The 57,671-nt window shown below is 43.7% G+C and carries 55 protein-coding genes and 1 pseudogene (1 of these 56 only partly in view); 15 read left to right on the top strand and 41 right to left on the bottom strand.

The genetic code is table 11. The annotated features are described in order from the left end of the window. The 14 genes from cysQ to gspC all read right to left on the bottom strand — a co-directional run. Positions 1-513, bottom strand: the 5' portion of a protein-coding gene (cysQ, locus tag OCU28_RS00550) for a 3'(2'),5'-bisphosphate nucleotidase CysQ (protein WP_261816447.1). The gene continues 315 nt to the left of window position 1, outside the view; only the first 513 of its 828 coding nucleotides appear in the window; the start codon lies at positions 511-513; its stop codon lies off the left edge, out of view. A 1-nt stretch (position 514) separates the two neighbouring features. Next, a complete protein-coding gene (gene nudE / locus OCU28_RS00545) occupies positions 515-1,069 on the bottom strand; it encodes an ADP compounds hydrolase NudE (RefSeq protein WP_261817398.1) in 555 nt (184 codons plus the stop codon). A 184-nt stretch (positions 1,070-1,253) separates the two neighbouring features. After that, on the bottom strand, positions 1,254-2,024 hold the full coding sequence (locus OCU28_RS00540; protein ID WP_261816446.1) for a type II secretion system protein N: 771 nt from the start codon (positions 2,022-2,024) through the stop codon (positions 1,254-1,256). 1 nt (position 2,025) lies between these two features. After that, complete coding sequence (locus OCU28_RS00535; protein WP_261816445.1) at positions 2,026-2,526, bottom strand: type II secretion system protein M; 501 nt, start codon at positions 2,524-2,526, stop codon at positions 2,026-2,028. Next, entirely contained in the window at positions 2,526-3,776 is a 1,251-nt protein-coding gene (gspL, locus tag OCU28_RS00530) for a type II secretion system protein GspL (RefSeq protein WP_261816444.1), read from the bottom strand. The genes OCU28_RS00535 and gspL overlap by 1 nt, the downstream gene beginning before the upstream one ends. Further along, complete coding sequence (gene gspK / locus OCU28_RS00525; protein ID WP_261817397.1) at positions 3,745-4,755, bottom strand: type II secretion system minor pseudopilin GspK; 1,011 nt, start codon at positions 4,753-4,755, stop codon at positions 3,745-3,747. Before gspK ends, gspL begins: the two co-directional genes overlap by 32 nt. A gap of 1 nt (position 4,756) precedes the next feature. Then, positions 4,757-5,398, bottom strand: a complete 642-nt coding sequence (gene gspJ, locus OCU28_RS00520; RefSeq protein ID WP_261816443.1) for a type II secretion system minor pseudopilin GspJ — start codon at positions 5,396-5,398, stop codon at positions 4,757-4,759. Next, positions 5,385-5,744 (bottom strand): type II secretion system minor pseudopilin GspI, encoded by a 360-nt coding sequence (gspI, locus tag OCU28_RS00515; protein WP_261816442.1) that lies wholly within the window; start codon positions 5,742-5,744, stop codon positions 5,385-5,387. The genes gspJ and gspI overlap by 14 nt, the downstream gene beginning before the upstream one ends. Next, a complete protein-coding gene (gspH, locus tag OCU28_RS00510) occupies positions 5,728-6,351 on the bottom strand; it encodes a type II secretion system minor pseudopilin GspH (RefSeq protein ID WP_261816441.1) in 624 nt (207 codons plus the stop codon). The genes gspI and gspH overlap by 17 nt, the downstream gene beginning before the upstream one ends. A gap of 10 nt (positions 6,352-6,361) precedes the next feature. Further along, positions 6,362-6,805: a type II secretion system major pseudopilin GspG gene (gene gspG, locus OCU28_RS00505; RefSeq protein WP_261816440.1), complete on the bottom strand. Its 444-nt coding sequence runs from the start codon at positions 6,803-6,805 to the stop codon at positions 6,362-6,364. A 19-nt stretch (positions 6,806-6,824) separates the two neighbouring features. Beyond that, positions 6,825-8,042 carry a type II secretion system inner membrane protein GspF gene (gene gspF / locus OCU28_RS00500; protein ID WP_261816439.1) on the bottom strand — a complete coding sequence of 406 codons (1,218 nt, stop codon included), beginning with the start codon at positions 8,040-8,042 and terminating at the stop codon, positions 6,825-6,827. Next, on the bottom strand, positions 8,042-9,550 hold the full coding sequence (gspE, locus tag OCU28_RS00495) for a type II secretion system ATPase GspE (protein WP_261816438.1): 1,509 nt from the start codon (positions 9,548-9,550) through the stop codon (positions 8,042-8,044). Before gspE ends, gspF begins: the two co-directional genes overlap by 1 nt. Continuing rightward, complete coding sequence (gene gspD, locus OCU28_RS00490; protein ID WP_261817396.1) at positions 9,550-11,538, bottom strand: type II secretion system secretin GspD; 1,989 nt, start codon at positions 11,536-11,538, stop codon at positions 9,550-9,552. The genes gspE and gspD overlap by 1 nt, the downstream gene beginning before the upstream one ends. Before the next feature lie 126 nt (positions 11,539-11,664). Further along, complete coding sequence (gene gspC, locus OCU28_RS00485) at positions 11,665-12,570, bottom strand: type II secretion system protein GspC (RefSeq protein ID WP_261816437.1); 906 nt, start codon at positions 12,568-12,570, stop codon at positions 11,665-11,667. A 277-nt stretch (positions 12,571-12,847) separates the two neighbouring features. Here gspC and hslR point away from each other — a divergent pair, with 277 nt between their 5' ends. From hslR to OCU28_RS00465, 4 genes are all read left to right on the top strand, one after another. After that, complete coding sequence (hslR, locus tag OCU28_RS00480) at positions 12,848-13,234, top strand: ribosome-associated heat shock protein Hsp15 (RefSeq protein WP_261816436.1); 387 nt, start codon at positions 12,848-12,850, stop codon at positions 13,232-13,234. Between the two features lie 14 nt (positions 13,235-13,248). After that, entirely contained in the window at positions 13,249-14,118 is an 870-nt protein-coding gene (gene hslO / locus OCU28_RS00475) for an Hsp33 family molecular chaperone HslO (RefSeq protein WP_261816435.1), read from the top strand. 320 nt (positions 14,119-14,438) lie between these two features. Beyond that, positions 14,439-16,067, top strand: coding sequence for a phosphoenolpyruvate carboxykinase (ATP) (gene pckA, locus OCU28_RS00470; protein ID WP_261816434.1), 1,629 nt, complete (start codon positions 14,439-14,441; stop codon positions 16,065-16,067). 112 nt (positions 16,068-16,179) lie between these two features. After that, entirely contained in the window at positions 16,180-18,081 is a 1,902-nt protein-coding gene (locus OCU28_RS00465) for an AsmA family protein (RefSeq protein ID WP_261816433.1), read from the top strand. 3 nt (positions 18,082-18,084) lie between these two features. Here OCU28_RS00465 and OCU28_RS00460 read toward each other — a convergent pair whose 3' ends face one another. The 4 genes and pseudogenes from OCU28_RS00460 to typA all read right to left on the bottom strand — a co-directional run bounded on the left by OCU28_RS00460 (position 18,085) and on the right by typA (position 22,347). Then, complete coding sequence (locus tag OCU28_RS00460; protein WP_261816432.1) at positions 18,085-19,008, bottom strand: bifunctional GNAT family N-acetyltransferase/hotdog fold thioesterase; 924 nt, start codon at positions 19,006-19,008, stop codon at positions 18,085-18,087. A gap of 32 nt (positions 19,009-19,040) precedes the next feature. Then, positions 19,041-19,475: a D-aminoacyl-tRNA deacylase gene (gene dtd, locus OCU28_RS00455; RefSeq protein ID WP_261816431.1), complete on the bottom strand. Its 435-nt coding sequence runs from the start codon at positions 19,473-19,475 to the stop codon at positions 19,041-19,043. Positions 19,476-19,550: 75 nt separating this feature from the next. After that, a pseudogene (locus OCU28_RS00450) lies at positions 19,551-20,373 on the bottom strand (virulence factor BrkB family protein); the annotation flags it as partial. 144 nt (positions 20,374-20,517) lie between these two features. Beyond that, positions 20,518-22,347 carry a translational GTPase TypA gene (gene typA / locus OCU28_RS00445; RefSeq protein WP_261816429.1) on the bottom strand — a complete coding sequence of 610 codons (1,830 nt, stop codon included), beginning with the start codon at positions 22,345-22,347 and terminating at the stop codon, positions 20,518-20,520. Between the two features lie 497 nt (positions 22,348-22,844). Here typA and glnA point away from each other — a divergent pair, with 497 nt between their 5' ends. The 3 genes from glnA to glnG all read left to right on the top strand — a co-directional run bounded on the left by glnA (position 22,845) and on the right by glnG (position 27,002). Further along, the gene (glnA, locus tag OCU28_RS00440) at positions 22,845-24,254 is read left to right on the top strand and encodes a glutamate--ammonia ligase (RefSeq protein WP_261816428.1); all 1,410 of its coding nucleotides are present in this window, start codon (positions 22,845-22,847) and stop codon (positions 24,252-24,254) included. A 256-nt stretch (positions 24,255-24,510) separates the two neighbouring features. Next, a complete protein-coding gene (gene glnL, locus OCU28_RS00435; RefSeq protein WP_261816427.1) occupies positions 24,511-25,566 on the top strand; it encodes a nitrogen regulation protein NR(II) in 1,056 nt (351 codons plus the stop codon). Positions 25,567-25,589: 23 nt separating this feature from the next. Next, entirely contained in the window at positions 25,590-27,002 is a 1,413-nt protein-coding gene (gene glnG / locus OCU28_RS00430; RefSeq protein ID WP_261816426.1) for a nitrogen regulation protein NR(I), read from the top strand. Positions 27,003-27,055: 53 nt separating this feature from the next. Here the strand turns inward: glnG and hemN are convergent, their stop codons facing one another. From hemN to OCU28_RS00405, 5 genes are all read right to left on the bottom strand, one after another. Next, complete coding sequence (gene hemN / locus OCU28_RS00425) at positions 27,056-28,432, bottom strand: oxygen-independent coproporphyrinogen III oxidase (RefSeq protein ID WP_261816425.1); 1,377 nt, start codon at positions 28,430-28,432, stop codon at positions 27,056-27,058. Between the two features lie 115 nt (positions 28,433-28,547). Then, positions 28,548-29,036, bottom strand: a complete 489-nt coding sequence (locus tag OCU28_RS00420) for a DUF2489 domain-containing protein (RefSeq protein WP_261816424.1) — start codon at positions 29,034-29,036, stop codon at positions 28,548-28,550. Between the two features lie 6 nt (positions 29,037-29,042). Further along, entirely contained in the window at positions 29,043-29,600 is a 558-nt protein-coding gene (gene yihI, locus OCU28_RS00415) for a Der GTPase-activating protein YihI (protein ID WP_261816423.1), read from the bottom strand. Continuing rightward, positions 29,587-30,237 carry a class I SAM-dependent methyltransferase gene (locus OCU28_RS00410; RefSeq protein WP_261816422.1) on the bottom strand — a complete coding sequence of 217 codons (651 nt, stop codon included), beginning with the start codon at positions 30,235-30,237 and terminating at the stop codon, positions 29,587-29,589. Before OCU28_RS00410 ends, yihI begins: the two co-directional genes overlap by 14 nt. A 525-nt stretch (positions 30,238-30,762) precedes the next feature. Continuing rightward, positions 30,763-31,380: a c-type cytochrome gene (locus tag OCU28_RS00405; protein ID WP_261816421.1), complete on the bottom strand. Its 618-nt coding sequence runs from the start codon at positions 31,378-31,380 to the stop codon at positions 30,763-30,765. Between the two features lie 197 nt (positions 31,381-31,577). Here OCU28_RS00405 and yihA point away from each other — a divergent pair, with 197 nt between their 5' ends. Next, positions 31,578-32,234 carry a ribosome biogenesis GTP-binding protein YihA/YsxC gene (yihA, locus tag OCU28_RS00400; RefSeq protein WP_261816420.1) on the top strand — a complete coding sequence of 219 codons (657 nt, stop codon included), beginning with the start codon at positions 31,578-31,580 and terminating at the stop codon, positions 32,232-32,234. A 352-nt stretch (positions 32,235-32,586) separates the two neighbouring features. On the opposite strand, the gene polA is transcribed toward yihA, so the two are convergent. Continuing rightward, entirely contained in the window at positions 32,587-35,370 is a 2,784-nt protein-coding gene (gene polA / locus OCU28_RS00395) for a DNA polymerase I (RefSeq protein WP_261816419.1), read from the bottom strand. 450 nt (positions 35,371-35,820) lie between these two features. Beyond that, complete coding sequence (gene hemB, locus OCU28_RS00390; RefSeq protein ID WP_261816418.1) at positions 35,821-36,834, bottom strand: porphobilinogen synthase; 1,014 nt, start codon at positions 36,832-36,834, stop codon at positions 35,821-35,823. 133 nt (positions 36,835-36,967) lie between these two features. On the opposite strand from hemB, the gene OCU28_RS00385 reads away from it, so the two are divergent. Continuing rightward, positions 36,968-37,729 carry a TatD family hydrolase gene (locus OCU28_RS00385; RefSeq protein ID WP_261816417.1) on the top strand — a complete coding sequence of 254 codons (762 nt, stop codon included), beginning with the start codon at positions 36,968-36,970 and terminating at the stop codon, positions 37,727-37,729. 29 nt (positions 37,730-37,758) lie between these two features. Here OCU28_RS00385 and tatC read toward each other — a convergent pair whose 3' ends face one another. From tatC to ubiE, 6 genes are read right to left on the bottom strand one after another with little or no spacing between them, the layout of a single operon-like run. Further along, the gene (gene tatC, locus OCU28_RS00380; RefSeq protein WP_261816416.1) at positions 37,759-38,508 is read right to left on the bottom strand and encodes a twin-arginine translocase subunit TatC; all 750 of its coding nucleotides are present in this window, start codon (positions 38,506-38,508) and stop codon (positions 37,759-37,761) included. 55 nt (positions 38,509-38,563) lie between these two features. Next, positions 38,564-38,935 carry a Sec-independent protein translocase protein TatB gene (gene tatB, locus OCU28_RS00375; protein WP_261816415.1) on the bottom strand — a complete coding sequence of 124 codons (372 nt, stop codon included), beginning with the start codon at positions 38,933-38,935 and terminating at the stop codon, positions 38,564-38,566. Between the two features lie 3 nt (positions 38,936-38,938). Then, entirely contained in the window at positions 38,939-39,187 is a 249-nt protein-coding gene (gene tatA, locus OCU28_RS00370) for a Sec-independent protein translocase subunit TatA (RefSeq protein ID WP_261816414.1), read from the bottom strand. A 30-nt stretch (positions 39,188-39,217) separates the two neighbouring features. Then, a complete protein-coding gene (gene ubiB, locus OCU28_RS00365) occupies positions 39,218-40,852 on the bottom strand; it encodes a ubiquinone biosynthesis regulatory protein kinase UbiB (protein ID WP_261816413.1) in 1,635 nt (544 codons plus the stop codon). After that, on the bottom strand, positions 40,849-41,454 hold the full coding sequence (locus OCU28_RS00360) for a ubiquinone biosynthesis accessory factor UbiJ (protein ID WP_261816412.1): 606 nt from the start codon (positions 41,452-41,454) through the stop codon (positions 40,849-40,851). Before OCU28_RS00360 ends, ubiB begins: the two co-directional genes overlap by 4 nt. Positions 41,455-41,465: 11 nt before the next feature. Then, positions 41,466-42,239 (bottom strand): bifunctional demethylmenaquinone methyltransferase/2-methoxy-6-polyprenyl-1,4-benzoquinol methylase UbiE, encoded by a 774-nt coding sequence (gene ubiE / locus OCU28_RS00355; RefSeq protein ID WP_390623802.1) that lies wholly within the window; start codon positions 42,237-42,239, stop codon positions 41,466-41,468. Positions 42,240-42,436: 197 nt separating this feature from the next. On the opposite strand from ubiE, the gene OCU28_RS00350 reads away from it, so the two are divergent. Continuing rightward, complete coding sequence (locus OCU28_RS00350) at positions 42,437-43,315, top strand: DMT family transporter (RefSeq protein ID WP_261816410.1); 879 nt, start codon at positions 42,437-42,439, stop codon at positions 43,313-43,315. A 2-nt stretch (positions 43,316-43,317) separates the two neighbouring features. Here the strand turns inward: OCU28_RS00350 and OCU28_RS00345 are convergent, their stop codons facing one another. Continuing rightward, complete coding sequence (locus OCU28_RS00345; RefSeq protein WP_261816409.1) at positions 43,318-44,580, bottom strand: hydroxymethylglutaryl-CoA reductase; 1,263 nt, start codon at positions 44,578-44,580, stop codon at positions 43,318-43,320. Positions 44,581-44,945: 365 nt separating this feature from the next. Continuing rightward, positions 44,946-45,776 (bottom strand): 5'-nucleotidase, lipoprotein e(P4) family, encoded by an 831-nt coding sequence (locus OCU28_RS00340; protein ID WP_261816408.1) that lies wholly within the window; start codon positions 45,774-45,776, stop codon positions 44,946-44,948. Positions 45,777-46,207: 431 nt separating this feature from the next. Between OCU28_RS00340 and OCU28_RS00335 the strand changes: the two genes are divergently transcribed. Then, positions 46,208-46,591, top strand: a complete 384-nt coding sequence (locus tag OCU28_RS00335; protein WP_261816407.1) for a hypothetical protein — start codon at positions 46,208-46,210, stop codon at positions 46,589-46,591. Between the two features lie 91 nt (positions 46,592-46,682). Here OCU28_RS00335 and OCU28_RS00330 read toward each other — a convergent pair whose 3' ends face one another. The 3 genes from OCU28_RS00330 to ftnA all read right to left on the bottom strand — a co-directional run bounded on the left by OCU28_RS00330 (position 46,683) and on the right by ftnA (position 48,904). Beyond that, the gene (locus OCU28_RS00330) at positions 46,683-47,870 is read right to left on the bottom strand and encodes a BaiN/RdsA family NAD(P)/FAD-dependent oxidoreductase (RefSeq protein ID WP_261816406.1); all 1,188 of its coding nucleotides are present in this window, start codon (positions 47,868-47,870) and stop codon (positions 46,683-46,685) included. A 106-nt stretch (positions 47,871-47,976) separates the two neighbouring features. Then, on the bottom strand, positions 47,977-48,300 hold the full coding sequence (gene uspB / locus OCU28_RS00325) for a universal stress protein UspB (protein ID WP_261816405.1): 324 nt from the start codon (positions 48,298-48,300) through the stop codon (positions 47,977-47,979). Between the two features lie 76 nt (positions 48,301-48,376). Next, positions 48,377-48,904 carry a non-heme ferritin gene (ftnA, locus tag OCU28_RS00320; protein WP_261816404.1) on the bottom strand — a complete coding sequence of 176 codons (528 nt, stop codon included), beginning with the start codon at positions 48,902-48,904 and terminating at the stop codon, positions 48,377-48,379. A gap of 203 nt (positions 48,905-49,107) precedes the next feature. Between ftnA and OCU28_RS00315 the strand changes: the two genes are divergently transcribed. Next, complete coding sequence (locus tag OCU28_RS00315; protein ID WP_261816403.1) at positions 49,108-49,530, top strand: universal stress protein; 423 nt, start codon at positions 49,108-49,110, stop codon at positions 49,528-49,530. 40 nt (positions 49,531-49,570) lie between these two features. On the opposite strand, the gene OCU28_RS00310 is transcribed toward OCU28_RS00315, so the two are convergent. Together OCU28_RS00310 and OCU28_RS00305 are read right to left on the bottom strand one after the other, a co-directional pair. Continuing rightward, complete coding sequence (locus tag OCU28_RS00310; protein WP_261816402.1) at positions 49,571-50,101, bottom strand: hypothetical protein; 531 nt, start codon at positions 50,099-50,101, stop codon at positions 49,571-49,573. A gap of 62 nt (positions 50,102-50,163) precedes the next feature. Then, positions 50,164-50,958 carry a class I SAM-dependent methyltransferase gene (locus OCU28_RS00305; protein WP_390623781.1) on the bottom strand — a complete coding sequence of 265 codons (795 nt, stop codon included), beginning with the start codon at positions 50,956-50,958 and terminating at the stop codon, positions 50,164-50,166. A 116-nt stretch (positions 50,959-51,074) separates the two neighbouring features. On the opposite strand from OCU28_RS00305, the gene asnC reads away from it, so the two are divergent. Further along, positions 51,075-51,536 (top strand): transcriptional regulator AsnC, encoded by a 462-nt coding sequence (gene asnC, locus OCU28_RS00300; protein ID WP_261816400.1) that lies wholly within the window; start codon positions 51,075-51,077, stop codon positions 51,534-51,536. 35 nt (positions 51,537-51,571) lie between these two features. On the opposite strand, the gene prlC is transcribed toward asnC, so the two are convergent. Beyond that, positions 51,572-53,614, bottom strand: a complete 2,043-nt coding sequence (gene prlC, locus OCU28_RS00295) for an oligopeptidase A (RefSeq protein WP_261816399.1) — start codon at positions 53,612-53,614, stop codon at positions 51,572-51,574. Positions 53,615-53,721: 107 nt separating this feature from the next. Between prlC and OCU28_RS00290 the strand changes: the two genes are divergently transcribed. After that, on the top strand, positions 53,722-54,558 hold the full coding sequence (locus OCU28_RS00290) for a 23S rRNA (adenine(2030)-N(6))-methyltransferase RlmJ (protein ID WP_261816398.1): 837 nt from the start codon (positions 53,722-53,724) through the stop codon (positions 54,556-54,558). A gap of 46 nt (positions 54,559-54,604) precedes the next feature. After that, positions 54,605-55,960 (top strand): glutathione-disulfide reductase, encoded by a 1,356-nt coding sequence (gene gorA, locus OCU28_RS00285; RefSeq protein ID WP_261816397.1) that lies wholly within the window; start codon positions 54,605-54,607, stop codon positions 55,958-55,960. A 165-nt stretch (positions 55,961-56,125) separates the two neighbouring features. On the opposite strand, the gene OCU28_RS00280 is transcribed toward gorA, so the two are convergent. Next, complete coding sequence (locus tag OCU28_RS00280; RefSeq protein ID WP_261816396.1) at positions 56,126-56,530, bottom strand: SPOR domain-containing protein; 405 nt, start codon at positions 56,528-56,530, stop codon at positions 56,126-56,128. A 109-nt stretch (positions 56,531-56,639) separates the two neighbouring features. After that, the gene (locus tag OCU28_RS00275; RefSeq protein ID WP_261816395.1) at positions 56,640-57,647 is read right to left on the bottom strand and encodes a hypothetical protein; all 1,008 of its coding nucleotides are present in this window, start codon (positions 57,645-57,647) and stop codon (positions 56,640-56,642) included. Between the last annotated feature and the right edge of the window lie 24 nt (positions 57,648-57,671).

Raw genomic sequence — 57,671 nt, 5'->3', positions numbered from 1 at the left:
CTGCCGGCGACTAATTGCAATCGCAATATTCTGATGTTCAAGCTCATGGGTGTGGGTCGAGATACGGATACTTTCCCCCATATCAGGGATCTTCCATGCCCCTTTACCTTCATAGGCGTAGTAAACTACGCCTGAGATAGGAGCATAAACAACCCCCATTACGGGCTTGTTGTTCTCGACCAAGGCAATAATCGTCGCAAAATCACCACTACGAGCGATAAATTCTTGGGTGCCATCAAGCGGGTCTACTAGCCAATAACGTGACCACTTTTCACGCTCGGCCAAGCTAATATCAGCATCTTCTTCCGATAGCACGGGAATATCTGGAGTTAACGCAGGCAATGCTTGCATAATAAGCTTATGCGCGGCTAAATCAGCACTCGTTACCGGAGTGTCATCTACTTTGGTGAACTCTTCGTAGTCCCGGTTTTGATAGATATCTAAGATCAATTGACCCGCAGAGCGCGCTATCTCGATAACCTCTGGCAATAAATGGGATAGGTCTTGCTTCATACTACGGCTCCTGCTGTAAATGGCGCTGAGCAAGCATTAGTGCGCTAATGCTTCTCGCTTCACAAAAATCAAGATGAGTAAGCAATTCATCAGCCTGCGCTAAAGGCCAGCGGATAAGCTCTAAAGGCTCAGGTTCATCACCTTCAAGGCTTTCTGGATAGAGGTCTTGAGCGAGAAAAAGGGTCATGCGGCTTGAGAAATAAGAAGGGGCAAGGATAACCTCCTTTAAAGGGGTAAGATGAGTGGCTCCAAAGCCGATCTCTTCCTTTAATTCTCGATTTGCTGCAATAACAGGTGTTTCTCCAGCATCAATGAGCCCTTTAGGGAAGCCAAGCTCATAATTTTCCGTTCCTGCTGCGTACTCTCGAACTAACAATAAATCACCTTGCTCAGTTATTGGTACGATCATAACCGCATCGCGACCGCTAGGTTTCATACGTTCGTAGGTTCGTTTTTCCCCATTTGAAAACTCTAAATCTAAGGCTTCAATGCAGAATAAGCGCGATTGCGCTACCTGCTGCTTGTTTAAAATTTTGGGCTTACTTTGCTTTGCCATCCTAGCCTCACTGAAAAATGATTGAACCGTTATCATTAGAGCCATTACGACCCTTTCGTGCTGACTTACACAGTACCGTAGAGCATTAATCAAGGTGTTCTATTTGAAAGTGTCGCTACCTAATCACAACGCCTAACATACTTATTTATTCACTATATGGAAAAAGAACATGGATGAAAACCACTTACAGCCGTCCTGAGAATACTAATGGGTAATGCCCCTTGGCATCAGGATCCCCCAACCATTTTAACTGCTGTGAAAGTTTTTCTGGAAATTCCACACCAGGTTTGAACCAAGCATCTAGATCATAGGTAAAGTTAGACTGTAGCTGCGCCGTAAACTGCGCTGATACCTGCTTATTCTGCTGGTTGCCAGTCGCTTTCAGTACATTATCTTGACAAGATATATCCGAGGTCACTGTGCCTAACTCAAGGTTGCCCATAGGCGACTCGACTTTGCCTTGGTTCCACCTTAGATTTCCTTGGGCAGACTTACACCAAGGCTGAGCGAAACTGTAGTGCCTAACCATTAATTCTAAGTCACCCTTGGCGGTCACAGGGGCAGGAATCGAGACTTGTTGCATTACTTTTTCCACCGGTATCGAAGCGATAAGGTTTTCTGCATACGGCCCTGAAAAGCCATAGCCGACAATGCCACGTCCATCGAGCCCAAGAGCACTATCACGCCCAAAGCGCACATTTAACTCAGCCTTACCGGTAAATAATTTCGCTAGCTGCATATCCCAAGAAACTTGGCCTATGTCATATTGTTCAAACACGACCTTACCCGCACTACCTTGCCATATTGAGCCATCGACACCGGATATTTTCAGCCCTGGAATTGAAGGCAGATTATCCGTTACAAACTTAGCCGGCAGGTGCACTAAAACACTGGCCACAAATACCACCAACAACAGCAGGCTATATAAAAAAATCTTTTTGACACTAAATCCCACGTTAGCCGCCTATCTTCTCAAATTGCAAGCGCTTGACCTCAACAATGCCAGGCTTATCCGTCTCATTGATATCTAAAAACGCAACGTCTACACCCTGTTGCTGACGCAAATAAATAAGCCAGCTCATCAATGACTTAAATGCTACTGGCTGAACCCATACCTGAACCATATCTTCTCGAGGTTGCAGGCGTACCAGCTCTACTTTATAGCGGCTACTTGATGCAGAAAGCAGTTGGTTTAAAGGTAATGAAGAGATACTTGGAGCAGTACTGGTTCGGCGTAAAGCTGTAATTTTATCGGCCTCATCTTTCACCCAATAGTTCAACTGCTTCTCTGAGGTTAATCGAGTTTGAGCTAGTTCTGTTTTTTGTTGTAAAGGTTGTAATCCCCCCCAATAAAAAACAGCAATCAACGCAACCCCCAATGTTATCAATAGCATACGCTGTTCTCTAAGGCTGATACCTGCCCAGTAACCCAAAACAGCTTGTTTTAATCCACGCATCATTTCACCTTAAGCACATAACTGCTGCTAACAAGATCACCATTGCGATTGATCTGCCCCTGCTCTACTGCAAATTTTTCAGACAATGCAACACGTATTTTTTCAAAGGTCTGGAAATCATTGGCTTGCGCCTGAATGCGTAATTCATCCCGATTTCCATCATACTTAAGGTTTTGAATCTTAACGTTCTTATTATCTTTTAATGCAGCTTGCACCTCGATAAGCCAAGTCAACATCGGAGCCTCAACAGTACCACCACTCAAGCGGGTGGTTTCATCTGTCATTTGGCGCTTAAGATAACTCACTGTTGGAATGCGTCTTTTATCAGGAAATACCGAACGGAAAATACGTTCACTCTCAGTGCGGTAAGCTGCTGCCTGTGACTCTATCTGATTCACATGCACAAAGGTTTTTACCGAAAACAGTGCCAATAAAATCCCTGCAGCAATAGCTGGAGTTCGCCACACTCGAACATTTTTAAGCCACGATGACTGCCGCTTAAATTCACCACTTAATAGGGTTAGTGATGATAGCTGGGCATTCTTGGCTAATACCTGCATCGGCAGTTCACTATTTACTATTCGACACTCTAGATCAGATCGGCCTTGTAAAGGCTCTGGTATTGATTCAAAACAATCAACCTTCAACGGATCAGCTGCTGGCGAAGTGTCATCATCTTGGTCTTGAGCTGAGGTTACAAATGGTAGCTGCTCATTAATGACAGGTAGCAAAAGTTGCTCAATACTAAAACCTGAAAACTCATCGTGACGAATCAAGTAGTGATTAGCAAAAGGCATTACGGTGATATCAGATTCAAGATTAGGTAATACCAATACATCAGGTATCACTCTACTTAACTCAATGCCGGCCTGTTTAAAGTGCTCAACACATTGAGATAAATAATCTCTTTCTATAGCCGCGGTCCAAGCTCGTGTTCCGGTCTGCTTCAGTATAGTAAAGTGCAGCTCATCAACATCTTGAGCTACATCGTCTTCAAGTAAGAAGGGTAACATGGTCGCGAGTTGACGCGTAGCACCCGCAGGCACCTCTACTTCGTGTAATATCACATCACAGCTATCTAATAACAGCAGAGTTCGACGTTCCTGCGCATAATGCGCCAGTGACGAAAGCTCTTCTATGCTAGAGAGTTCACCGCTTGCAATGATCTCTTGTTGGGTAGCAGACCACACTAACCATGGGATTTCTTCTGAATTTTGTCTACTCAGCCGAACTGTCAGGACTTCGCTCACTTATTCCTCCAAATCGTCGGCGTACCACCCGAGCTTCATCGTCATTTTCACTATGTAAAAGACTGCGCAATCGTACGCGAGAATCTTGTACTAAAATTTCAGCATCCAACTCAAAGTATCGGCTATCTACCGATAAATAGGGTTTGGCTTTGTCTGTTATTGCACTATCGATACCACTAATAATAGGTTCAGCAAGAAAATCTTCGGTACTGCTCCACCCATCATAGGGTCTATCTTCAAGTAATTTTTTGGCATCATCATCACTGATGGCCGATTCAAATAAGGCAACTAAAATCTGGCTTTGCCACGGACGAATCGTATTCACATTGATACGTAAATCGTCGGTTGGTATGGCGCAAGCAACATGAGATAGCCCTCGCATTGCCTTCGCATTCATCTGATATATGCTTCGTATCTCGCTAATATCGGCAATCAGACCATTGGCTGCCATATAGGCAGGCGATAAACCTTCATAGGTCGCATCTTCAACACCAGTCTGAGTTTCTACACTATCGTCAGAATCTAGATATTCCCATGTCGAATCAGCAATAATCTCAGCTTGGTAGCTTTCAACTCCAGTCTCTTCTAGCAAGGTTCGCCATACCTCTAATAAATACGGACGAGAGCCAGATGTCGGATCTATTTCAACTCCTGCTAATGCGTTCACATTGAAGCACGCCTGCATATCTCGAATCGCACCACGAGCCTCACCATTATCTAAAGGGTAGACCTGCTCATCTAGCGCCCAGGCTTGACTTAGGTTTACTGTATCATCGTCTTTAAGGCTTTCATTAATGCCGTATTTAGCTAAGCCTTCAACGCCAATAGCATACCAATACGCTTGCTGGTTATTAACCTGACTAGATGCTCTATCAATCCCTAATACCAAGCGCTCTGACATGGTTGCTGCAATCGCAGTCATCACCGCTAGCAGTAATAGTACTACCAACAGTGCAACACCTTGTTGCTGACTACGCATACTATTGCTGCTGTTCATCATCAGTTGCCACTCTCTCTAACTCACCTTGAGAAGTGAGATAGATACGCTCAATTTTGCCATAGTCTTTAAGCTCTAAGTACACTGCAATTGCACTAGGTAGCTTATCTTTTTCACCCCACTCTTTGAGCCAACTCTCGCCATCAAAAAAGCGCAGATCAAAGGATTCAACATCGTCCAATATCGGTGTCACAACCCCTTGCTGTCCCGTAGGAGTGTCAGGGTATCGCCACCATACACGTTCCAAGCGATGGTCTCGGATTCGGTAGCCCACCTTAGTTATCTCACCACGAGGAAACTGCTGCTGCGGATTTATCCACCCTAAACGAGTAAACAGCACCCCTTTGTCATCAGAATCAATAAGGTTGTTTTTCCAGTACAGCAGATACTCCCCGGCCTGCTCCCCGTCATTTCGAAAGCGGCGAATAGCAATCTGCCTAAAGTCACTATCAAGGTAAACCAATGATGACTGCAGCTGTTGCAGTCTTGCCAGTTTCTGCTGGGACTGTTGATTACTAAGCTGGATCTGGAACACAACTTGATAGGCGGCAATGCTCAATCCGGCGAAGACTGCTATAGCAACCAATACTTCAATTAGCGTAAAGCCCTTGTTATTGCGGTACATAACTTCTCACCGTCACCAAAGGGCTTTTCATTTGTTCGTTATCAGCCACACTCACATCGATAGCTTTTAAATAGGAGGTCGTGGTTGCCACTGGCATTGCTTGCCAATACCAAGTGCGCCCACCAAGCTCACTGCTACCATTTTTTAGCGTAGTCAGCTTTCCAGTAAGCATCACAGTAGCCATCTGATTGTCTGCTACCATACCCGCCAGTGTTTTCTGCTCGAGGTAGCCAATGCTATTGATGTGCTGAGTAACTGCTCTTACGACACTCAATGAAGCCGTTGCAAAGATGGCTAAAGCCACCAATACCTCAAGCAAGGTCATACCTCTATTGTTTTTTATCATCGGCAACCTCCCCTGGGGCAAGTATCCTAAAGGTGCCGTTTTCTAATGCCTGAACACGCCAATTCGTCTCACCCATTGCGGTTGATTTAGGGTGAATAAAGGCTTCAAATGGGGTTAGTTCACCACTAGAAAGAATAAATACCTGAGGCGGTTTTTCTTGCTTAGGCTTATCTTTTTTCTCAACGTCTGCAAACATATCCTCATCAAATAGAGGGCCTTTATCAAACAAGGTATCGGTCTTACCCCACACTCCACCGCCTAACTCAAAGTTTAAAGCAACGCCGTCTTCGAACTTAGTTTCAGCTGGCATGCGTCGGTGTTCCAACAGCTGCCAACCATCCTGAGTTAGGTGCAGTAGCGTATAGCTATTACTTGGTTCGTCAAAACGAACTCCAAGATCCCAACCGTTTAGAATGGCATCTTGATGCAGTAGATTCAGCCTTTGATAAAGCTGCTGCGCTCGAGTATGCGCAGCATCATCTGTATTGCTCGGTAAACTCATAACAACGGCCACTGCGCTCACCCCGATTAAGACGATGATCAACATCACCTCAAGCAGGGTAAACCCGCGCTGGGCCTTGCGTTGCAAAGAGCTTGTTCTGTTCATAAAACAGGGATTACTGGAAATCTTGTAGGTTCCAGTTGCCAATGTCAGATGCTGAACCATCACCACCTTCTTGACCATCTGAACCTAAGGTAAATATGTCGATATTGCCGTGATCGCCAGGGCTAAGATATTGATAATCATTACCCCAAGGATCACTTGGTAGACGACGAATATAGCCATCACTACGGTAATTACGTGGTTCTGGAGAACCTGCCGGCTTAGTTACCAGCGCATCGAGTCCTTGGTCTGTACTTGGGTATACACCAGTATCAAGCTTGTACATATCTAGTGCATTTTCAAGTGCAACTACATCTGTAATCGCCTTCTGTTGATCCGCTTTCTCTTTGTTACCTAAAAGGTTAGGAACAACAAAGCTCGCTAGAATACCCAAGATAACAATAACTACCATCACCTCAAGTAAGGTAAAACCACTCTGTTTTTGTTTGTACTTCATATTTACTCCACTCACTGGTTTAGGCACCAGAAACTAAATTATTCAACGCTAGCAGCGGCATCATGATAGCCACTACAATAAATAACACTACCCCAGCCATAAACACAATCAGCAGCGGTTCAAATATCCCTAACGCCAAGTTCACCTGACTTTCAAAATCTCGGTCTTGGTTGTCGGCGGCGCGGGTTAACATCTGCTCAAGTTCGCCAGACTGCTCACCACTGGCAATCATATGCAGCATCATAGGAGGGAATAGCTTACTCTCTTGCAAAGAGTGTCTCAGGCTTGCCCCTTCACGAACATGATCAGAGGCTTCAAGCACCTTCTTTTTAAAATATTGATTGCTCATTACATCTGCGGCCACTCGCATACCATCTAATAATGGAATTGCACTCGATGAGCAAATCGCGAGAGTTCGAGAAAAGCGAGAGGTATTCAGCCCTCGAGCAACCTTACCTAGCACTGGGATCGTTAACATTTTACGATCCCATTTCAGTCGATATTTAGGATTTCTCAGCATCAGTTTGATGCCTATAATCATCAGTATAAAACCAACAACTAACAGCACCCCATAATGTTGAACAAAATCACTAGCATTTAACAAAAACTGAGTCGATGCGGGTAAGCCTTGCCCCATCTGTACAAATTGGTCGACAATCTTTGGCACCACAGTGGCCAATAGAAAACCAACTACACAAACCGCAATCAAGGTCAGCATAATCGGGTAAATCATTGCTTGTTGAAGCTTAGAGCGTAATTGCTGGCGCTTCTCTGCATAATCTGCGAGTCGATTTAATACCGCATCCAAATGCCCCGATTTTTCGCCAGCCGCTACCATCGAACAAAACAGGTCATCAAACACCGCTGGGTATTCACGCATACTGTCAGCAAGGGTATACCCCTCAACAACTTTCGAGCGAACACTGACCATCATTGAGCGAATGCGCGCTTTTTCAGACTGATCAGCCACCGCACGTAAGCACTCTTCTAATGGCATTCCCGCTTGAACCAGGGTTGATAACTGACGAGTAAGTAACGCCAAGTCAGGGGTGCTGATCCCACGTTGGAAGCCTTTGGATTGAGTTTTTTGTTGTTTAGATTTGGTCTCAATAACCTCAATTGGCATCAAGCCTTGTTCTTTAAGGCGTTGGCGTACTTGACGGGCATTATCCCCCTCAATGGCGCCTTTTTTCTGTTTTCCTTTCGCATCCAGCGCTTTATATTCAAATGCAGCCATTACTCTTCCCTCGTGACTCGCATAACCTCTTCAAGGGTAGTCTTACCTTGAGCTACCTTCTCTAGGCCATCTTGACGAATACTTGGCGTTGATTTTCGAACATGCAATTCAATATCTTGCTCACTGTGCTCACCATGGACAAGCTCTTGAACCTTCTCATCTACAACGAGTAACTCGTGAATACCAGTTCGACCACGGTAGCCTTTATTGCCACACTTCTCACAACCATTAGGCTTATAAAGCGTTAGTTCATCGTCTGGGCCAAGATTAAATAGCTTCTTCTGTTCATTATCAGCGGCATACGGGGTTTTACACTCATGGCACAGCGTTCTAACCAAGCGTTGCGCTAAGATCCCAAGCAACGATGAAGAAATTAAGAAAGGCTCAATCCCCATATCACGTAAGCGGGTGATCGTACCTACTGCGGTATTGGTGTGCAGCGTTGACATAACTAAGTGACCAGTCAACGAGGCTTGTACCGCAATCTGTGCCGTCTCAATATCACGGATCTCACCGACCATTACGACATCAGGATCTTGACGAAGAATAGCCCGTAAACCTCGAGCAAAGGTCATATCGACTTTAGGGTTTACTTGTGTTTGACCGATACCATCGATATCAAATTCAATCGGGTCTTCTACGGTTAAGATATTACGCTCAGCACTATTTAGCTCTTGTAAGCCGGCATATAAAGTCGTGGATTTACCTGAACCGGTTGGACCGGTAACCAAGATAATACCGTGTGGTTTAGCGATAAGGGATCGGAAATTTTGATGGTTAAGAGCTGACATCCCTAAACTGTGCAGATCAAGACGAGTGGCATTTTTGTCTAAAAGACGCATTACCACACGCTCACCATGTGAAGATGGCATAGTCGATACACGCACATCGACGGCACGTCCACCAATCAGCAATGAGATACGGCCATCTTGAGGGACACGCTTCTCAGCAATATCCAGCTTAGCCATTACCTTAACGCGTGATACTAACAAGGGTGCCAGCTTGCGACTTGGTGCTAACACATCTCGCAATATACCATCGACACGGAAACGAATTGAAAGGTTCTTTTCAAAGGTCTCAATGTGAATATCAGAAGCACCTTCTTTGATCGCCTCACCAAGCATGGCATTGATAAGCTTGATAATAGGTGCGTCATCTTCTGCTTCAAGCAGGTCTTCATTTTGAGGTAACTCTTCTGCCAACGAAAAGAAATCATCGTTATCAGCACCAATATCTTCCATCAATTGGCGAGCCTCAGAGGAGTCACGCTGATAAGCATCTGACAGCTTGTTATCAAAACTGGCCTTATCAAGCTCGATCAACTCTAAAGCATGGGTCGCAACCCGTGATACCTCGATTAGAGTATGGGTATTAAGTGGCGCAATATAATAAAGCAAGCTTTTCTGTTGCTCATTGTCTATATCTAAAACCACATTAAAGCGTTTCGCAAAGCCAAATGGTAGACGGGTTGCACCCGTCCACGCCGAGACTGCCGATGTGTCTTGCATTACTCTTTTTCCACCTGCTCAATGAAGGCCTTAAACTCAGGTGGTCTACCAGAGTCATCGCCATATTTAGGCATAATAGGGATCAGGTCATCGCTCATTAGCTTAAGTCCCTCTTCTGCTTTGTATAGCTGCTCTGCGCGCATGTAGTTGTACTTGCGTTGAGTAATACCATCAGCGGTGAGACCATCACGAATAATCGTCGGTTTAATAAACACCATCAGGTTGCGTTTCTCTACCGAGGTAGAGGTAGACTTAAATAGTTGCCCAAGCCATGGGATATCACCCAGTAGCGGCACCTTAGATTCACTCTCCTGTGCACGCTCATCAACTAAGCCACCAAGCACTAGCATTTGACCATCTTTGACCATCACTGAGGTATTTAGCTGACGCTTAGCAAAACGCACATCAACAGCGCCATTCGCACCTAAAACGTTGGAAACCTCTTGCTCAATCTTGAGTTGGACTGAATCACCTTCGTTAATCTGAGGAACAACCTTAAGCTTAATCCCCACTTCTTTACGATCAACGGTTTGGAATGGGTTTTCATTGTTTGAACCTGAGGTTGAGCCCGTAATAACCGGAACCTCTTCACCAACAATAAATGAAGCCTCACCATTATCCATGACGGTGATACTTGGAGAAGATAGAATATTAGAGCTCGTATCTGACGCTACAGCACTGATCAAGGCTGTCCAGTCCCCCATCGCAAGACTAACGGCCGCACCATTCACACCACTTAGAGCACTAGCAAGGGTAGAGTAATCACCTGACTCGGTTACATCATAAGGTCTGCGGTTACCGTTATTATCGGTATAGTATTCGGTTCGAGTCTGGTCTTTGGCTTCTTCCAAGCCAACCATCACATTACCGATCTTGGCTCCACTGTTACCGTATTGAACTACCGCTCCGGATTCTAGATTACCCCATTGAACACCTAAGTTGATGCCGTCACCCTCAGACATCTCAACGATCAACGCTTCAATCAATACCTGCGCACGACGAATATCTAGCTGCTCAATAACCTGTTTTAATGCCTTCATGATATCTGGCGGAGCAGTAACCACTAGAGCATTGGTATCTTTATGAGCTGAAATCACAACATCAGTATTGCTATTCGCCGAGCCCTGTCCTTTTTTCTTGGCATTTTGCAGATTGTCAGAGACGCCTTTAAGTACATCGACTAAATCTTCTGCATTGGCATTTTTAAGGTAAATAACCTGGCTATTGCCCGTAGATACCATCTCTTTATCAAGCTGAGCGATCACTTTACGCAAACGTGCTCGAACCTGCGGTTCGCCAGAGATCAACACTGAGTTGGTACGTTCATCAGCTACCAGCTTTGGCTGCAAGAAGGCTGGTGTATTCTTCGCATCCGACGTTTTATTTAGTGCCTCAACAATTCGCACCATCTCTGCGGCAGAAGCGCTCTTAAGTGGCACAACCTCTACACTTTTATCACCTGCTTTATCCACGCGCTCAATGATTTCAGCTAAGCGGTTAACCACCGCAGCACGACCCGTGATAAGGATGATATTAGCTGGGTCATAGTGAACAACGTTACCAGCACCAGCGTTATCATTTAACTGACGCAATAAGGGAGAAAGTTCACGTACCGAAACGTTGCGCACTGCAACCACCCGCGTGATAACCGAATCCCCTTTGATGCTAGCATCACCCACCACAGGCACCGCTGAGGTTTTGGCATCTTTAGCTTTAATAACCTTAAGTACACCGTTCTCCATCTCTACGACAGCAAAACCATAAACTTCTAGGACATTTAAGAAAAACTGATAGTACTGCTTTTCACTAAGGACATCATAACTGCGTACATCAATCTTACCGCGCACAGAAGGGTCGACTATAATAGTCTTCTCTAAGTTTCGGCCTACAATATTGATGAACTCACCGATATCTGTGCCCTTAAAACTAGCACTAAATTCGTTTTTCGTTGCTGGAGTATCTGCACTCCATGCAGGCGCGCACAGCATGCTTCCCACCAATAACCATGCACTTTTACTAAACCATTTCACTGAAATAACTCTCCAAAAAACACGACTGCAAGCAAACTAGCTATTAGCGATCGGTTCTATCTTCTCACTACAAAGTCTAATGCTTTAAAACTGTAAATAAATATCATAACGCTGACCGTCTCGTTCAACTGTCAGGTTTAATTCTGTTAATTGATTCAAGGATTTCCAGATCTCTCCCATCGATTTTGGATCGGTTAGATCGGCACCGTTTAGCTCCACGGCGATATCTCCATCTTTCAAACCCACTGAGTCGAATAATGCCCTATCACGCCCAGGGCGAACACGGTAGCCAACCAACTTGCCGTCACGATTAACCTGAGAAAGGCGGATATATTTCAAAAACTGTTGCGGATTTTCTGAGATGGCTTCCTTAATAGATTCCAAATTAGATACATCAAGTTTAGGATTATTTCCTTGAACATTCGACTGGGATTGAGAACGCGCGATTTGCTGTTGAGCAGCATCCACTTTCTTATATTCTAAACCTTCCAGCATTAAGGTTTCATTGCGCCCCTGATTATCAATGATCACTCGATCACCGAGAACATTACTTAGGGTTACGCGAGTACCTTCAATTTTTTCACCAATACCATAGGTACCTTGAGAGCCACGGTTAGCAATGACGGCTAAACTGTTCTTTGTATTGCTGCTCGCAACCACACCAACTAATACTAGATTTAAGCGAGTCTTAGGTGCATCAACTACTTGCTTCACTGCGACAACTGGTTTCTGCTCTTCTTTACCAAACAGATCTGCATCTAACAACTGATCCATATTGAGCTGTTTTGTATTGCTCTTTTGCGCAGTGACGGTTTGAGACGAAGGTCTCCACCGCTCCACTCCAGAGTCTATATTCATGAATTGCCAAAATAAGAAACCTGCAATCCATGCTGACAACACCATAAAGATAAGGGTCATCGAACCAGCAATCTGTGCTTGACGATTAATCAAGGCCGTTAATATTTGATTTAATCTTTGTGAATATGACAAAACCGCATCTCTTGAATACAAATAAAGCTGAATAATAATCGAACAAAAAATCAATTAGATTACAGTACAATTAAGAAACTACATGCTTAACAACTATCAGCATACCTTTGTAACACTAGGTAAGTATTGGTAAAAATAGCAAGTAAGAGTACCACATCCAGCGGGGTTTCTGTGTACTTGTGTGATGAATAGAAATGTATTAAATCCTTTTACTTGAAAAATGATATGTTCGTCACCATAACGCTTCTGTACTTTTATATAGAGAGCATAAATAGATATGAGTTCCGATCCTAAATCCGTAAGACTGGATAAGTGGTTATGGGCTGCTCGCTTTTATAAAACGCGTTCCATTGCTCGCAACATGATCGATGGCGGTAAGGTCCACTATGAGGACCAGCGTTCCAAACCAAGTAAAATAGTAGAGCTTGGTGCTAAGGTTACGCTAAGACAGGGACAGGTCGAGAAAACTGTGGTCATTGAAAAGGTTTCAGACCAGAGACGCGGAGCACCTGAAGCTCAGTTATTGTATAGCGAGACAGAGCAGAGTGTTGAAAAACGTGAGCGCCAAGCGCTAGAGCGCAAACTGCATGCGCACAACCCAAGTCCAGAGCGTCGCCCTGATAAAAAACAGCGTCGCGATCTGATTAAGTTTAAAAACCAATAAGCCGGAGTTTCCTCATGGAAAACAACGTTTTAAACCGCTACCTGTTTCAAGATTTATCTGTTCGAGGTGAACTCGTTCAACTGGACAGTGCGTACCAAAGTATTATTTCTAGCAAACAATACCCACAACCGGTTCAAAACCTATTAGGTGAACTGCTAGTTGCAACGACACTACTAACTGCAACCCTAAAATTCGAAGGCTCCATCACCCTTCAACTACAAGGTGACGGCCCAGTTTCACTTGCAGTGATCAATGGTGATAACCAGCAGAAAGTCCGTGGCGTCGCTCGCTTTGACGGTGAGATTGAAAATGATGCAACCCTACATCAAATGTTGGGTAAAGGGCATCTAGTCATTACTATCACGCCAAGTAAAGGCGAACGCTACCAAGGCGTTGTGGGATTAGAGGGCGAGACCCTTAGCCAAGTAATTGAGAGCTATTTTGAACGCTCCGAGCAACTAAAGACTCGTCTATGGTTCCGAGTAGGTGAACACGAAGGTAAAGCACATGCCGCGGGTATGCTGTTACAAGTCGTACCCGATGGAACTGGTAAACCGGAAGACTTTGACCACCTTGAGCAACTCACCGATACGGTGAAAAACGAAGAGCTCTTTTCTCTGGATGCAAATGATTTATTGTACCGCCTTTACAACCAAGAAACGGTTCAACTGTTTGACCCTCAACCCGTAGAATTCTTTTGTGGTTGCTCACGCGAGCGCACTGGTTCAGCAATTCTCACCATAGATCGCGCTGAAGTAAATGATATTTTGGCCACCGAAGGAACAGTCGCTCTGCACTGTGACTACTGCGGAACGAGCTATGAGTTTAATGCTGCACAGGTTGAAGAATTATTTGCAGGCTCAAGCAAACCGACTATGCACTAAGTCACATAATTAATCTAAATTATAGACCGCCTCTTGAGGCGGTTTTTTACTCGCATCACTATTCATATCCAATTCCCGTATTCAATCCGCACCAAGTTCACGTATTTTCATCCAGTCCCTTAACTCTACGTGATTTACATCACAGTAAATTTGAATTTTATTCACACTATGTTTGAATTACAAAATGTGAAGTCTGTAGAAATATTAATCAAGAAAGGCAGATATAGTCAGTATTAGACTAAGTGCGCTGACCAGACAATAATAATATAAGGCAGTGAACTCAGAACAATTCTTACTTCGTACCCTACCAAGGAGAACCTATGACTGTTATGGAACATGCAAAGGCTTCCGCTATCGATTTATCCCAATATGGCATCACTGATTCTATTGAAATAGTTCGCAATCCCAGCTACGAGATCCTCTTTGCTGAAGAAACTAGCGAATCGCTTCAAGGTTACGAAAAAGGCGTTGTCACAGAACTTGGAGCTGTCGCAGTAGATACAGGCATCTTTACTGGTCGCTCACCAAAAGACAAATTCATTGTTGATGATGAAACGACCCACAGCAATATGTGGTGGAACTCTGATTCTGTAAAAAATGATAACAAACCCATCAATCAAGCCATATGGAACGACCTAAAGCAATTAGTCACCAGCCAACTATCAAACAAGCGTCTATTTGTGATTGATGGATACTGTGGTGCCAACCCTGACACTCGCTTAGCCGTTCGTATCATTACTGAGGTAGCGTGGCAGGCTCACTTTGTTAAGAACATGTTCATTCGTCCAACAGATGAAGAACTACAAACCTTTACCCCAGATTTTGTGGTTATGAATGCAGCCAAATGCACCAATAGCAAATGGCAAGAGCACGGCTTAAACTCCGAAAATTTCACCGTCTTTAACCTAACGGAAAAAGTACAGCTAATCGGTGGCACTTGGTACGGTGGAGAGATGAAGAAGGGTATGTTCGCAATGATGAACTACTTCCTTCCTTTACAAGGTATCGCCTCAATGCACTGCTCAGCTAATATGGGAGAGCAAGATGACGTAGCAGTCTTCTTTGGTCTTTCTGGTACGGGCAAAACCACCCTTTCTACTGACCCTAAACGGGCACTAATTGGTGATGATGAGCACGGTTGGGATGACGAAGGTATCTTCAACTTTGAGGGCGGTTGTTACGCTAAGACAATCAAGCTTTCTAAAGAAGCCGAGCCTGATATTTTCAATGCTATTCGTCGCGACGCACTTTTAGAAAACGTGACCGTTCGTGGTGATGGTTCAATTGATTTTGATGATGGCTCAAAAACAGAAAACACCCGTGTTTCTTACCCACTACATCACATCGAAAATATAGTGAAACCAATCTCTAAAGGTGGGCACGCAAACAAGGTTATTTTCCTTTCTGCCGATGCCTTTGGGGTATTGCCTCCGGTTTCCAAATTGACACCAGAGCAAACCAAGTACCACTTCCTTTCTGGATTCACGGCTAAATTAGCTGGTACTGAGCGTGGAATTACTGAACCTACGCCAACTTTCTCTGCATGTTTTGGGGCAGCTTTCTTAACCTTGCATCCAACCAAGTACGCTGAAGTATTGGTAAAACGTATGGAAGCTGCAGGAGCTCAAGCCTATCTTGTCAATACAGGCTGGAATGGCTCAGGTAAGCGAATCTCAATCCAAGATACTCGCGCCATTATTGATGCCATCTTAGATGGTTCAATTGAGCAAGCTAAAACAACCTCTATTCCTGTGTTTAATCTCGAGGTCCCTACAGCGTTACCAAATGTAAATCCAGAGATCTTAGACCCTAGAGACACCTATGTTGATCCCCTACAGTGGGATAGTAAGGCTCAAGACCTTGCTGAACGCTTTATCAATAACTTTGAAAAGTATACCGACAATGACGAAGGCAAAGCACTAGTGGCAGCTGGACCTCAACTAGGATAAACAAAACATAAAATATGAGTTAGCCCCTGAATATCAGGGGCTTTTTTATTGATAAACAACAAGATATGAGTCATCTTTAACCTTCAGTCTAATACAGTGGAGCCTGCTAGATATGAAGGCAGTATTAAAAATCAGTCTTGGAATAATACTGCTTGTTACCTTATGTATATCAGCATTGCTTAGCGCGCTTACTACTCAATACTCTAGTTGGGTTACTCAAAATCTCATCTCTCGCTTCGCACCGACAAATCTGTTTATCCAAGATGTTAAATTCACCTTTCCCAACCAATTTGAGCTTAAACAGATCGTCATCAATCAACAGTCGAACCCTGCAATCACATTCGACACAACCACCTTAGTCCTCGAATTAGACTGGAACAAAATACCAAACCCGATAACAATCAAGCAGCTATATTTAAGTGGTGCCAATATACCCTCTGGATTTAATAACCGTACATCCATCAAGCACTGGTTTGAACAATGGACACCACAGCATATTCGTATTGAACACCTTAATTTTGCCAATACCGATTTCGTCATCAGAGATTTCGACCTTACATACTCACCTAAATTAGAGACCAAGTCAGGATATTTTGAGCACGGCAATTGGTCTATCAGTGGTGAGCAATTATATTGGCAAGGGGAGGCATTAAATCAGTTAAAGTCTCGAATCCAAGTATCTCCTCAGTCCATCTTAGTAAACCAGTTAGATTTTCAGTGGCGAGAAGGAAAAGTCCAGCTTATTGCTGAAAACACCCCTCAAGGCTGGATCATCAATGATGCCTTAGTCAGCCAATTACGCATTTCATCTACACAACTGCCTGATCATGTTCATCAGTGGCTCCACACATGGGGGAATAAGATACAAGCTATCGAGCACCTCAAGGTATATCAATCAAGCTGGACCCAACCAGATTGGCAGTTCAATAACACAAATATTGAACTCTCAAACTGGCATCCACAACAAAACCTATGGGCGCAGCACGCACAATTATCATTGGTGGCAGACAGTATTACGACACAACAGTCTCAAGCCCTAGAGCCACAACTAAAGCTTACATTCAATCCACAACATATCGCCATCAATCAGCTTGATTTCCTTTTTGAGCAAGGGAATTTCGAGCTTAGTGGCGACCTATACCCTGACCAGTTACACCTTAATGACCTAACGATATCAAACCTCAAGTGGGTACAAGATGGAAACCAGTTACGCTCTCAGTTAATGCAGCTAATGCAAGGCTTTAAAGACATATCAATCGCACAATTTAAGGTCAGCCACTCTCAGGTAATATCCCTTGAAAATAATCCATGGCAAGTCTCTGGACTCAACGCCCAAGGTTCAAACTTATCCATTCGTGATTCTGGCGAGTGGGCTTTATGGCAAGGTGATTTATCCGCCAGTGCTAGCAGTCTAACCGTACTAGGCAAGACCTCTTTAAAACCCTATATCAATACTGAAAGCGATCATGGGAACTGGAAGATAAAAGAACTATTTATCCCCATCAAAGAGGGACTGTTTGAAGCTACTGGCAGTATCGACCTAACCCGAATTAGCAAACCATGGTCACTAAACATAAAAGCCTATGCTATGCCTATTGATTCGCTAGCTCCAGCATTACACTTGGCCATTGGCTGGTACGGTGTGGCTGATTTTAATATCGCTTTAAGCGGCTTGGCCGGAGATGAGCTAATGCTAAGACGCACGCTAGATGGCAAAGCCCAAATATCCGTGCATGATGTTCGTATTCAGCTTCCCTTTGATACAACAAAATTACACCCACTTCTTATTCCTGAAATAGACCTCGATATCCGACGTGGATATCTGCAAATCCCACAGATTGAATTTATCAGCCAAGAGCTGCAGGGAACATTTGGGGGAAGCATTGATATGGCCAATTCAGCATCGAGTCAAATTGAGCTATCGCTATCTAATGAGTGTATGAAGCTAAATAAACTCCTCCCTCAAGGAAGGAGTCAATTAACCTATAGTTGTAAAGCCAGCACCAACAAATAAGCATTAAACACTTAGGGTTTTATTGGCCTTAGTATTAGGTAAAAGCACATAGGTACCCGTAAACTCAACGGCTTCCAAATTACCGCTATAGATGTGGACCTTTATGATTATGCGCGCTCGCCGCCCTCCTTCGAGTCGGTCTAAGTCTCCGCTAATCCCATCTAGTGAGGTGGTAGCAATCGGGCTTTCTTTTACTGGATGTCGATAGCGAATATTACTATCGGCTAACACGATATCTGCATGCAGATTTCGCTCTCTCATAAGTAGCCATGCCATCCCCCAACCAGTCAACGTTGCCAAGGTAAAAGCTGACCCCGCAAACATAGTATTATGTGGATTTAAATTAGGATTAAGCTGCGCTATACATTCAAATTTATAACCTGTGTATTGATTGATTTTAATCCCCATTTTATCGCTGATAGGGATCTGCTCCTCCCAGCGCTGCTGTAACTCGTTACACCAATCAGGGCGACGTAATACATCCGCCATAGGGTCAACCGTTTTTATCATCTGTTGATGACGTACTGGGCCACGTTCGTCACTAACCTCACCTTGACTCTCAAAGCCATTATTACGGTAAAAATCAATCGCATCTTCACGAGCACTGCACACCAATCGCTTCACCCCTTCTTGCCGAGCTAAAGACTCCAGTGCAACTAATATTAAAGAACCAACGCCCTTTCCTCGACGGTTCTTTTTCACTGCCATAAAACGAATCTGCCCATCGTCATCAGCTGTAATATAAAGTCGTCCAACCGCTACCGGTCGCCCTCGACTATCTACTATCATGCGATGGTGACTCATCTCATCATATTCATCCCGCTCTGAACCACGTGGTCTCTGCCACGGTTCACGCAGCATCTGCCAGCGAAAATGAAAATATTTTTCTAATTGATTGTCTGTTCTAGGGGTAATGAGCTTAAACATAAAATTTTGAATTCCCTTTCAATTCTTTGTTGCTAAGCCTGCAACCAGAAAGTCACTGGCCCATCATTAATGAGAGATACCTTCATATCCGCAGCAAATTGACCTTGCTCGGTAGGCACCACACCAGCACATTGCTGTGAAAAATACTCATATAAGCGTTCAGCATCAGCAGGAAGCGCTCCCTTGGAGAATCCAGCACGAGTCCCTTTTTTGGTATCAGCGGGCAAGGTAAATTGCGAGACAACTAAAACACTCCCCCCGACCTGTTTGACGTTGAGGTTCATCTTGTCGTCGTCATCAGAGAATACTCGATAAGTAGTGACCCTTTCGACTAAACGCTTCGCTTTTGCTTCATCGTCTCCCTTTTCGACCCCAAGCAGAACCAAAAGTCCCTTATTTATTTCACCTACTATTTGACCTTCCACCTTAACGCTGGCTTCACTCACTCTCTGGATCAGTGCAATCACTTCGACTTAACCTTTTTCTCATTAACAACGTTTGGTAATACAAAAACCATTTTTTACTAAAAGGATGCTCAACTCGCCACACCTCTTCTTCACCAAGACTTGCGGTAATTTCAGCGCCAATCAACACTATCATCCAGCACAAATAAATCCAGATAAACAGCAATGGGATCGCTGCCAAAGCGCCGTAAATTAACTGGTAGGATGGAAACTGGGTGACATAAAACGCAAAAACTTTCTTACTTATCTCAAATAGCACGCCAGATACAAAGGCCCCAGCGAGCGCATGCCTCATTCTCACTTTAAGGTTAGGTACTAACAGGTAAAGCCCAAAAAAAGCCAACAGAGAGAAGCTAATAGGGAGCAGACCATAAACGAGGTGCACCGTATCTTCACTCCATACTCGCATTGATGCAATACGGGATGAAAATACCAGACTCAACCCAACTAATACCGGCCCTAACGTCAATACCATCCAGTACAGTGAAAATGAATATACCAACTGCCGTTTTTTACGCACCCGCCAGATATAGTTAAGGTTGGTATCTATCGCCGATATCAGCAGTATTGCCGCTACAAATAAAAATAAAAGGCCAATGGTTGTCATTTTCCCAGTATTAGTAATGAATTCATTCAGGGTTAGCTTAATCGCCTCTCCAGCAGTCGGAACGAAATTAGAAAAGATAAACGCCTGAACTGTATCGCCAACCCCATCAAACGCAGGGAACTTAGAAAGCGCAGCCAAAGAAACTGTGGTCAAAGGAACTAGCGAAATCAAAGTAATATAGGCCATATAGCCTGCATTAACCGGCAACCTATCGTGCTTTGCTCTCTGATATAAATAGCTCACATAGTGTAAACACACATGCACCTTTTGCGGTAACTTAAGCCTAATTCGCATCCTGCTACGTGCTCCTTATCTTATTGCATTCTTGTTCATTGAAAAACGGCAAGAAGTCTATGAAATTCAATTTGTTATTCTTGTATTTTAGCAAATAAAAAAGCCTCGCTAAAAGCGAGGCTTAAAATACAGTAAAGCAATTAATTATTTCGCAGGACGACCTGCGCGTTTACGATCGTTTTCAGTAAGAAGTTTCTTACGAATACGAATGCTTTCTGGGGTTACTTCTACCAATTCATCTTCATCAATGAACTCTAGAGCTTGCTCTAGTGTGTGCTTGATTGGTGGAGAAAGAACCTGAGCTTCATCAGTACCAGAAGCACGAACGTTAGTTAGCTGCTTACCTTTCAGGCAGTTTACAGTTAGATCATTTGAACGGTTATGAATACCGATAACCTGACCTTCATAAACTTCATCTGCGTGTTGAGCAAACAGACGACCACGCTCTTGCAGGTTGAATAGCGCATAAGTCAATGCTTTACCCGTTGCATTCGAGATAAGAACACCGTTATTACGTTGACCGATTACACCGCCTTTATGAGGGCCGTAGTGATCAAACGTATGGTACATCAGACCAGAACCAGAGGTTAGAGTTAGGAACTCAGTTTGGAAACCGATAAGACCACGAGAAGGCATCATAAAGTCCATGCGAACACGGCCTTTACCATCAGGAGACATATCAGTCAGTTCACCTTTACGTAAACCGATGTTTTCCATGATGCCACCTTGGTGCTCATCTAACACATCGATAGTTACCGTTTCATACGGTTCCATAAGCTGACCATCTTCTTCTTTGATGATAACTTCTGGACGAGATACTGCTAGCTCAAAGCCTTCACGACGCATGTTTTCAATCAGGATAGATAGGTGAAGTTCACCACGACCTGAAACACGGAATTTATCTGGATCGTCAGACTGTTCAACACGTAGCGCTACGTTGTGAACAAGTTCTTTTTCAAGACGCTCTAGGATATTACGAGAGGTTACAAACTTACCTTCTTTACCTGCAAATGGAGAGGTATTTACTTGGAAAGTCATAGTAACTGTTGGTTCATCAACAGACAGTGGTGGCAATGCTTCTACTGCACCTTGAGCACAGATAGTATCAGAGATTTTTAGCTCACCAAGACCTGTGATTGCAATGATATCGCCAGCTGTAGCTTGCTCAACATCGTGGCGGTCTAGACCTAGGTAACCTAGAACTGTACCAACTTTACCGTTGCGAGACTTACCGTCAGCACCAACAACTGTAACCTGTTGATTTGGTACAACAGTACCACGAGTAACACGACCTACACCGATAACACCAACGTATGAGCTGTAATCAAGCTGAGAGATTTGCATCTGTAAAGAGCCATCTTGGTCAACTTGTGGAGCAGCCACTTCTTCAACGATAGTTTCGAACAATGGTTCCATGTTTTCGCCAACTACGCCTTCTTCATTGCTCGCCCAGCCGTTTAGAGCTGATGCATAGACAACTTTAAAGTCTAGCTGTTCGTCGGTAGCACCTAGGTTATCGAACAAATCAAATACTTGATCCATAACCCAATCAGGACGTGCGCCAGGACGGTCAATTTTGTTAATAACAACGATTGGTTTTAGACCATGTGCGAATGCTTTTTGTGTTACAAAGCGTGTTTGAGGCATTGGGCCGTCAACCGCATCAACAATAAGCAATACGCAATCTACCATAGACATAATACGCTCTACTTCACCACCGAAGTCTGCGTGTCCAGGGGTATCAACGATGTTGATACGATAGTCATTCCAGTTAATCGCTGTATTCTTAGCCAGAATGGTGATACCGCGTTCCTTTTCGATATCGTTGGAGTCCATTACTCGCTCTTCAACTTCGCCACGGGTTTCTAATGTACCGGACTGTTGTAGCAGCTTGTCAACCAAGGTTGTTTTACCATGGTCAACGTGCGCAATAATGGCAATGTTTCTCAACTTTTCAATCTGTGGAGTAGACATGAATCGAATTCACTCAGTAAGGTCGCGGCAACATGCCGACAACTAGGTTTAAATTTGGTCGTAATGTAGCAGATTTTAACCAAAACCCCAACAAGTGTGATCTAGACCTAAGTTAAAAATCACTAATCGCCTTCTATTTTACTTGATATCGAATGAAATATGCTTGCACCCTATTTGGGCAAAAAAAAATTCCTCTCTGATATCGCACCAATTCGTAGCGATAAAGCAAAATATAGTGATCAACCTCTCAATTAACGCACCATTACAGTGCGATCGGGGATCTTTTTGGTGCAACGGACTGCATTAGGAACATGCAAACCAACAATAACCAATTGAAAAACAAAGAGTTTAAAAGTTGGCACGAGTTTGGCATATAGAAAATCAGTCGAAAAATATTCATTGTTCGATACTTAAAAAAGAGTGTAGATTAGTTTTTGGAATTACATGCTCATTTGTATCGAGCAATCACGTTTTAATAACACTGGAGGTTATCCAAGATGTCAGTAGAAAATGTACTAACGCTGATCCAAGAAAATGAAGTTAAGTTTATTGACTTACGCTTTACCGATACTAAAGGTAAGGAACAGCACGTATCTATCCCGTCTCACCAAGTAGATGCAGACTTCTTTGAAGAAGGTAAGATGTTTGATGGTTCTTCTGTAGCTGGTTGGAAAGGAATTAATGAATCTGACATGGTTATGATGCCAGATCCATCGAGCGCAGTACTTGACCCATTCACTGAAGACTCAACTCTAAACATTCGTTGTGACATCCTTGAGCCTGCAACTATGCAAGGCTATGACCGTGATCCACGCTCTATCGCACATCGTGCTGAAGATTACATGCGTGCAACGGGTATTGCAGATACAGTACTTGTTGGTCCAGAACCAGAGTTCTTCCTATTTGACGATGTTAAATTCAACACTGACATGTCAGGTTCTTTCTACAAGATTGATGATGTTGAAGCTTCTTGGAATTCAGGTTCTGATTTCGAAGATGGCAACAAAGGCCACCGTCCTGGCGTTAAAGGTGGTTACTTCCCAGTAGCTCCTGTAGATTCTTCTCAAGATATCCGTTCAGCAATGTGTCTGATCATGGAAGAAATGGGCCTTGTTGTTGAAGCTCACCACCACGAAGTTGCAACTGCAGGTCAAAACGAAATCGCTTGCCGTTTCAATACTCTAACTGCTAAAGCAGATGAGACTCAAATCTACAAATACGTTGTGCACAATGTTGCTCACGCTTACGGCAAAACAGCAACCTTCATGCCTAAACCACTTGTTGGTGACAACGGTAGTGGTATGCACGTTCACCAATCTCTATCAAAAGATGGTGTTAACCTGTTTGCTGGTGATAAATATGGTGGCCTATCTGAAATGGCTATCTACTACATCGGTGGTATCATCAAGCACGCACGCGCAATCAACGCATTTGCTAACCCTGCAACTAACTCATACAAACGCCTAGTTCCTGGCTTTGAAGCTCCAGTAATGCTTGCGTACTCTGCACGTAACCGTTCAGCTTCAATCCGTATTCCAGTAGTGGCAAGCCCTAAAGCACGTCGTATCGAGATTCGCTTTGGTGATCCAGCAGCTAACCCATACCTATGTTACTCAGCAATGCTGATGGCTGGCCTTGACGGAATCAAGAACAAGATTCACCCAGGGGAAGCTATGGATAAAGATCTATACGACCTACCTGCAGAAGAAGCGGCTGAAATCCCAACAGTTGCTGAGTCTCTACAAGAAGCACTTGCAGCTCTTGATGCAGACCGTGAGTTCTTAACTGCTGGCGGCGTATATTCTGATGATTTCATCGACTCTTACATCGAGCTTAAGTCTCAAGATGTAGTAAAAGTTAACATGACAACTCACCCACTTGAGTTTGAACTTTACTACTCTGTTTAATCATTAGTTTGATTTGATTATTTTAGGCCTGCCTTGCGGCAGGCCTTTTTTATAGTGGCAATACACCAAATCATATCCCCTTCCACACACCATGAACCAGCCAAGCTACCTGATTTTCTGTGACCTAAATATTCGGCAAGGATTTTGCATATTTAACTAGTGAGAGTACAACAAGCACCACAATGCACCATTATTGTGCAATAATTAATTCTGGTAGTGCAGTTGCACTAATTTATGTAACAGAAAGGGAAGATCTGTGAACAAGTCTCTAGCGGATACAATTTTAGAACAACTGGTCACTGCGACTCTGATGATAGATGACTCTCTCAATATCATCTACCTGAACCCTGCCGCTGAGCAACTACTGGGTTACAGTAAAAGCCGCTGTATTAATCAGCTACTACCCAGTTTGATTGAACACTCTTCTATTGATTTCTCTCTATTCGAGCAAGCCCTTATCTCTGGGAAAAGCATAATCGATAGTGATGTTACCTTCGTAATCGAAGGTCGACCACTGCTACTTGAGCTCACAATAAGCCCAACATCTTGGAATAAGCAGCTTATGCTACTGGTCGAGCTCAAGCAGGTCGACCAACAACGCCGAATCAACCAAGAACTCAATCAACACACACAGCAACAAGCGGCAAAATTATTGATCCGCAGCCTTGCCCATGAAATCAAAAACCCCCTTGGGGGCTTAAGAGGCGCGGCTCAATTACTAGAAAAGATGCTTCCGTCTGATTCACTTCGAGAATATACACAGATCATTATTGAGCAGGCCGATCGCCTACGAAACTTAGTTGACCGATTACTTGGACCACAAAGACCAGGTAGTAAAAAACAAGAGAACGTGCACCTTATTCTAGAAAAAGTACGCCAACTGGTAGAGCTAGAGTCAAATAATACCATTAACATTATTCGAGATTATGACCCCAGCCTTCCTGATATAACGATGGACTGCGAGCAGATTGAACAGTCATTACTCAACATTGTTAGTAATGCAGCCCAGATGCTAGAAGGCCGTTCAGATGCAAAGATTACCCTTACCACTCGCACTGAACACCAAGTCAATATTCATGGCAAGCGGGTTAAGCTCGCGGCACGTATTGAGGTGAGCGATAACGGTCCAGGAATCCCTTCAGAGCTTATCGATACTGTTTTCTACCCTATGGTCAGCGGAAGAGAAGGCGGTACAGGATTAGGGCTTTCTATTTCACAAAACCTTATTGACCAACACCAAGGCAAAATTGACGTCGATAGCTGGCCTGGAAAGACCACCTTTACCATTTATTTGCCAATTTTAGATTATTAATTTTTATTGCTAGGAGCCTTGAGATGAGCAAAGGATATATTTGGGTGGTCGACGATGATAGTTCCATCCGCTGGGTATTAGATAAAACCTTCAGTAACGCAAACATCAAGTGTGAAACCTTCGCCGATGCCGAGAGTGTTCTTTTAGCCCTAGAGCGTGAACTCCCAGACGTTATTATCTCAGATATTCGCATGCCGGGAATGGATGGCTTAGACCTGCTCAAGCAGGTTCAAAAATCACAGCCTGAGCTACCAGTCATTATTATGACCGCGCATTCAGATCTGGATGCTGCGGTAAATGCCTATCAAGAGGGCGCATTTGAATATCTGCCAAAGCCATTTGATATTGATGAGGCTCTTGCGCTAGCTGAACGAGCAATAACCCATAGTCTCGAGAACAAACAGAGCCAGACTATCCTCAACACCAGCAAGAGTGAGTCTCCTGAAATAATAGGTGAAGCGCCAGCAATGCAAGAGGTATTCAGGGCTATAGGCCGTCTCTCTCGCTCCTCTATTTCGGTATTAATCAATGGTGAGTCCGGCACAGGTAAAGAGCTGGTGGCTCATGCTCTTCACAAACACAGCCCACGTAATAAGAACCCCTTCATCGCACTAAACATGGCAGCAATACCAAAGGATCTGATTGAATCAGAGTTATTTGGGCATGAAAAAGGGGCATTTACCGGCGCAAATAGTGTTCGTCAAGGACGCTTTGAGCAAGCGAATGGCGGCACCCTGTTTTTAGATGAAATCGGAGATATGCCACTGGATATTCAAACTCGCTTATTGCGCGTTCTGGCCGATGGTCAGTTCTATCGAGTTGGTGGTCACTCTGCAATTAAGGTCGATGTTCGTATCATTGCCGCAACCCATCAAAATCTAGAATCGTTAGTTCATGCCGGTGACTTTCGCGAGGACTTGTTCCACCGCTTAAATGTTATTCGGGTGCATATCCCTTCATTGCGTGAACGTAAACAAGACATTGAGAAGCTCGCCCTACACTTCTTAAACCTCGCAGCCGAGGAACTGGATGTAGAGGTTAAAACACTATCCAAAGATGCAATAGAAGTGCTCACACGCTTAGGCTGGCCTGGCAACGTTCGTCAACTCGAAAACACCTGTCGTTGGCTAACAGTGATGGCAAGCGGCAGTGAAATTCTGCCATCAGACCTGCCTCAAGAGCTAGTTGAAGAGAAGAGCCTCACCAGCTCGGTAGAAGACAGCAACTGGCAAACACAACTTGAGAAATGGGCACGAGCATCCTTGGCATCAGGAGAGACTGAATTGCTCTCTTACGCCCTACCGGAATTTGAACGCATCCTACTGCAGGCGGCTCTTAATCATACCAATGGCCACAAACAGGATGCGGCTAAGGTATTGGGCTGGGGACGCAATACCCTTACTCGTAAACTCAAAGAGCTAAACCTTTCTCATTAAATTTTCTAGCTTGTTGAGACAAATAAGCCACCTTTATCAGGTGGCTTATTATTTTAGATAACGCGAGAGAACTGCTGCTGTCTGGCCTTCGCTCTGAAGTATTTATCAAAACACATACAGATATTACGGATCAACATCCGGCCGCGTAAATTAACCTCAATTTTCTCCTCTGAGACGGTTACCAAATCATCATTGATAAAGGTTTGTAGTAACCCTAAGTCTTCAGCAAAATAGTGGTTAAAGTCTATACCAAATTGAGCTTCAATCGCTTGCTTATCGAGTTCGAAATTACACATAAGCTGTTTGATGACTTCACGACGCAACAGGTCATCACTACTAAGTGACACCCCTTTCCAGAGAGCATGACGCGTCTCATTCATTTGTGCGTAATAATATTTTAGTTCTTTCTGATTCTGAGCATAGGTATCACCTACCATAGAAATAGCCGAAACACCGAAGCCAATAAGATCACACTCACCTTGAGTAGTGTAACCTTGGAAGTTTCGATGTAGCTTGCCTTCACGTTGAGCAATAGCTAGCTCATCTTCAGGTAAGGCAAAGTGGTCCATACCGATAAACTGATAACCTGCATCCGTCAGGGTTTGAATACTTTGCTGTAGGATAGCCATACGCTGCGCTGAAGTTGGCAGGTCTTGGTCTCTAATCTTACGCTGAGCTGCAAATAACGATGGCATATGAGCGTAATTAAACACGGAAAGACGCCCTGGGCGTAGGGTTAATACCTGCTGTAGGGTCGTAGCAAAGCTTTCAGGGGTTTGTAGTGGTAATCCATAGATAAGGTCAAGATTGGTCGACCTAAAGCCTAGATCGCGAGCACGGGCCACCATATCGAAGATAAAGGTTTCATCTTGCTCACGGTTAACAACCTTTTGAACTTCCTTATTGAAATCCTGAACACCAATACTTAAACGATTGAACCCATGACTGCGCAGATGGTCAAGCATATCAAGCTCAATCTCTCGCGGGTCAACCTCGATACTGATCTCAGCTTTATCATTGAAGCTAAATTCCTGATAGATGACTTCCATCAATCGGCTAATCTGCTTCTTAGTCAAAAAGGTAGGTGTACCGCCACCAAAATGGAGTTGGGTAACGGTTCGGTTGCCAAGTAATGCCGCTTTTTCACGAATTTCATGCTCAAGAACTTCGAGATATTCATCCGCTTTATGCTGATGGCGAGTAATAACCTTGTTACACCCACAGTAGTAACACAGCTTGTGACAAAATGGGATATGGATATATAAAGACAACGGTCTATCCGGATACTGCATATAAGCCATGTCGAGTTCCGCTACCGTAAACGCCTCATGAAACTCAACCGCAGTTGGATAAGAGGTATAGCGAGGGCCAGAATAGTTGTATTTATCCAACATACTCTGATCCCAGATAATTTGTGGTTTAGACATCATGAGATCCTAGGTACGACTTTAGGAGGGGTATTTTGCCACAGCAAGATGACGCCCCCTCTACTCTACAAAAAATGTAAGCCGTAACTGTTAAGGAGATCACGCCATCAAAGATAATTTAGGTCATTGTAACCGCTATTTGAGTATTCAACGGTGCAATAATTGCTTGTAGCTGCTTAAGCTCTTCAAGGATTGCATCGTTCAAACGCGACTCTGCTTTTTGGCGCTCTAGATTTTGGCGCATACGCTCTTGCTTAGGTAGCGCTTGTCGCTCATCACCTCTAGCCATATCTTTGACTACAGTAAATAGCTCATTTAAGGCAGGGAAGCGCTTGGCAACATCAATTCGTTGCTCATCTTGAACATAATCCAAAATATTACACAAACGAATACTCAATTCTGACAAATCACACTGCCCTTGAATTCCAGCTAGGCACAAGGTATCCACGCTCTCAAAAATTTTTGCGTTGCGCTTTGCAACTGCTAGTTTTCGATGCTGGATAATAAGCTGTTTTTGCTTACGCAACTTCAACAGTAAGTGGGTCGCATAAACTGCAAGGCCAATAACAACCGTGCTACCAGCTATAACTAATGCAGTGAGATTCATCGATTATTAGCCCTCGAAATCACTCAAATCTAGGTCTTCAAATTCTGCCAATAAATCAGCTTCCGATTTAGACTTAGATTTCACTTTAGTCGTCATTGGCTTTGATTCAACTTCAGGTTCAAATTCAGGCTCAAGTAAGCCAACTTGCTTCATTAGCACCTCGATACGATCCAGCTTCTCATCAACATATGACTGTAGACCAGCACCTAGAGATTCGCCGTTATCAATGCGGTCAAGCAACACATTTAGTTGTGCATCATTTTCTAACGCATCTAGCTCTTGCTGAGCATTCAGCTTACGCTGAGTTGGTGTTGCCTTCGACGCTTTCTCAACAACTAATTGGATCTTCTTCTTAGAACCAATACGTGGGTCTCTAATTTCACGACCTGTAATATCACGCTTAGTACTCGCTTCAGAATGGCGATTTCCGGTTTTTAAACCTTTACGCTTTTTTTCTTTCTTGCGCAGGCGCCCGTCTACATCAGACTGAGAGCGATTGCGGGTTACGATTAGGTCTGTATCGCCAGTAGAACCCGGCTGTCTTGATTTTTTATGTCGACTCATGATTCGACTTCCTCAATAAAATTACGTCGTTTCCGATAAACTCTAGTTCTAGGTTATCTCGCTCAGCCAAATATTCAAATGTCGCTCGGCTAAAGAATAGTACGTGTGTTTGATCATTTTTATAGTGCCAGGTAGAGAACGCTTCTACATCTCGCACCAGTTTAGTCATTAATCCCAACCAAGCGCCCGGCTTTAATAGCTTTAACCATTGTTGCCAGACCTCATTAGGTTGATATAGATGCTCTATTACCTCAGTAGCGGTAACAAAATCATATCGATTATCTAAGACCTCTATCTCTGGGTAATAATAGAGATCGAATAGGTCAACCAAGTGTCCCTGCTCTCTCATCATCATAGCTAATGCTGGGCCTGGGCCACAGCCAAAATCTAAACCATGTTTATTTTCACCTATTCGCTCACCCAGTGGGTCTGCGATACGTGATAAGAACCGGCGATAACCCTCATCATTAGGGCTATTTTCATGCTGATCGTAGATAGCTTTCTCTTGCTCCGATGACAAGCGCTGGCTTGGTTCTACAAACACCAGTTTACAACACTGGCATTGCAAATATTGCCTGCGTTTATCCTCCCAGTAGAACTGGATATCCGATTCATTACAAAGGGGACAAGTGTACATTCGAGGTGCCTTAGATCAATAAGAGGCGCAACTTAACAAAATATGCGATAAGAGTGTAGAAAAAATCCACAATATTCAAAAAATAAAAAAGCGATAGGATCACCTATCGCTTTATAAATTCCTTTTGTTCTTAATGCTTTCCGTGCCAGATTTATTGTTTTTCATCTTCCTGATGAGTTTTATCTTCCTTAACAATTTCCATCTGCTGTGGCGCATCCGTCGCCATTCCTATCTGGGTTCTCGACCTGAGAAATCAAACCATCCTATGTTTTCCCATGTTCCGCCTGGTGTGCGAAGCCATTCCCTATGTCATCCTGAACAAAGATACTGAGGCAAAAGCCGAGCAGTAACATCTCGTCCATTCGACACAGACCACTTTACTCTTGCTGTAAAAATACGCAATCTGATTATAAAGCACCCCGATCACATTTTGACGAATTCCGATTTCATCGACATAAGGGGCTAAATACAAAAATGCCCCAAGATATATCTTGAGGCATTTCTTAAAAGCAAGATTAGTGAGAATTAATGTAGTCCGCCAACATATTTAGCAAGCACATCCATTTCTTCTTCGGTAAGCTTTTTGGCAACATCGTGCATCATTTCATTGAGGTCATTGCTACGATCTGCAGAGGCAAATTTTTCCAGCTGAGCTTTAATATAATCAGCATGTTGTCCAGATATTTTAGGGAACCCTGACAAGCTAGTACCGTTACCTCTTGGTCCATGACACGCTACGCAAGCTGTAATGCCGCGCTCTGCATTTCCTGCAAGGTACAATTCTTGGCCCTGCTCCACGACATTCTCAGGCGTGTTCATTTCAGCCGCAGGCATTGAAGCATAATAGGCGGCTAAATCGGCCATATCTTGCTCGGTAAGTGGCACAGCCATAGCGCTCATTGCAGGGTCATATCGACCTTGCTTACCGCCGCTCATTGCGCCTAGTTTAAGATCTTTAAGCTGCTTTTCGAGATACTTCTCGTGTTGGCCGGCTAGATTAGGATACATAGCGATCATGCTGTTTCCGTCCACACCGTGGCAGGCAGCACAAGTTGCTGATTTTGCTTTTCCAGCTTCGATATTACCACTTGCTACTGCCGAACAACTGACTAAGACCGAAAAGAGTAGTGCTATTTTTTTCATGACATTCCATTACAAAGTTTGAGCTTCAGAAACTACAATTTGCTCAGAGCTATCTTCTAAATTGAAAAAAGTACCTGAAAAGGGCATCTAGCCCTAGGTGCCGCCTGTTGTCGTGTTAGAATAGGCGAACTAATGCCGAGCACGGCTATTTTACACAATTTCACAAAAAAGTAATCAATCGACTACACAAAGTCGCGATGGAGTTAACAGTGAGCGCAAAAATTCATTATCAAAACACACATTTCATTACTAGTGCCCCTGATATTCGCCATTTACCTGAAGATGAAGGTATCGAAGTCGCGTTTGCCGGTCGCTCGAATGCGGGTAAATCAAGTGCATTAAACCGCCTTACCAATCAAAGAAGCCTAGCTAAGACCAGTAAAACACCTGGTCGAACTCAGCTAATTAACCTTTTCAAGGTTGATGAAAACTGCCATATCGTGGATCTTCCTGGATATGGGTTTGCACAAGTTCCACTGGAACTAAAAAAGAAATGGCAGAAGAGCTTAGGTGAATACCTACAAAAGCGTGAATGTTTAAAAGGCTTGGTCGTGTTGATGGATATCCGCCACCCAATGAAAGATCTAGACCAGCAGATGGTCTACTGGGCTGTAGATTCAGGTATCCCGGTACAAGTTCTACTGACCAAAGCCGATAAACTAAAAAGTGGGGCTCGCAAAGCTACCCTACTAAAAGTACGAGAAAACTCTCTCGCCTTTGGTGGGGATGTGAAGGTTGACGTGTTCTCGTCATTAAAAGGGATTGGTGTTGATCAGCTAAGAGCGCGATTAGATACCTGGTTTGCCCCTGCAATGGAACAAGATCTACCATCTGATGAGACAGAAACAAACTAAGAGTAGGCTACTCTTAGTGCAAAACACATTAACGCGACCTTAAGGTCGCGTTATTTTATTTCAGACAATAAAAAACGCCCCAGCCAATAAATAGCTGAGGCGTGTGAATTTAGAAAAATTCAAATAACGTGAAACAAAAGGTCTGAAAGATGGAACATCTTACCTCTGTACCCTACCCGATCTAATTTACTATAAATCATACTAAACGCAACTATTTTTGTAGTTTTTTTTCACCTATTTTGGTTTTACTACATACAACCAAAAAATGGAAATTCCTGACGCTAGAATACAAAAAAGAGCCAACTCTGCGAGCTGGCTCTATATTTATGGTGAAAATCAGGGCAAAAGTACGCTAGTGAGCTTGATCCCAGTTATCACCACGCCCTGCATCCGCAATTAGTGGAACATCCAGTTCGGCAGCTGATTCCATTAAATTACGTATGTTACTTTCAATTTCTTGTAATGCATCTTCACGAACTTCAAATACCAATTCATCGTGCACTTGCATAAGCATACGCACCTTCGGCTCTCCGCTCTGGGCTTCAATCCAGTTATCAACCAGTAACATTGCTTTCTTAATGATATCCGCAGCAGTCCCCTGCATTGGTGCATTGATGGCAGCGCGCTCGGCAGCTTTACGTCGCATTCCATTGCGTGATTTTATCTCTGGAAGATACAATTTTCGGCCATAGATGGTTTCTACGAAGCCTTGCTCACTCGCTTGGCTACGCGTTTCTTCCATATACTGCATCACCCCAGGATAGCGCTCGAAATAGGTATCCATATAATGCTGAGCCTCGCCACGAGATATACCGAGTTGTTTAGCTAGGCCAAACGCACTCATCCCATAGATCAGACCAAAGTTTACCGCTTTGGCACGACGGCGTTGCTCACTTGACACTTCATCTATACTCACCCCGATAATCTCAGCAGCTGTGGCTGCATGGATATCTTTACCAGTACGGAATGCATCTAGCAGAGCTTCATCACCACTTAAATGTGCCATGATGCGCAATTCAATCTGAGAGTAATCGACGGCAAGAATCTTCCAGCCATGTGGGGCAACAAATGCCTGACGAATACGTCGCCCTTCCTGATTTCTGATTGGAATATTCTGTAGGTTTGGATCGGTTGAAGAAAGGCGACCTGTGGCTGTAACACCTTGATGATATGAGGTGTGAACGCGACCAGTCGTCGGGTTTATCATCTTAGGTAATTTATCGGTATAGGTCGATTTAAGCTTCGCCAGACCGCGATGTTCCAGAATAAGCTTTGGCAAAGGGTAATCAAGAGCAAGCTCTTGTAGCACTTCTTCGTTTGTTGACGGTGCGCCCGATGGCGTTTTCTTAATCACAGGTAGCGCCATCTCATCAAACAGAATAGCTTGCAGCTGTTTTGGTGAACTTAGGTTAAATTCCTTGCCTGCGATTTCAAAGGCTTTCGCTTGCAGTTCATCGAGGCGCTGGGCAATCTCTTGAGACTGCGCCGACAGCAACATATCATCAATAAACACCCCAGTACGCTCAATACGCGATAGTACTGGCACAAGCGGCATTTCTATCTCTTGATAAACACGGTTTAACTGTTCATCATCTTCAAGCAAACCATTGATATGATTGTGCAGTCTCAGGGTCACATCGGCATCTTCAGCTGCATACGGAGAAGCTTGTTCAAGGTCTATTTGGTTAAAGGTTAATTGCTTTTTACCCTTGCCGGCAATTTGTTCAAATGAGATACACGGATGCTGTAGGAAGCGTAAAGCAAGGCTATCCATATCGTGTTTTCCGCCTACGCTATTGTAGACATAGGAAGCCAGCATAGTATCGAAGGCAATACCGCGCATCTCAATACCATAACGCGCTAATACTGAGGCATCATATTTAAGGTTCTGTCCAACCTTAGCTTGATTTTCATCCTCTAAAAGCCCCTTGAGTTGCTCCAGCACGTAATCTCTATCGAGTTGCTGAGGAGCATCTAAATAGTCGTGGGCAACGGGTACGTAAGCTGCTTCACCTTCCGCGGTAGCAAATGAGACCCCGATAAGATTTGCCACCATATAATCAAGGCTATCTGTTTCAGTATCTATAGCAAAGACGTCAGCGGCTGTTAGTTTTTCTAGCCACTTTTCAAACTGGGCTTGTTCCAGTACCGTTTCATACTGGCTACGGTCAATATTAATACTCGCAGCTGCTACCGCAGGTGCAGTGGTAGCAATACGTCCAGATTTTTGGTCAGCCTTAACCTCGCCAGTACCGCCATCTAATAACTCATTCAACCAAGATTTAAACGCAAGCTTGCCGTACAAGGCTATCAGTTGGTCTTTATCGGGTTGTGATTTGACTAATTCTTCAAGGGTTACATCTAGTTCAACATCGAGCTTAATCGTCGCCAACTGATAAGAAAGGTAAGCGGATTCTTTATGTTCAACCAACTTCTTAGACATGGACTTAGAGCCACGGAAGCTTAAAGATGCAATATCATCCAGTTTTTCATACAAGGTATCTAAGCTACCAATACCTTGTAGTAGAGCCGTTGCAGTTTTATCACCAACGCCAGGAACACCAGGGATGTTATCTACTTTATCCCCCATCAGTGCCAAATAGTCGATTATCAGCTCTGGGGGAATCCCAAATTTCTCGATAACACCTTCTCGGTCCATGACTACATTAGTCATTGTGTTAATCAGGGTGACATTCTCATCCACCAGCTGCGCCATATCTTTATCCCCTGTACTAATAAGTACAGGCATACCCTTACTTGATGCGGCGGCGGCCAAAGTACCGATAACATCATCCGCTTCAACACCAGAAATAGATATCAGGGGTAATCCCATGGCTCGAATTAGGGTATGCAAAGGTTCAATTTGGCTACGCAGTTCATCAGGCATCGGTGGACGATTTGCCTTATATTCAGGATACATATCATCCCTGAATGTTTTGCCCTTAGCATCAAAGATAACCGCAATACGCTCGCTATCAAATTGACGCATCATGCTACGCAGCATATTCGCTACACCATAAACGGCGTTGGTTGGGTGTTCACCATTACTCATGGTGCCAGGGAAAGCATGAAATGCTCGGTACAAATATGAGGAACCGTCAATAAGAATTAACGGATTTTCAGGGATACTGGCCATGTATTAATCAGTCCTACTAGATCGCTTAGCTATAGGATGCCATGAGTAATATCGCTTATCTACGTCAGACGCCAGATTCACCGCGATTAAGCTGAATAAAGTTATCCTTAAGCGCATGGCTTCTGTGGATAAGTTTGTGCGCAACTTATTTTACCAGCCATAAAATCTGTAGATAAATCAACAAGAAAATAAATAAAATTAATTTAAAACAACAACTTAAATAAGATCAAAGGATCGTGAGTTAGATCCTGAACCTTTCTGATTTTGTGGAAAAACATTTTGTTGCGCAACGCTGAGGGTTATTATTGGCTAAAGGAGCTTTATTATTTCCCTTATAATCCAAACCAAGACCAAGGATAGTCTACGATTCGAAAGTTAGCTTATAACTTCAAAAAAAAAGCCTCATATAAAATGAGGCTCCTAAATTACACTGAGTATTCAACGAAAGAATCAGCTCTTTTCAGACAACCATTTTGCTACATCTTTTGCAAAGTAGGTCAAGATGCCATCTGCGCCTGCTCGCTTAAAGCAAAGCAGAGACTCAAGTACGGTTTCTCGCTCTTTTAACCAACCGTTTTGGATCGCAGCCTTATGCATCGCATATTCCCCAGATACTTGATAGGCGAAAGTCGGCACCTGAAGTTCAGTTTTAACACGACGCACTACATCCAAATATGGCATACCCGGTTTAACCATAACCATATCTGCCCCTTCGGAGATATCCAGCGCAACCTCGTGAATAGCTTCATCGCTATTGGCAGGATCCATCTGATAGTTTTTCTTGTCTGCACCCTTTAAGTTACCAGAAGATCCGACAGCATCACGAAATGGACCATAGTAGTTAGAGGCATATTTCGCTGAATACGCCATAATCTGCGTATTGATATGGCCAGCATTTTCTAAGGCTTCTCGAATTTTACCAATGCGACCATCCATCATGTCGGAAGGTGCTACCACATCAGCGCCGGCCTCGGCATGTGATAGGGCCTGTTTAACTAGCACCTCAGTAGTTTGGTCATTGATTACATAACCGTGCTCATCAATAATCCCATCCTGACCGTGGGTGGTATAAGGGTCCAATGCAACATCGGTAATCACCCCCATCTGCGGTACATGTTCTTTCAAAAGACGAACCGCACGCTGAACCAAGCCTTCAGGGTTATAGGCTTCAGTCGCACATAGGCTTTTTACATCTTGGTTAACCACCGGAAATAGAGCAATAGCAGGAATGCCAAGCTCAGATAGGTATTGAGCCTCTTCTAGCATCAAATCAATAGACATGCGCTCGACACCCGGCATTGACTCAACCACTTCACGACGGTTTTTACCCATAAGAACAAACATCGGATAGATAAGATCATCTACAGAGATCTTGTTCTCGGCCATCAATCGACGACTAAAATCATGCTTACGCATTCTGCGCATTCGACGTAGTGGAAATGAACTTTGAATAAGTGCAGACACAACTCGCTCCTAGTGTGCTTTTTGTTTATCGCAGTTTATCACTATCCCCTTGCTCTGTTGACGCTTGAAATGGCTTTTGCATTGCAATTTTAAGCTTTTATACTGTTGAGATAACCAAAATGAGAATTAACCCATGATAGACACACACGCACATATCTATGCATCTGAATTTGATCAGGATAGAGAACAGGTTGTCGCCCGCGCTAAACAGCAAGGTATTGACAAGATATTACTACCAAATATAGACCTAGATTCTATCCAGCCTATGCTCGATACAGAGGCGCAATATCCCGATATGTGCCACGCAATGATGGGACTCCATCCTTGCTATGTTGATCAAAACGTTGATAAAACCTTAGCTATCATCAAAGCATGGTTTGATAAGCGCTCGTTTATTGCGGTAGGAGAAATAGGCATCGACCTTTATTGGGATAAAACCTATCGCGCAGAACAAGAGCATGCCTTTACAACCCAACTAAACTGGGCAAAACAGCGCAACCTTCCTGTGGTAATTCATACTCGAGATTCCATCACTGAAACCCTTAGCCTCCTTGAAAAGGTTCAAGATGGTAACATAAGCGGAGTATTTCATTGCTTTGGCGGTACAGTAGAACAAGCTCAGGCTATCAATGAAATGGGGTTTCATCTTGGGTTGGGGGGCGTCACAACATTCAAAAATGGTGGAATGGATAAGGTAGTCCCTCATCTAGATCTAAGTAAGGTTATCCTCGAAACAGACTGCCCTTATTTAACCCCTGCACCACATCGCGGCAAGCGCAACGAACCCGCTTATACTCAATTGGTGGCCAAGCGTATTGCGGAGTTAACCGACAAGCCAATCTCGGAGATTGAAGCTATCACTAATCACAACGCCAAAACCTTGTTCCAGATATAAAAAAATCCCCGAATAATTCGGGGATTTTTTTATTCTTGTTCAGCCTCTTCCGAGTCATCAGGCTTGGTATAGAAGCGAGCAAAGAACAGCCCTATTTCAAACAGCAAGCACATCGGAATCGCAAGCATCGTCTGGGATATAATGTCCGGTGGTGTTAGCAACATACCCACAATAAAAGCCGCGACAACAATATATGGTCGCTTTGCTTTTAGTGATGGCACATCCGTCGCGCCTGTCCAGCACAGCAAAATAATGGCAACAGGCACCTCAAAGGCAATCCCGAACGCTAAAAATAACGCGAGTACAAAGTCTAAATAATTCGAGATATCCGTTGCAAACTCTACTCCACCAAGGGATATCGCAGTAAAGAAGCCAAATACTAGCGGGAAAACCACGTAGTAGGCAAAAGCGACCCCAAGATAGAACAGTAATGAGCTGGAAAATAGCAGCGGCATTACCAAGCGTTTTTCATGCTTATAAAGCCCAGGCGCTACAAATGCCCAAACCTGATACAAAATCACAGGTACAGCTATGAATATAGAAGCAATGAGGGTCAGTTTTAACGGTGTGAAAAACGGAGACGCCACATCGGTCGCTATCATGGTCGCTCCTTCCGGCAACCTATCGATCAAGGGCGCTGAAACAAACTCATAGATATGATTTGAGAAATAGATCAGTGACAAAAAGATGACTAATATTGCGCTAATCGAGCGCAATAAGCGCGTGCGCAATTCAATCAAGTGACTGATTAAAGGCTGGTTGGAATCAACCGAAGACATATTTACCTCGATTTATAAAGAAAGGGGCATAAGCCCCCTTAAAGTTCTGTAACTACTATGAAGCGGGATCCGAGTGCTTTGCCTCTTTCGCAGTATCAACATCCTTGGTAACAGAATCGGTATTACCAACATTTTTCTTATACGGTTGTTGTACGCTTTGGGCTGCCTGCTTTAATTCATCGACTGATTTTTTGAGTTCAGGAGCGAGCTCCTCCATCCCCATTTTTTCAGCCTTACGCAGATTATCCTGCAACTCTTGAATCTTAAGCTCATGATCCAACTCTTCTTTTACGTTGTTGGCCATGCTCTTAGCTGAGTTCATAAAACGCATTACACTGCGAATAGCAACAGGAAGACGCTCAGGTCCCAATACTACCAATCCCAATACTGAGATGAGTATTAGTTCCCAAAAACCAATGTCAAACACGGGTTATGCCTGCTCTTTTTCTTTCTGTTTATCAGACTCAGCTTTAAGTTCAGCTTCGCTCTTTTGAGCAATATTTTTCTGCTCAAAATCTGCATCTTTCTCTTTTTTGTCTTCTTCTTCCGACATTGCTTTCTTAAAGCCTTTCACTGCCGAACCTAGATCACCACCAATTCCGCGTAGTTTTTTAGTGCCAAAAAGCAATACTACGATTACTGCGATAATCAACAATTGCCAAATACTAATTCCGCCCATGACTCTTATCCTAACTGTGAAAATTCAAAATTATTTGCGATATGAACGCCAGCTAAACAGCCAAGCTACTAGCCCTAAGCCACCCATAATCGCTGAAACCAATATATGATGGTATACAAAAAGAAGCGATGAGCATACGACAAAAGTCGCTCCTATTCCAAACAAAAATTGTCCCGTTGCTTGCTGACGCTTAATCTGTCGATATCCTTGGTACAAATGATCGACTTTATTAGTTAACTGTTTACCATGCTTTAGATTATCGTACAAAAGCTCAGGTAACTCAGGTAATTTTTCAGCCCAGAATGGTGCACGCTCTTTAATCGAGTTAATTACCGCCTGCGGGCCAACCTGTTCACCCATCCAATTTTCTAAAAATGGCTTGGCTGTCGCCCATAGATCAAGCTGAGGATATAGCTGCCGCCCCAACCCCTCTACATATAATAGTGTCTTCTGTAATAAAACTAATTGTGGCTGCACTTCCATATTAAAGCGACGTGCAGTATTAAATAGATTCAACAATACATGCCCAAACGATATCTCACACAACGGCTTGGCAAAGATAGGCTCACACACCATACGTATTGCAAACTCGAACTCTTGAACATTGGTATCTGCTGGTACCCAACCAGAATCAACGTGAAGCTGGGCAACCTTATAATAATCACGATTAAAGAATGCTAAAAAGTTTTCAGCCAGATAACGCTTATCATCAGAGTTCAGTGTTCCTACAATCCCGCAATCAAGACCAATCCACTGCGGGTTCTCAGGGTGAGCATGCTGAACGAATACATTTCCTGGGTGCATGTCCGCATGAAAGAAGCTATCTCTGAATACCTGAGTGAAAAAGACCGTAACCCCTCGCTCAGCCAATAACTTCATATTGGTACCGTTGCGCTGTAAGCCCTCTATATCAGAAACTTGAATGCCGTATATCCTCTCGGATACCATTAAATCTCGACTGCTTAAATCCGCAATAACCTCTGGGACATAAAGCTCCTCACTGCCCTCAAAGTTTCTACGTAGCTGCATCGCATTTGCAGCTTCTCTACGAAGATCTAACTCATCAAGCAAGGTTTTTTCATATTCAGCTACAACCTCAACCGGCTTTAGGCGACGCGTTTCTGAATTTAGGTTCGCGACCAAGCGAGCCATTCGATACATCAGTTTTATATCCGCCTGTATCACCGGGTATATATCAGGACGAATTACCTTGAGCACAATTTCTCGCCCAGACTCTTTTAGCTGGGCGGTATGCACCTGCGCTATAGAGGCTGACGCTAAAGGCTTAATATCAAAATTCGTAAACCATTGTTCAAGCTCCCCACCTAAGGCTTGCTCCATTTTCTGCTTAGCCAGTTCACCGTCGAACGCTTCAACCTGATCTTGAAGTAGTGCTAGTTGGTCAGCAATATGCGGAGGGAAAAGATCGCGGCGAGTAGACATCATCTGTCCAAACTTGATCCATACTGGGCCTAAAGTTTGTAATGCCAAGCGCATCCGTACACCCAACGGCTTATCTGGGTGCTTGTTTTTCATCCAAAAAAGGGCTTTTCTAGCCAGCTTTGGCAGTCTAGCAAGCTCATGCTCTGGTATTAATTCATCCAGCCCATATTCAAGCTGCACCTTAGTGATCTGGTATAAACGCTTAATCTCGGCTGGCGTCATAGTGCTTCCATCAATTTAGAGAGGCGTTGTTGTAGAGCTTGTTGCTGTTTATTTATCTCGTCTACTTGGTCACAAAAATCGGCCACTGCCAATGGTGAAGGTGCGAGATTCCACTCTTCAGTAATGGCGTCGGCAAGATATGCTTGATGGCGGCGAGCCTGATGCTTCACACCTTCCAAGCCACTCTTCACTCCGGAAACAACCATATGCGCGGCAACATCGCCTACGTATTGAGAAAGGATTTCAGCAACATCTGGCTTACTCAACTGCATCAAGGTTGCGAACTGTTGTGCAACTTGCATATCCCCAGCTACAGACAGTTTATCCTGTTTGAATAGCTGATTAATATTCGCTTGTTGTTGCAGATCCCTTAAAGCCCAAAGGCTCAAGCTCAACTCGCAATTGGCCTCAGCTTCAAATGTTGCCAGTACATCAACTTGTTGGCTAAAAATAAAGATAAGGCTTTTATTCAGCTCTTTTATATTCAGACGAAGGCTGTGTCCCTTAAGCCGAGCAAGCTGCTTCTGGCTTGCGGGCTGCTGCGCAATAAGCGCGTTCATTGAGGTCTCTACAGCTGCAGTGACAAGGGTATCAAAGGGCATTAGATTCCTTCCTAGAATTTATAACCGCGGTGAAGGGCTACGATGCCACCGGTTAGGTTAAAGTATTTCGTGTTTTCAAAACCAGCCTGCTGCATCATGCTCTCTAATGTATCTTGGTCGGGATGCATACGAATAGATTCAGCGAGATAACGATAACTATCGCCGTCTTGAGCAATAAGCTCTCCCATTTTAGGGAGGATGTGGAAAGAGTAGGTATCGTAGATTTTAGGCAGTAGCTTTACAATTGGCTTAGAAAACTCAAGTACCAATAATCGACCACCGGGTTTCAACACGCGAAACATCGAGCGCAAAGCCTTGTCTTTATCGGTCACATTGCGTAGGCAAAAGCTAATAGTGATGCAATCAAAGTAATCATCAGGAAAAGGCAGTTCTTCGGCGTTAGCTTGCACATAATGCACATTCCCAACCACACCAATATCACGCAACTTATCACGACCAACATTAAGCATGGAGTTATTAATATCGGCCAAGATCACATGGCCTTTATCCCCCACTATTCGGGAGAATTTAGCGGTTAAGTCACCCGTGCCCCCCCCTAAGTCAAGAATACGCTGGCCTGAACGGACACCACTACAGTCAATAGTAAAGCGCTTCCATAGGCGATGGACCCCACCAGACATAAGGTCATTCATTAGGTCATATTTGCTTGCTACAGAGTGAAAAACCTCGGCAACTTTCGCCACTTTTTCATCTTTATTTACCGTCTCAAAACCAAAATGTGTGGTTTGTGCATCGCTTTGGGTTTGTTGTTCTTTACTACTCATATCCATGAATACATCTCTAACTAAATCTACTGATTGCCGCGCATGGCAAAGGGTCTGCCAGGATTGAAGCAGTTTACTGCATACGCAACGTCTTGTCTTTGCTGACTTGCTTTAGCTACATTTGGGGATGCATATCTGTGACATAAATACTATTGGTGATGTAGACTGAATGTCTACTTCCTAGCCCATCAAGTTTCATGAACGAACGCAAAGCACTCACCCTCGGTCTCAGTGCCGTTTTATTATGGTCTACCGTCGCTACAGCCTTTAAGCTGACTTTAGCTGAATTTACGCCAATTCAAATGCTCACTATCGCTAGCTTGGTTTCTGCTATTGCCCTCCTTGTGATCTGCACATTACAAGGAAAGCGTGCTGATATTATTAGTACCTTTACTGCAAACCCGTTCTATTACCTTCTGTTAGGTCTGATAAATCCTCTCGCTTACTATCTCATTCTATTCAAGGCTTACGACCTGCTGCCCGCCTCTCAAGCCCAACCTATAAATTACAGCTGGGCAATCACTCTGACGTTTATGGCCGCAATATTTCTCGGTCAAAAGATTCGGGCGCAAGATTGGATAGCCTGCGCTTTGGGGTATTTTGGAGTAGTGGTTATCGCGACCCAAGGCAATATCCTAAGCCTTCAATTTGAAAGTCCTTTAGGGGTTGGGTTAGCGCTATTGTCTACCTTGCTTTGGGCGGGGTACTGGATACTGAATACCAAAAATAAAGCCGACCCAATTATTGGGGTGCTACTGGGGTTTTTGGTCGCCCTACCGCTTGCAGTTGCATTGTGTATTTGGGAGGGAAGCTCGTGGGATATATCAAATAAGGGCTGGTTGGCGGTTACTTATGTAGGGTTATTTGAAATGGGTATAACCTTTGTATTGTGGTTGGGTGCTCTAAAGACCACTCAAAATACGGCAAGAATCAGTAACCTTATCTTCATCTCGCCATTTATATCTCTAGTTCTTCTGTGGCAAATATTAGGTGAATCCATCCATATCTCCACCCTCTTTGGCCTAGTCCTTATTATTTGTGGTTTAGTTATTCAACAGTTAAAACTAAACAGGTAGACCTATTTACGTGCCAGCTTATGGTGAGCTCGAGAAAAGTGTCCAGCACAGAATGCCCCAACAATCGAGAGTTCACCAGCTAAACATAGGGAAGCGGCAACTTCGGCTAATGCTTGAGAATTGCCGGTACCATGCAGCCCCATAAGCTCTAAGCACGCCTGCTGACTTGGCAGCCCTGTACCGCCACCTACTGTTCCTAGCATCAGGTTAGGCAGCGTTACACTGGCATAGAGATCACCCGACTTATTTACTTCTAGACGAGTCATACCTACCGCAGATTCAGCAACACATGCCGCATCTTGACCACAAGCAATATAGAGCGCCGCTAGCGCATTTGCATAATGAGCATTAATCCCAATCGTACCGCTCAAGGCTCCGCCTACGGTACTCATCTGTGTAAATTGCATCATCTTTTGTGGCGTAGTGTGCAGGTACTTCTCAACTAAATGAGCTGGAATATGCGCCTCTGCTGTCACTTTCTTGCCTCTAACGCCACGCAGGGTATGCGCGTTCGCTTTTTTATCACCAGAAAGGTTGCCATCTAAGAATGCGTATTCCGGTGCAATAGGAGAATGCTGCATTATGTATTCAAAGACAGCATTAGTCGCAATCGTGACCATGTTTTGCCCCGAGGCATCCCCAGTCAAAAATTCAAACACCAGATAAACATGATTGCCTTCAATATTGACGCTAATATCTTTAAGCTTGCCATGAGACGTCGTAGACTCAGCAATATCTCGAAAATAGGAATACTGGGTTACTGCCCACGCAACGAATTGCCCAGCCAGAATTAAGCTATCAAACGCAAATACCGGTGTGCGTGTCACCCCTTCATTTAGTAACATCGCACAAGCGCCGCCACTTGCGGTTAATAGTTGTGAGCCTCGATTATAAGAAGCCACCAGCGCAGCCTCTGAGGTTGCAAGAGGAACGAGGAAATCATCCTTCGCAAATAATCCATTAACACGCAATGGCCCCGCCATTCCCACTGGTACTTTTACTGTGCCGATAAAATGCTCGATATTTTTACTATAAGCCTCCATCTGTGCTTCAGTATGAGGATCAAGTAATTGACTCTGGATATCAGGAACATCGAGTGCCTTCCAGCGCTTAGATACATTCTTGGCGGTAAGATAAGGGCTCTTGGTTATCTTGCGGGTTGATGGCTCAAAATGGGGGCGTAATAACTCAGTATCAATAACATCATCGAGATGATCACGCAGAGAAGATGGACGTTCGTTTTGGTGTAGATTTAATTTGGGCATAACTCAGATTGCAATGCTAGCTCAAGAAATCACTGCCCCACAACTCCCTCTGTTTTGGTGACAGATCCCCTGCTCAAACATATCTTTCTCAAAAATAGGGATAGCGTAGAATACGCATAAACCCTTATGCATTCAACGTTCAGCGGTTACGTTTACTGCATTTATGCAACATAGACAGCAAAAATGGAAACTTCTCTTTTTTGCTGATAGGCAAAGTTAAACGGCTATTAACTAAATATGAACTTGCGGTCAAACTTACATACTGCATACCTATATACATACAAAAACAGCAACTAAGCGACAAGCTAAGCTGCTGTTTCATATGAATTAAAACACAATAATGTGCGCCTATAAAAGGCTACAGATTACTTTCCATCCCAAGCGCTATAAGCAGCCGCTTTCTTCAATAGAGCACGGTTTGCATCAGTCGCAGGTACTTCTGAATTACCTAGAATAGCAGCTAACCAGTGACCATCCGTTGGGTTAGGGAACAATACATATTTACTACCGTATAGAGCACGGTCTTCTTTCATCTTAGCTAAACGACCTTCTACATCGCCCTTAATGTAATATTTACGACGGAAGTCATTCAAGCTATCACCAAGAAATACTGCAACATCATAGCTTTGCATGATTTCAGCTTGGCGAGTTTCTTTGTTTGAGGTATCACGTAGAACCGTAAAATGAGACTCGTCTTTTAATGGGAAGCCTAGGTGCTTAATGTTGCCCAATGCATATTCGAAGGTTTTATCGCCCTGATCACGACTCGAAATATAGAAGATTTCAACACCGTTTTTCTGGCAATACTCTAAGAAGTCTTTTGCACCTGGTGCGGCAACCATTTTGTTTTCTGCAACCCACTTGTCCCAAGATTCATCGTTGAAGAAATCTTGCTTGTTATTGACCAAGTTACCCCAATAAGAGAGCGGCAGAGCAACGGTATCATCAAAGTCCGTAATAATTGCCAAAGGCTTATCGCCTTTCTTATGTTTAGCAAGTGCCGCATCAACATGCATCTTCGCCACATTAAAACCTTGATAATAAAGAGCTTGATACTCAGCAGAGGTTTGTTTCCAGGCCAGAGCGTAGATCAATGAGTTTTGGGTATCAGAAGGTTCATCAGCCGCGGCTAACGATGCGCTAAATACACTACATATAGCTAGTGCTTTTAAAATGTTTTTGAATAACACGGTCATAATGCTGTTTACCCTTTATCAATAAGATTAAATAAGTAATTGAATTATCATCATTGTTTCCATATTCACGCCCCACACAACAAGTTGAATATAAATTCACAGATCTAGTGGGCAATATTGAATAATAAGTAATAACTCTAACTAGATAACAAGAGATCACTGGTAACCCACAGAACTCATGCCTCAATATTTATTCAGCACTTTACAATATATATTCATTTCAGGCTAGGGGGTTTTTGCAATTTTATTAAAAAATATCTTCGTTGTTATTGATTGCAAACGCGTCAACTTATTAGCTAGAAGGGTTTTTCAAGGTCTATTTTTTGGGATGCAGTTCGGGCTATTGACGTAGGGGGGCAAGCTATTGATATCAAAGGGGGGAATGTATTGATCATGGATTGAACAATTATTTTCCAATAATAGACATATGCATGCATATCAAACATGTTCAATATACGCCCTGTTCAATCATTAAAGGGGCGCTAAACATGTTGGTTATCTACTCTATCGTTACTTTTGTTAGCCTATTCAGTATTACGCTATATGCTAAAGCAAGAAGAAAGCCCCTTGTAGACAACACCATTCAGCAGCTGATGAATCAATATCTCAATACCTATATTAATGCTGAGCGCCAATATGAAGCGATGGAGAGTGAGTTAGCGGTTAAGTCGCGTTTTTATCAGCAAACCCCGGCAGCTGTTCGCGGTGCGTATTCAGATGAACTCATTGCTTTACAGCAGCAAGTGAAGGCGCAAAAAGCATACTATTTTGAAGCTAAGAGCAATTATCTAAGCCTAGGTAAGTCTCTGGTATAGCGCAATCAATAGCATGCAATCTACAGCGATAACTCATACTAGGCTTAATCTCTGTTATCGCTCAATGTACTCGCTTGTTGTGCCTAGAGATCTATGCCTTTTGTCCTGCAACAAACCCAGAGCTCCAACACCAGCTAAAGTTGTATCCCCCTAGCCAGCCGGTAACATCCATTACCTCACCGATAAAGAACAACCCCGGAAACGCCTTGCATTCCATGTTCTTAGAAGAGAGATGCTTGGTATCAACGCCACCTAAAGTCACCTCAGCGGTGCGATACCCTTCGGTACCATTTGGCACTATCTGCCAGCCCTCTAGGGTTTCGGCAACTTGGTCATATTCTTTGTGATTTAGTTGCTTTAATGGCTTATCTGTCAGTTGCTTACGCTCTATAAGAACCTCGATTAAGCGCTTTGGCAATACCTTACTTAAGGTGTTTTTCAGGCTTTGGTTTGGGTGCTTTTCACGGCTTTGAAGTAATAACTCTTTCACATCAGCCTCAGGAACAAGGTTAATAGTAACCTTTTGTCCCGCACGCCAATATGACGATACCTGTAGCACTGATGGGCCAGATAAACCTCGGTGAGTAAACAGCAACGCCTCTTTGAAAGTCGTACCATCTTCAGCGCAGATTTCAGCTGGTATTGCGATACCGGATAATTCACTGAAGTCAATTTTGTCTTGCTTGTGCAAGGTGAAGGGCACTAAGCCTGCGGTGGTAGAAACAATATCCAAACCAAATTGCTCTGCAACCTGATAACCAAATGGTGTTGCGCCCAATTTTGGCATTGATAAGCCACCTGTAGCAATAACCAATGATTCACACTCAACTTTACTGCCGTTTGCCAACAGTGAATACCCTGCGGAGATTGATTCAATATCAGTAACCCCTACTTGGTAGCGAAACTCAATAAAATTGAGGTCACATTCATCAAGTAGCATCTGTACTATCTGCTTGGCAGAATCAACACAGAACAATTGACCATGTTCGCGCTCTTCAAACTCAATCTCGTGCTTACTTACCATGGAGATAAAATCCCAATTGGTATATTGAGATAAAGCAGATTTAACAAAGTGTGGATTCTGACAAATAAAATTTGATGGCGAAACGTCATAGTTACTGAAGTTGCAACGCCCTCCTCCAGAAATGAGAATTTTTCGACCCGGTTTTTTGGCATGATCCAATACCAATACCTTACGCCCTCGCTTCCCTGCTTCGGCTGCACACATCAATCCCGATGCGCCAGCACCAATCACAACTACATCGAAGCGTTCACTCATCACTTGTCTCTCTACAGGCCTAAAAACAAAAAAGGACATGCGCAACACGCATGCCCTAACAAGGGGGTATTGTACTCACTTAAGAGTGACTTTCAAATTACGCTTATTAGACGCTAAATGCCGCAATAAGTGTAACGAATAACAGAGCACAACTCAGAATAAACAGCTCTCGAACCTTGTCGCACTTGTCAACAAAGACCGGATCATGATGCTCTTTATAATCACGCCCCTTTAGGTACTGAAATAAACGAAACTGTTTAACAACATTACCTTGTGTGGAAAAAAAACCACGCCCATCTACTTGCTGATAAAGCAGAGGGTGTGCCTCTCTCATAACAAAAATTAACGTGCGCAATGTACTGATATATCGAACAAAATTAACCGTAGTTACAGTCAATAGCGCAAAAATAATCAAATCCCCACTGATCATCTCTCTTCCTCCTTTGACCTCAAAGGAAGTAGCCAGACGATCAGTGTGTGATCGCTATAGATAGGGTAGAGAATCTCTACTCAGCGGCTACATCCATAATTGAGGTTGAACCTTCTTTCGCCATAGTTGCTAGGTCTTTGTCGATAAAGAACAGCGCCTGACCGTTCTCACCAACCAACTCTAGCTTGTCTAAAATCCCTTTAAACAACTTCTCTTCTTCATGTTGCTCCGCGACATACCACTGCAAGAAATTGAACGTTGAGTAATCTTGAGTAGCAAAGGCAACATGCGCGAGTTTATTGATTTCTTGAGTAATCATACACTCATGCTCATAGGTCTCTCTAAACACCTCACCTAGGCTCGAAAACTCAGAACGTGGTGCCTCTATTGACCCAAGAATAGGCATAGAGCCTGTCTCACTTACATAGGTAAACAACCTCTGCATGTGCTCCATTTCTTCCGTTGCGTGTTTTCGCATAAATTCAGCGGCGCCATCAAAACCTTTGTCTTCACACCAAGCACTCATTTGTAAGTATAGATTGGATGAGAAAAATTCTAGGTTAATTTGCTCATTTAGTTTTTCGACCATTTCCTGCGCTAGCATAGACGTACCCTTTGTTCTAAAAATTCACTTAATAAGCAACAAATATAACATGCCAACAACAACCGTTAACTAGTAAAAGTTGCCTTAGGTCAAAGTTCTCTGTGTTTAAGTAGTGGAATTTTGCAACTTAGGATCACTTCGACATATTAAAGTGAACGGACTGCTAAACTAAAATCAGGATAAAAGATACTAAGGAGCCGATTATGAGCTATCAACATATCGTAGTTGCAGTAGACCTAAGTGAGCACAGTGCTTTTCTCGTAAACAAAGCGGCAGGCCTTGCAAAAGCAGTCGGGGCTGAACTTTCAGTTATTCATATTGATGTAAACTACAACAATATCTATGCCGGCTTAATTGATGTTAACTTAGTTGAAAATCAAAAATCACTGACCGATCACTCCACCGAAAAACTGCAAGCATTAGCCGATCAGGTCGACTATCCGATAAGCCATGTCATGGTAGGACGAGGTGACTTAACCGAAGAGCTAGCAGATGCCATCGCCAAACAAGAGTTTGATCTGGTTGTATGTGGGCATCATCATGACTTCTGGGGCAAACTGTTATCCAATACTAGACACCTAGTACACGATATGCCTATTGACCTGTTAGTGGTACCTCTAGATTAAAAGGCAACAGCATTAAAGCTCTCATTTAATGAGAGCTTTTTTAATGAGTACGCTTGGAGAGTAAATCTGGATTAATCTGCAACACTTCACTTAAGCGAGCATCTAACTCAGCTCGTCGCTGAAGAAGTTTTTGCTCTTTTTGCAGCAGTTTGTTCAGCTTTTTATACAGCTTCTTCTGCTGTTTTAAAACCTTGTGCTGACTATCTACGGACTCTAAATCCGAGGCGATAGTAGCTCTTTCTGCAGTCTCTAAAGCGTGAGTTTTTGTCTCAACTGATGAGGATGAAGGATGAGTATCTTTAGTTGCAGATGGAAGAACATCTTCATCCATTAATTGTTGTGTTTGTTGCGCCTCTGCCAGCATTGCGCACTCTTCAATAGATGCAACACAAGAGGTTTTGTTGCGGCAACTTTGTGGAGGGATTGGGGTTGGCCGACATAAGCTAATGCTTTTATCTGCAACACGAGCACAAGAACGACACACGAACTTAGGCTCAGAAACAATAGCGTAGATTGCTCCCATGCTTAGACCAATTGCCCGACTACTCAACTTGCACATTTTCTTAGTCATGAAACCCCACCGCCACACTCAATTGAGAATGATTACTAATTAGGTATAGTAATCAGGCAGGGTCAAATCAAGGTTTTATTACTCATGGCTGAATTAACATAGACATCGAAGCGATTTTTCTTGGTTTCTATAGCCATACTTGGTTTTTTATTGTCTAACCAATCGGCATAATCAGGGCGCTTAACAATCACTCGCTTGGTCGCAAGAGCCAAAGCCGGAGTCAACAAGCCATCGGCATCAAGGTCAGCACCAACTAAGCTCTGAAATACACGCATCTCTTTCTTAACTAATGCACTCTTCTTTTTATTTTCAGGGTGCGGATACATAGGGTCAAGATAGACAACATCGGGTCTTTTAAAGCTATTATCTTGTGATAACTTTGATAGTGCATCTAAGCTAGAGGCATGAATTAGGCTCATACGCTCACTCACCCATCCACCGATTTCAGGATCGTTAGTCGCTCTTTGTAATCCATCGTCTAACAAGGCTGCGACCACAGGGTGTCGCTCAACCATCTGCACCTTGCAACCAAGAGACGCCAGCACAAAAGAGTCTCGGCCTAACCCGGCGGTACCATCTAAAACCGTAGGCGTTACCCCTTTATTAAGCCCAGCGGCTTTCGCGATAGCTTGTCCTTTGCCGCCACCAAACTTGCGGCGATGGGCAACCGCTCCACCAGCAAAATCCACAAAGATAGAGCCTAATTTTGGCTCGTCGAGCTTTTTAAGCTCTAGTTTATCCTCTAAAACCAAGGCAAACTGGCTTTGTGAATCGTGCTTTAAACCCCAACGTAGCGCTAACTGTTCAAGCTCTAATGCTCGTTCTTGGGGGGCTAACAGTTGAATCTGCAAGCTCATCTCTCTACAGTAATTTTATAACTGGGTATAGTTTACCGTATTCCTATATCTAAGTGGCCTTAAAATGCCACCTCAATATAAAGTTAGTTCGCTTTTATCAATCACAAGGACACGAAATGAATCCAACCCCCTTGCTTGACCCGCTAGATAAAGACATCCTAAAAACCCTAATGGAAGATGCTCGAACACCCTACGCAGAGATGGCAAAACAATTTAATGTTAGCCCTGCAACTATCCATGTCCGTATTGAAAAAATGAAAGCAGCAGGTGTTATTGAGGGAACTGAAGTAGTTGTAAATACCAAACTGCTTGGCTACGACGTATGCTGTTTTATCGGCATCAATCTCAATGCCGCTAAGGATTATCACTCGGCGCTGGAGAAGCTAAATGCTTTAGATGAAGTGGTCGAGGCTTACTACACTACCGGAGCATATAGCATCTTTGTCAAACTCATGTGTCGCAGTATTGAGGAGCTACAACATGTCCTTATCAATAAGCTACAGGCCATTGACGAGGTGCAATCTACGGAGACCCTGATCTCCTTACAAAATCCAATTAATCGCAATGTTAATCCATAAAAAAACGCCAGCGTTAGCTGGCGTCTCTCGTTCAATTAAGCGCTAATGCCTTTATGTCTCAGCATGGCATCAATTTGAGGGTCACGTCCACGGAAGCGTCTAAATAGCTCCATAGGCTCCTCACTGCCACCCATCTCTAGGATATTGTTTAGGAAGCTTTGACCCACTTCTTGATTAAAGACCCCTTCTTCTTCAAAGCGAGCAAATGCGTCAGATGACAATACTTCAGCCCATAGGTAGCTATAGTAGCCTGAGCTATAAGCCCCAGCGAAGATATGACTGAAGGCGTTCGGAAGACGTCCCCACTCAACACTAGGCACAACCGCAACCTTATCTTTAACTTCCGCTAATGTTTCTAGAACTCTAGCGCCAACTTCTGGGTCATAGCTGGTGTGCAATGTGAAATCAAATAACGCCAGTTCAATTTGACGCAGTATAAACATAGCCGATTGGAAGCTCTTCGCTTCGATCATCTTGTCTAGCATCTCTTTCGGCAGAGCTTCACCTGATTCATAATGTCCAGAAATGAAAGCCAAAGCCTCTTCCTCGAAACACCAATTCTCTAAGAATTGACTTGGCAACTCTACTGCATCCCATGCTACACCGTTGATTCCCGATACTGGCGCTACATCAATTTGAGTCAGCATATGGTGGATACCATGTCCACACTCATGGAAAAGAGTCGTTACTTCATCATGAGTAAATAGAGCTGGTTTATCCCCTACAGGCTTGCTGAAGTTACAGGTTAAGTAAGCTACTGGCGCTTGCAGTTCACCATTAATGTCGGTACGACGAGTGCGACATTCATCCATCCATGCGCCACCACGCTTATGCTCACGAGCATATAGGTCTAGGTAGAAACTACCACGCAGCTCACCATCAGTAGTGAAGATGTCATAAAAACGCACAGATTCATGCCATACCTGAACGCCTTTGCGCTCTTTAACTTCCATACCAAACACACGCTTTAGAACCTCAAATAGGCCAGAAACAACGCTATCGGCTGGGAAGTATGGACGCAGCTCTTCATCTGAGATATTAAATTGGCTCTGCTTTTGTTTTTCACTGTAATAAGCGATATCCCACAGGTGCAGCTCATCAATATCAAACTCACTATGAGCATAAAGAGCAAGCTCTTCAAGCTCACGCTCACCTTGGTCTTTGGCTTTACTTGCTAAGTCATTTAGGAAGCTTAATACCTGCGCTGGAGACTCTGCCATCTTAGTTGCAAGTGAGTGTTCACTATGGTTTGCAAAACCAAGTATACGTGCAAGTTCATGACGAAGTTTAAGCTGCTCCACCATGTTTTCAGAGTTATCCCACTTGCCAGCATTAGGACCACGCTCCGATGCACGAGTGCTATATGCTTCGTACATTTCGCGACGCAGCTCTTGATTATCACAATAAACAACAACCGGAATATATGATGGTATTTCTAGAGTAAGTAGATACCCTTCTAAGCCCTTAGCTTGGGCTGCTGCTTGGGCTGCTTCCAGAGCAGAATCAGGCATTCCCGCTAGCTCAGCAACATCGGTAATATGTTTAGTCCAACCCATGGTTGCATCTAATACATTGTTGGAATATTTAGAGCTCAACTCAGACATGCGCTTGCTAATTTCACCGTAGCGCTTTTGCTCATCTGTTGCTAGACCAATACCTGATAATTCGAAATCACGTAACGCATTGGTGATAGTTTTCTTCTTCGCTTGCGATAAGCCTTCAAACTCAGCAGAAGCCTTAATTGATTTATAAGCCTCGTATAAGCCTTTGTGTTGGCCTACCCAAGTACTAAATTCTGATAGTAATGGTAAGCAACTCTCATATGCTTCACGCAGCTCTTCACTGTTCGCAACCGAGTTTAAATGACTCACAGGAGACCAAATACGAGATAGCACTGAATCAGATTCATCAATAGGTAGACAAACATTCTCCCACGTAGGGTTATCGTTACCCACCAACACCTGATCAATAGTTTGACGGCAATCCGCGATTGCTTTTTCTATGGCAGGTTTAACATACTCTGGCTTAAAGTCAGAAAAAGGAGGTAGCTCGGTTACGTTAAGCAGTGGGTTGGACATTAGAAGTTCCCTTTATTGATTATCTTATAGCCTTTAACATTGGGACAGTGCGCACATTTTTCAAGTATACTGGCATCAAGTCTTCCCCAAGTTCATTAGGAAATACCGTGCTCAGTTATCGTCACAGCTTTCATGCGGGCAACCATGCCGACGTTGTAAAACACATAGTTCAAAGTCTCATTTTAGATGCACTTAAGCAGAAAGATAAACCCTTCGTATATCACGACACTCACTCTGGTGTTGGTCGCTATGACCTAACCCATGAATGGTCAGAAAAGACCGGTGAATATAAGCAAGGTATCGCTAAGATATGGCAGCACTCTATGCCGCAAGAGTTGGATAGTTACCTCAATGCCATTCAGGTTCTGAATCAAGACAACGCATTGCGCTACTACCCTGGCTCACCGCGTGTTGCTCGTGCTCAACTGCGTAAACAAGACCGAATGATACTGACCGAGCTGCACCCTAGTGACTATCCACTTCTACAGCAGGAGTTTCATCGCGATCGCCAAGTAAGCATCTATCAGGAAGATGGCTTTGCTCGTCTGAAAGCAAGCTTACCGCCAAAAGAGCGTCGCGGCTTAGTACTCATCGACCCTCCATACGAATTAGCCCATGAATATCGTGATGTAGTAAGAGCTATCGCACAAAGTTACAAACGCTGGGCGACTGGTATCTATGCAATTTGGTACCCTGTTGTGAACCGCTATGACATCGACGATATGTTAGAGGCCCTAAAGGGACTAGGTATCAATAAAATTTTACAGATTGAGCTTGGTGTATCCCCTGATACCAATGAGCGCGGTATGACAGCTTCAGGCATGATCGTCATCAACCCACCTTGGAAACTAGAAAGCCAAATGCAGGCGATATTGCCTCTGCTAAAGCAAGAAATTGCTCCTGCGACTGGTCACTTTAAGGTCGAGTGGGTTGTACCTGAATAAGTTGTGCCCCATATAAAACAAAGACAATAAGAATTTGGAGAACAAAATGACAACTCATTTCGACTACATCTGCATCGGCGGTGGTAGCGGCGGCATTGCCTCAGCAAACCGCGCGGCAATGTATGGTGCGAAAGTAGCACTGATAGAAGCAAAAGATCTCGGCGGCACCTGTGTGAATGTTGGTTGCGTACCTAAAAAGGTAATGTGGCATGGCGCTCAAGTAGCAGAAGCAATCAACCTATACGCTGAAGACTATGGCTTTGATGTAGATGTAAAAGGCTTCAACTGGTCAACCCTTATTGAAAATCGTCAGGCCTATATCGGGCGTATCCATCAATCTTATGACCGTGTGCTGGGTAACAATAAGGTTGAGGTGATCAAAGGCTTTGCTAAATTTGTGGATGCTAAGACCGTTGAAGTTAATGGTGAACACTATACAGCAGACCATATTCTGATTGCTGTTGGTGGACGTCCTAGTATCCCAAATATTCCGGGAGCAGAGCACGGCATTGATTCAAATGGCTTCTTTGAGCTAAACGAGCAACCTAAGCGCGTAGCCGTTATCGGTGCTGGCTATATTGCAGTTGAGATTGCGGGCGTATTGAGTGCTCTTGGCACACAAACTGACCTTTTTGTTCGCAAAGAGTCTCCGTTACGTAGCTTTGATCCGATGATCATCGAGACTCTAACCGAGGTAATGGCAGCTGAAGGCCCAACCCTGCATACCCATTCAGTACCAAAAGAAGTTGTAAAAGAGGCTGATGGTAGCCTGACCTTACACCTTGAAAATGGCAACACCCACAATGTAGACCAGCTTATCTGGGCTATCGGTCGCCATCCAGCAACCGATACTATCAACCTAAGCAACACTGGTGTTGAAACGAACGAGCGCGGTTACATCAAGGTTGATGAATACCAAACGACTAATATCGATGGTATTTACTGTGTCGGTGACATCATGGAAGGCGGCGTAGAGCTGACCCCTGTAGCAGTAAAAGCAGGTCGCCAACTTTCTGAGCGCTTATTTAATAATAAGCCTGACGCAAAAATGGATTATAAACTTATCCCTACCGTGGTATTTAGCCACCCGCCAATCGGCACTATTGGCCTAACTGAGCAAGAAGCAAAGGCGCAATACGGTGAAGATAAGGTGAAAGTTTATACTTCAGGCTTTACTGCTATGTATACCGCAGTGACCAAGCACCGCCAACCATGCAAGATGAAACTGGTATGTGCTGGTGATGACGAGAAAGTAGTCGGCCTACATGGTATCGGTTATACCGTAGATGAAATGATTCAAGGTTTCGGTGTTGCAATGAAGATGGGCGCAACCAAGGCTGATTTCGACGCGGTAGTCGCTATCCACCCTACCGGCTCTGAAGAATTCGTGACAATGCGTTAAGCATCACTCTCGTAAAAAATAACCAAGGCCCTACTCTATAGCGGGGCCTTTTTGTATCCGTCAGAATGAGAGCGGTTAAGGTATAAACCTGAGCAATCAAGTGCGTTCAGCAAATCAAACTCACACCGCCACAATAACAGGGTATGTTTAAACGACTTTAAACAATTATCTCTGCACTTCACGAATGAAGGATTTCTCAAATCCAGACACTGATTTTAGTTGAGTCAGCTCTAAGCGCACTTGTGAATAATTCTCATAGGGACCAATCAAGCAGCGCATACCAGATGGCTCTTGTTTACTCCAAATTGACGCAGATACATTGGGGTATAGTGTTTCGACGTTAGCCATGGTTAAGCCTTCAGGAAAGACACCACACTGAATCCAAAACGTAGAATGGTTATGCTTGGGTTTTGACTTCCCAGTTAGGGCTATGCCGACAGGGCACTCTTCACTAAGTTGAGCTGGTTTATTAAAAGCCGATTGAGTGGCAGTACACAGGTATTCTGCCGCCATTACGGTTGAGCTTCCTAAACCGAGTAAAGCTACTACTAGCCAGTACCTTAACCTCATAAATATCCACCCCTTGAGATAATTATTCTAATAAGAGTGTATGCCGTATCGATATATTTTCAAATCCAATACTGCTTATTAAAATAGTCTTGTCAGTTATCTAATCTAGCTATACATATTTGCTGCTGGTAGCTTGTGCCATTGGCAAGCGACTTAAATAGCTATCACATCGCTCATCTTCCAACTCATGGCGGAATTCTCTAGCGAGCATATCTAACAAAGAAATCAAGATCATGATCTCACGGTAGGCCTGTTCCAAGCACATCTCTGTAGAGGTAAACAAGGTATGCTCAACATTGCATCCAATGCGGGTTAAGATCTGATGTAGGGAATATCGTACCAACCGTACACGATGCTCACTCAAGGCCCCACCACTTTGCAATAAGGATGAGAGCGCCAGATATTCATGCTTAGCTTCTTCAAACTGAATCAGTTGTTGCTCAAAAAAGTCTGTCGATATCTCGGCAATGCCGTGGCGGATACTCGCACCACGGAAGATGTTCATATAGGCTTCTTTTTTACTGTAGTGTATCAAGTTGATGTTCGGCGCTTGTTCAAATACCTTCTCCATCACCTCAGTGATCGCCTTGGTATAGAATTCATAGTGAGACAGGAATAACTCCGCATTATTCTTAACCTCAGACATATGAATCTGTTTTTCTACCTTTGAAATCTGCTTTTCAGTCTGTTTAGTGCGATGAATAGAGGCAACCATTGCCATCAATGGGATGGAAGACCACAAAATCATAAATGGAAAACGGGAGGTTTCGTATAACGCCTGCATCCCTTCGGCATCAAAGCTAACCGAAACATCTCTAAAGGAGATCAGAAATACAATCGTGGCCCAGAATAAAGGGACAATTAAGGCGAGGTAGAATACCGGCTGAGAAAGAATCGGCTCATCGGTAATTGAAAGTAGACCTAAAGAAGGTGATTTGTTTTTGCGCTTACAGTAGATGCTGTATAGCAAGCGTACTCCGTATGCTGTCACCCATGCAAACAACAGCAAAAACAACGGAAAATACCCTAACGTTGTGGATTCCACCAACAGCATCAATAAAATAATTAAAGCAACTAGCTTGTATCTATATTCAATCAATAATTGGCTTGTCGACACTATGTGATCCAGATCTCAACTTGG

The sequence above is a fragment of the Vibrio gallicus genome (assembly GCF_024346875.1).
GTDB lineage: Bacteria > Pseudomonadota > Gammaproteobacteria > Enterobacterales > Vibrionaceae > Vibrio > Vibrio gallicus.
Note: the sequence above shows the minus strand (reverse complement) of the source record. Positions and strands in the feature narration are given on the sequence as shown.

Coding starts and splice junctions, on each gene's coding strand:
- nudE (WP_261817398.1), bottom strand. CDS start 1,069: ATGGCAAAGCAAAGTAAGCCCAAAATTTTAAACAAGCAGCAGGTAGCG.
- OCU28_RS00535 (WP_261816445.1), bottom strand. CDS start 2,526: ATGCGTGGATTAAAACAAGCTGTTTTGGGTTACTGGGCAGGTATCAGC.
- gspK (WP_261817397.1), bottom strand. CDS start 4,755: ATGCGTAGTCAGCAACAAGGTGTTGCACTGTTGGTAGTACTATTACTG.
- gspJ (WP_261816443.1), bottom strand. CDS start 5,398: ATGTACCGCAATAACAAGGGCTTTACGCTAATTGAAGTATTGGTTGCT.
- gspI (WP_261816442.1), bottom strand. CDS start 5,744: ATGATAAAAAACAATAGAGGTATGACCTTGCTTGAGGTATTGGTGGCT.
- gspH (WP_261816441.1), bottom strand. CDS start 6,351: ATGAACAGAACAAGCTCTTTGCAACGCAAGGCCCAGCGCGGGTTTACC.
- gspG (WP_261816440.1), bottom strand. CDS start 6,805: ATGAAGTACAAACAAAAACAGAGTGGTTTTACCTTACTTGAGGTGATG.
- gspF (WP_261816439.1), bottom strand. CDS start 8,042: ATGGCTGCATTTGAATATAAAGCGCTGGATGCGAAAGGAAAACAGAAA.
- gspE (WP_261816438.1), bottom strand. CDS start 9,550: ATGCAAGACACATCGGCAGTCTCGGCGTGGACGGGTGCAACCCGTCTA.
- gspD (WP_261817396.1), bottom strand. CDS start 11,538: ATGCTGTGCGCGCCTGCATGGAGTGCAGATACTCCAGCAACGAAAAAC.
- hslR (WP_261816436.1), top strand. CDS start 12,848: ATGAGTTCCGATCCTAAATCCGTAAGACTGGATAAGTGGTTATGGGCT.
- hslO (WP_261816435.1), top strand. CDS start 13,249: ATGGAAAACAACGTTTTAAACCGCTACCTGTTTCAAGATTTATCTGTT.
- pckA (WP_261816434.1), top strand. CDS start 14,439: ATGACTGTTATGGAACATGCAAAGGCTTCCGCTATCGATTTATCCCAA.
- OCU28_RS00465 (WP_261816433.1), top strand. CDS start 16,180: ATGAAGGCAGTATTAAAAATCAGTCTTGGAATAATACTGCTTGTTACC.
- OCU28_RS00460 (WP_261816432.1), bottom strand. CDS start 19,008: ATGTTTAAGCTCATTACCCCTAGAACAGACAATCAATTAGAAAAATAT.
- typA (WP_261816429.1), bottom strand. CDS start 22,347: ATGTCTACTCCACAGATTGAAAAGTTGAGAAACATTGCCATTATTGCG.
- glnA (WP_261816428.1), top strand. CDS start 22,845: ATGTCAGTAGAAAATGTACTAACGCTGATCCAAGAAAATGAAGTTAAG.
- glnG (WP_261816426.1), top strand. CDS start 25,590: ATGAGCAAAGGATATATTTGGGTGGTCGACGATGATAGTTCCATCCGC.
- hemN (WP_261816425.1), bottom strand. CDS start 28,432: ATGATGTCTAAACCACAAATTATCTGGGATCAGAGTATGTTGGATAAA.
- OCU28_RS00420 (WP_261816424.1), bottom strand. CDS start 29,036: ATGAATCTCACTGCATTAGTTATAGCTGGTAGCACGGTTGTTATTGGC.
- yihI (WP_261816423.1), bottom strand. CDS start 29,600: ATGAGTCGACATAAAAAATCAAGACAGCCGGGTTCTACTGGCGATACA.
- OCU28_RS00410 (WP_261816422.1), bottom strand. CDS start 30,237: ATGTACACTTGTCCCCTTTGTAATGAATCGGATATCCAGTTCTACTGG.
- OCU28_RS00405 (WP_261816421.1), bottom strand. CDS start 31,380: ATGAAAAAAATAGCACTACTCTTTTCGGTCTTAGTCAGTTGTTCGGCA.
- yihA (WP_261816420.1), top strand. CDS start 31,578: ATGGAGTTAACAGTGAGCGCAAAAATTCATTATCAAAACACACATTTC.
- polA (WP_261816419.1), bottom strand. CDS start 35,370: ATGGCCAGTATCCCTGAAAATCCGTTAATTCTTATTGACGGTTCCTCA.
- OCU28_RS00385 (WP_261816417.1), top strand. CDS start 36,968: ATGATAGACACACACGCACATATCTATGCATCTGAATTTGATCAGGAT.
- tatC (WP_261816416.1), bottom strand. CDS start 38,508: ATGTCTTCGGTTGATTCCAACCAGCCTTTAATCAGTCACTTGATTGAA.
- tatA (WP_261816414.1), bottom strand. CDS start 39,187: ATGGGCGGAATTAGTATTTGGCAATTGTTGATTATCGCAGTAATCGTA.
- ubiB (WP_261816413.1), bottom strand. CDS start 40,852: ATGACGCCAGCCGAGATTAAGCGTTTATACCAGATCACTAAGGTGCAG.
- OCU28_RS00360 (WP_261816412.1), bottom strand. CDS start 41,454: ATGCCCTTTGATACCCTTGTCACTGCAGCTGTAGAGACCTCAATGAAC.
- ubiE (WP_390623802.1), bottom strand. CDS start 42,239: ATGAGTAGTAAAGAACAACAAACCCAAAGCGATGCACAAACCACACAT.
- OCU28_RS00350 (WP_261816410.1), top strand. CDS start 42,437: ATGAACGAACGCAAAGCACTCACCCTCGGTCTCAGTGCCGTTTTATTA.
- OCU28_RS00345 (WP_261816409.1), bottom strand. CDS start 44,580: ATGCCCAAATTAAATCTACACCAAAACGAACGTCCATCTTCTCTGCGT.
- OCU28_RS00340 (WP_261816408.1), bottom strand. CDS start 45,776: ATGACCGTGTTATTCAAAAACATTTTAAAAGCACTAGCTATATGTAGT.
- OCU28_RS00335 (WP_261816407.1), top strand. CDS start 46,208: ATGCATATCAAACATGTTCAATATACGCCCTGTTCAATCATTAAAGGG.
- OCU28_RS00330 (WP_261816406.1), bottom strand. CDS start 47,870: ATGAGTGAACGCTTCGATGTAGTTGTGATTGGTGCTGGCGCATCGGGA.
- uspB (WP_261816405.1), bottom strand. CDS start 48,300: ATGATCAGTGGGGATTTGATTATTTTTGCGCTATTGACTGTAACTACG.
- ftnA (WP_261816404.1), bottom strand. CDS start 48,904: ATGCTAGCGCAGGAAATGGTCGAAAAACTAAATGAGCAAATTAACCTA.
- OCU28_RS00315 (WP_261816403.1), top strand. CDS start 49,108: ATGAGCTATCAACATATCGTAGTTGCAGTAGACCTAAGTGAGCACAGT.
- OCU28_RS00310 (WP_261816402.1), bottom strand. CDS start 50,101: ATGACTAAGAAAATGTGCAAGTTGAGTAGTCGGGCAATTGGTCTAAGC.
- OCU28_RS00305 (WP_390623781.1), bottom strand. CDS start 50,958: ATGAGCTTGCAGATTCAACTGTTAGCCCCCCAAGAACGAGCATTAGAG.
- asnC (WP_261816400.1), top strand. CDS start 51,075: ATGAATCCAACCCCCTTGCTTGACCCGCTAGATAAAGACATCCTAAAA.
- prlC (WP_261816399.1), bottom strand. CDS start 53,614: ATGTCCAACCCACTGCTTAACGTAACCGAGCTACCTCCTTTTTCTGAC.
- gorA (WP_261816397.1), top strand. CDS start 54,605: ATGACAACTCATTTCGACTACATCTGCATCGGCGGTGGTAGCGGCGGC.
- OCU28_RS00280 (WP_261816396.1), bottom strand. CDS start 56,530: ATGAGGTTAAGGTACTGGCTAGTAGTAGCTTTACTCGGTTTAGGAAGC.